Genomic DNA, 48076 nt, shown 5'->3' with positions numbered 1-48076 from the left:
AGGAAAAGCAGATTTCCAGAATGGAACGATCATTTGGCAATAAAAATATTTGAAGAATCTAAAACCGGATTGATGAAATAAAATGACAATGGTCATTGCTTCAGACAAGCTTAAAGCTGACTTTTTCAACCTGGTTTTTTGATTAGAAATTAAAGCTTTCTCTAAAGATTCATTAAATTTTTTGCAGAAATCATCCAAAATACAAAATAATTCGGTAATATGATCCATTGAGAAGCCTTGTTTTATAACATTTTGTCTTGAGAACCAATATGTTACAAAAACAGGGCTTTTTTTCTACTCTTTTTTTATATCGAACTCAGGTTAAATACCATAATTGAACCCTGGCACGCATGCATTAAATCAGTTATTTCCCTCTTAACTCACCCAACTTATTCCATACATCCGGTGTTAAGAAAGTGACCACCAGTTTATTTAAATCCATATAGCGCAGCACACCTTTGAGCTGACTTTCTACTTCAGGATTTTCTAAAATTTCCTCACCGGTAATCTGTCCAAGCTCCTGAAAACTGTCCCCCACCGCTTGTACACCCTCCGCCGCGATGACAGCTTTAGTCTGGCTCGCGCATTGATCTACCAATATACGCTGTAACACTTGTGCCAGGTTTTTATCCAGCTGGGTTCTCTGTTCTTCATTCACATTGCTGAATTTCTTCAATTCCGGATGTGCAGATAAGGCGACAAAGGTCCATTGCAGCACCGTTGTTTTATCTGCTGCCGTGGTGGATTTCACCAGACAGTTACTCAACTGATCTACCGTTGTTCCGGCCATTGCAACTTGTGTTGTTCCCATAACCGCAGTTGCCATCAAAACAGAACAACCGATTCGAGCAAAGCGACGCCCCAAGGGGGTGAAAATAGAGTAAAACATAAAGCAAACTTCCATTCTGAACTGCTGTCTTTTTATCATAAATTGCCGGGTGCAGCTTGTTATGGCTGTGTAAAATCAAACTTCTTTTCAGCTTGCCTATCTACCTGACCATTTGAAGGGTTTCCGGCTTCGACTAAAGAAAGCCACTTCATCCTTAAAAATGACCTCTGCTTATGCTATGGTGAATGAAAATAAAACTTCATATAAATCATATCTGAACAGAGGGAAAAATCATGGCTAAACAAATCTTGATGCTGGTGGGCGACTATGCCGAAGACTACGAAACAATGGTGCCATTCCAGTTTTTAACTGGCCTGGGCTATACCGTGCATGCAGTCTGTCCGGATAAAAAAGCCGGCGACAGCATCGCCACAGCCATTCATGACTTTGAGGGCGAGCAAACCTATAGTGAAAAGCGTGGTCATAACTTTGCCATCAATTATGACTTTGACTCGGTCAATACCGAAGATTATGTAGGACTGGTCATTCCGGGCGGGCGTGCACCTGAATACCTGCGCATGAATGCACGTGTGGTGGAAATTGTACGTGAATTTGATGCTGTAAAAAAACCAATTGCAGCCGTATGTCACGGTGCACAGCTTTTAGCAGCGGCCAATGTACTTCAAGGTAAGACCTGTTCTGCTTATCCTGCATGTGCAGCGGAAGTGAAACTTGCAGGCGGTTTATATGCCGATATCGCCGTGACTGAAGCAATCACGGACGGACATCTCGTGACTGCACCGGCTTGGCCTGCACACCCTGCCTGGATGGCGCAATTTGTGAAAGCCTTGGGTGCAACGATTCAGCTGTAATGCTGCCGCGTTAAGATTTGAAAACTTGATATCCACGTTCCATCGCTTGATGCTGGAACGTGGCACCAATCAAGATGAGAAAAATTGCTTTTACTTCATCTGCCTCAACATATTTTTCGCCCCACTGTGATTGTAATTCACGGCTAAATTTTGCAAGACTCGCGTTGCTTGAGCCTTAGAATTAGAAAAGCGGTTGCTATAACTGGGTACACTGGTTAAACAACGTGCAACCAGCATCCCCGATTCGGTATAGACCCGGGTTCCCTCAGTTCCTTGCAGCTTGCCATAGTTATAAGCCCGCTGGGCATTATTACAGGCAGAGATCTGATTTTTACCACTATTTAAATCACGACGTGCAGCGACGTAAAATTTCATCTGTTGCTGTTGCGGACTTTCCACGACTTTTAGCGGCTGTGCTGCTGGCAACTCCGGAGTTAGTTTGGTTTCTTTTTTAATATCTGCTTCTTTTTTAGCTTCAGCCTCTTTTTGAAGGGCAGTTTTATTGAGCGCTTTTTTATTGCCCAGATCATTGGAATTGATTTTTTTATCCGCAGCATTTGTGGTCATACTAATATTTTTATAAAACTTTTTAGCTTCATCCACCGACATGAGTCTGGTATGTAAGCTGACTGCCCGTGCATCCGAACCATCATTGAGTTTACGTTCAGCCACCGGTTCAATAGAGGCAATCCAGCTCTGTCCATTATTTTGTACACACTTATAGGCGCCTATGCCCTGTTTGACATTACCGGAGGAAAATAAGCGTTTTTTATCCGATGCATCCTTCACCAGAGCCATGGAACTCTTATACAGCAGCGTGAATTTGCCATGCTTGGCAGAACAGTAATTGTTTAAATATTTTCTGGGATATAAAGATTGCGGCTCTTTGTCATTCTGTTTTACTCCCCATGAATAGACATATTCTTTGGCCTGTCCATTCGGTTGGTTGATATTTTTTTGAACGATCATTTCCTGTGCTGAAGCATAATTTTTAACAGAATCATCTGAACTCAAAGCATTAAAACTGGTACAGCCATGTAAAGTGATGCCCACTCCGCCAATCAAGATGAATGTTTTGAAATTCACGTATTAATGCTCACTGATGCTGTAACTCAAAAATATATCAAAATTGGGAAAATCACAAATATAGTACTTTGATTTTATTATTAATTCCCTTCAAGTTAAATGATACATTTTTACCTAAAAAAGTAAAATAACTGCCAATCTTTTAAAAGTTTTAGTACGAAAATCCGAATGGGATAACACTTTTTAGCCAGTTTAAAATTTTTTATGATTGATGAAGCTTTAGTTATCCCTGAAACTATTCGGCAATTTCCATCATAAACCGATGAAAATTTAATCTTTTATATAAATAGCTAACTGGCGTACTCAAAAGCTAAAATTAAAATGGGTTATTTCACCACGGCTTCAATTAAATCAAGATCCCAGGCCCCACCGGCAAAACCTTTACACATGCCAGACCAGCGATCTACAGTTTGAACGAAAGCTTGTCCCTGCCAAATCCATTGGTTCATACTCCAGCAATCACCAATACCACGACCCTTTTGCGCACTGCTGATTTCGCCTGCTGCAAAATCCGATGCAGATTCGGTCACAAAGCTGGCTTTGCCTGTTAAAGATTGATTCATTACCCAAGCCCCATAGCCTTCATTGTAGGCTCCGCGCCAGCATAGAGTGGTAGCTAGAACTTTGTTATTGGTAAGCTTATAGAGTTCAATCGCTTGTGGTTTGGCACCCTCTCCATCATAAATGCCTTCACAAAATTCAGCTACATCTGACTGTGTCGGCCGGGCAGCCATGAGTAACTTATGCAGGTTTTGGTACTGCCTGCTATTGGGCTGTAGTGTTAAATAAGGTTTTGCTGCGGTTTTTACTTTATTGACTACTCGTTTAGGCTGTGCTGCCAATACTTTCGACTCACCTGCAGTTCTGGGGTTGACCAAAGCACCTACAGTACCCATACGTTGTTGAAAATCATCCATTTTCAACAATGAAGCCGTCATGCCTGCATCAGAAACCTGCCAGGTGTAATAGGCATTTTTAAATACGATGTTCGCTTTTTTCCGGGTCTGTTGTAACAGTGCATTGAGCTGTTTGCTATTTAGCGCTCCTGTGAGCAGTTGCTCTGAAATGTTAATCCTGACTCGGCCATAATCCTGATGATTTATAAAAAAGTTTAAATTATTCAGTTTCTTGTTATCTAAGGCTTGATCAAAACTGGATAAGGCAAATGTCCCTTGTACGGTTTGTTTTGCTCCAGCTTTACGGGTCAACAAGATTGTGGCGGGCATACTTTGCAGATAATCATCCTGATAGCCTGCTGCCCGACAGGTGCCAGTATTACTGCAATACACTTCCCAATCTTGATGAGAAAAAGACATGCCTTGAATTTCTTTGGCAAATGTTAGAGGACTGGTCACGGCCAGACAGCAAAGCCAAGTCCATGCATAAAACCTTTTCATTTTTTCTGACCCTTTCCCTTTTTAATTACTATACTTCAGCATTTTCATGATTGTGAAATATAACGCATTATAAAAAAAACCCGCATTATGCGGGTTCTGTTGCTCAATTTGAGTATACCTTATTTATGCAAAGTCGATTCAAATGCCCGTAAACGCTTATAAATCGAGAGCAATTCAATAATGGTTGGCCAAGACTCAATTAAGTACTGGAATGACTCGCGTACCTTGCCAAAGACATTGGCAATCTGCATCATCAAACCTAAAGTAATTGCCCCTGCGGCAATACTTGGAAACAGCACAAATAAGCCATACAGATTGTCCAGTTGCATGTACCAGATGCGTACCATGTTGAAATAGGCATAATGGAAATACAGGCGGAAATAATTAAAACGTACGCGGCTAAACAGTTCTTTTAAGGTGAGCGGATCGGCACGATCGGCATAATCTTCACCATAAACCAGTTCTTTGCGGTAAGCAGCTTCAACTTTCTGGTTGTTAAATTCCAGACCCGGCAATTTATAACCGACCAGCATCAACACTACAGTACCCAGCACCGCCCAGCTGATGGCAGCCCAGACCAGTGCATAAGGAATTTCACCAATCACCGGGAGTTGTTTCACATGCGATGATAACTGTAACAACACCGGTAAAAATGCCATGAGCGTCATCAGGGCCTGAATGAAACTCACCCCCAAACTTTCGGTGGTTTTGGCAAAACGCATGGTATCTTCCTGAATACGCTGCGAAGCCCCTTCAATATAACGTAACTGTTCCCAATGCGCGGTGTAATAGTCATTCATCGCCGTACGCCACCGGAAGATATAATGGCTGACAAAGAACAGGTTAAAAACGGCAATCGTCACATAAACCATGGCGACATACAGGAAGGTCAAGGTTTCACTGTAAAGTAAATTGACATTGCCACCACCACTACTCAGCATTTTCTGAATCAGGTCATAAAATGGGCTGTACCAGGCATTCACAACGACATTGACCTGCACCGCAAACCAGATATTGAACAGGATAAAAGCCGAGCCCCAGACCGACCAGCCCTGCCATGGATTGCTGGATTTAAAGCGCCAGAACATCGCAAAAATAACGGTAGAAACGATGAACCACAGATAGAACCATAAAAATGAAGGTGCCCAAAAGCGGCTTACTCCAACAGGTAATTCTGCAGTGGCATAACCCGGTGCAAAGCCTAAAAATGTTCCCCAGCCACTTCCACCGGAATACCACAATGCAATATTGATGACAAACCAGAATACCAACGATGAGAAGAACCACTTTGGATTAGGAAAAAAAGATTTAAACATCAGTTAGGGTTATTCCTTTATTTTTAGTTTCAAACTTGCCAATCAACCACCCGACCCATTTAGGCTGGATGGATGAAGCGGCTATTATTCTCGTCTTTTCATCTTTGTAGCAACTTATAGACTGTTTGTGAAATGTTTTTTCAGGTGAATTCATTTTCTTTGAATGATGCCTCTTATAATCAAGTTGTATGCTTCATTCGCCCTGTGATGAGGTTTTTATCACGCCAGTTCAGCCTAAAATCTGCTGCATATCGCATCCAATGCAGCAGAGGTGACTTTTAGTCAGATTTTGCCCCAGCATAGACGGAACAAATTAAAATTTGCTTAAAAATAATCCAGCCATTAAATCCATAGAAATTTTATGGAAATATTTGAAAAACCGGAGCTAAATCAAAATATAAGTTTTAATTTTATCTCATTTTAATATAGAATATGTGAACTATATCGTATTTTTCATCCATTTGTTTTTGGATTTAGTTCTCAAGACTGATAGGATTGGTTAAATATTTACCAATTTATGATACTATTAACCTAATTTATAAGATCTAGGGGGAAGTGCAATGGAAAATTTAATCATCGAATTATTAAAACCTGTGACCTTGGAAAAAGAGAACTGCAGTCCTCTGGTTTTTGAACAAGGCACGATCTTAAAAGTCATTATGCAAACACCGACCAGCCTGCTGGTATCAGATGATACCGACTTTAATTTTACTGTTTCTTTGCAAGATGAAAATAAAGTCTGGCGTGAACTATAAGCTTCATGAGATTTTTATAGTAATTTAAAAAATTTGGCTACGGAATCCTCGAACTTGAGTATAACTCCCCTAAACTCAAGTTCGAGAATTTCGATGTGCCATAAACAACAATAAAATTTGGCTGAACAGCACCCCTGCTGATCAAAACCATAGAAAAGAGATACATACTTTATCTGTTGTGAACGTTAAAAGTTCCCTCTATCTCCAGCCCATCCAGTATATAAGCTCACCCAAACCCAGCAGCTTTAAGCCGAATATGGTTTAGATCAGCTTGTTCAATACTTAAGCGTTCCCATAAAACTCAGCACAGAAAACAGCCAGATAAACAAAACAAAACTGCGTCCCTGATTAAAATGATTCAGATCGGTACCATGCAGAATGTTATGCCGAGTCATGCTCACGGTTGAACTGCTATCCTTTTTATAAGCGGCAAGTTCAGCAAAGTACGGATTCATTTCAGTCGCAATTTTAGATTTGTGCCACAAGCTTTTTATTTCATTGCCCTTTAAGCCTGGAACAATTTTATAAAGATCCACAAACCTGGTTGCATTTTGTTTTAAAAAACCCGCCTCAATTAGGACATCGGTCAAGATGCCTTCTAGTTGTGCATAAACATTTGGAATGCAACCACTATAGAAGCCGAGTTTGTACATTTTAAAACTTTCAAGCAACACAAGACGGCGCTTCGCTTTGATATTTTCATCAATATCTAAAGCGTCAAAAGCTTTAAGCATTTGGGTTTGGAAATGTTCGCTGTTAATAATGTCAAGTAAATTAAATTGTTCTAAATCTTCAAACTGGTGAATAGCAGGCCAAAAGTGCATCAGGTTTAAAGCATCATTGGCCACTTTCGCCCCAATCGGTTGATCAAGTTCATCTGCCAAGATTTGGAAGTAAGCATCTTGCTCTGCAAAGCCCAATAGGGTGTTGATTAAAAGTACATGCTCATCTGCCGAGATCTCTTCAATATATTGCTCAGCCTCTTTTAAAATCTGACTGCCCAATTGTTTTTGACTCGCAGTATTTTGTTTAATACGGGTAACGGGTTGGTCGAAATCGAAATCATCTTCGTCAATCATGATCTTTACTCTAGGCACATTGCTTTAAGTGCCCATTATCACAGGTATTCAATACAGCAGATAGCGCTATAAAATAAATACTGACCTTGATGGAACCGCAATCGAGATTCAATCAAGGTCATAGACGCTCAAGAACAGTGTGCCTGATTTAGAGATTCCCAATATGCAGATGGAGCATGTTTTGATGGCATCTGAACAATCTTAAATTTTTCGGCCGCTCTCCCCCCTTCAACCCTGGCCTGACTGAAGTATCTTTAAAGCTCAAACCATTATTGATGATTTTTATTTTGGTCAGGCTTGTTTTGCTCAGATTGATCGGTTTTATCTTGATCCTGCTTTTTCGGCTCACCTGACTGAGATTGATCTTCACCTTTCATTTTACTCATTGTATCCGTCGCCATCTGTCTCAGTTCTCCCAGTTTGACAGAGGCTTCATTGACCAACTCTGTAATCTTCTGTTTGGTGTCTTCAAACTTATGCAAGGCCTCATCTTTGAAATGTGCCATACGGTCCTGCTGATCTGACTGATTTGCCGATTTATCTTCCGATGTATAATCCGCTTGAGCCTTTTTCGTGTCACCAGAAGCTTGTTCACCAGTTTGCTGACTGTCTGACTTGCCATTTTTTAGCTCATTCAGAATCTTTTCGGCTTTTTTCAGTAGATCCTCACCAATGGCGATTGCCTTGGCTTTTAAGTCATCCATCTTAATAGTTTCAGTTTTATTATCCGACTGGCCAGACTGAGCTTCTTTAGAATTATCTTTTTGCTCTGCATGTTCGCCATTGGGCTGAGCACCTTGCTTCACTGCAGACTTTTCATCAGTATTGTTGTTGTGGGCTTCTAAAACGTCCAGATGTTCCTGCTTGTGCTGTTTATCAATCTCGTTCTGCTTTTGCTCTTTTTCCAATTGCTCATTCAGTTGTTGTGCATGTGGTTCTTTATCTTGGTTTTGCTTCGAAGTACTTGTCTGGTTATTCTGAGTCATGAGTACCCTCCTGAGGTGTCATAAAATGATCAGACAATTTTTTAGCACAAAGCATGCAATCCAGCGGACGAATTAAGCAAACTGCAACAAAGCCTGTACATGTTGTTGCTATTGATTAGAGAAAGTAGCGTCAACCTAGCTCGATCAATTATTTAATATTCGCTCATCGGATGATATCGAATTTTATATTTGAATATTCAAGTTGCTTTATTCATTGCGCTTCAGCTAAAGCATTTCTTTGTAATCCCCTCTGCATCATGTAAAATTATGACCCATTGCATAAAATACGAATGAGAGAGTCATATCCGTGCGTAATATCCTAGTCACTAACGCCCTTCCATACGCCAATGGTCCGATCCATATGGGTCACTTACTCGGTTATATCCAGGCAGATATCTGGGTTCGTGCCATGCGTGCAATGGGTCATAACGTGACTTATGTCTGCGCGGACGATGCTCACGGCACAGCGATCATGCTGCGTGCTGAAGCCAACGGTATTACGCCTGAACAGCAAATTGCCAATGTCCAAAAAGAACATGAGCGTGACTTTGCCGGTTTTAAAGTGGACTTCGACCACTACGACTCAACCAACAGCGCTGAAAACCAGGCACGTGCTTCTGAGATTTATATCAAAAACCGTGAAGCAGGCAACATTGCAGTTCGCCCTGTAACGCAGTTATTTGACCCTGAAAAAGGCATGTTCCTGTCTGACCGTTTCATTAAAGGCACCTGCCCGAAATGTAAAGCGGAAGATCAATACGGCGACTCATGCGAAGTGTGTGGTACAACCTACAATGCGACTGAACTGCTCAATCCAAAATCAACCTTAAGCGGTGCGACACCTGTAGAAAAATCTTCAGATCACTACTTCTTTAAACTGCCGAACTTTGGTGAATACCTACAAAAATGGACACGTGATGAAGGTCGTTTACCTGTGTCAATTGCCAACAAGTTAGATGAATGGTTTGAAGCAGGTTTGTCGGATTGGGATATTTCCCGTGATGCGCCGTATTTTGGTTTTGAGATTCCAGATGCACCAAACAAATACTTCTACGTTTGGGTAGACGCGCCGATCGGCTATATGTCGAGTTTTGAGAACTACATCAAAACCAAACGTCCTGACCTAAGCTTTGACGATTACTGGAAAAAAGATTCTGAAAATGAAGTCTATCACTTCATTGGTAAAGACATCGTTTACTTCCATGCATTGTTCTGGCCTGCGATGCTTGAAGGTGCCAACTACCGTACGCCTACAAGCCTATTCGTAAACGGTTTCTTGACTGTAAATGGTCAGAAAATGTCGAAATCTCGTGGGACATTCATTAAAGCTGAAACGTATTTAGAGCACTTGAACCCTGAATACCTGCGTTACTACTTCGCGTCTAAACTTTCTGACAAAGTTGAAGATTCCGACTTGAACCTTGATGACTTCGTGCAGAAAGTAAACTCTGACCTGGTGGGTAAAGTGGTGAACATCGCCAGTCGTTGTGCGAAATTCATTAACACCAAATTTGACAATAAATTGTCTGCGACTTGTGCAGAGCCTGAATTGGTTCAAAGCTTTATTGATGCGGGTGATTCAATCGCTCAAGCTTTTGAGGCACGTGAGTTCTCAACTGCGATTCGTGAAATCATGGCACTTGCAGACAAAGCTAACCAATACATCGATGAGAAAAAGCCTTGGGCACTTGCGAAAATTGAAGGCGAAGAACAACAAGTACATGACGTATGTTCTGTCGGTATTAACCTGTTCCGTCAATTGGCGGTTTACCTAGCACCTGTACTTCCAACTTTGGCTGAACAAGTTCAAGCTTTCTTACAGTTAGACAGCTTCAACTTTGAATCACGTAAAACTGTATTAGTGGCTCATGAAATTGCGCTGTTCCAGCCATTGATGCAACGTGTTGATCCAAAAGCTGTGGCTGCAATGGTCGATGCATCTAAAGATTCTTTAGCTGCTCCTGCTGAAGCGCCAAAAGCGGAAAAGAAAAAAGAGAAAGCTAAAGAGAAGAAAGCTGAGCCTAAAGTGGGTGAAGCTGAAATTATTAATATTGATGATTTTATGAAAGTTGACCTGCGTGTGGCTGAAGTTTTGGAAGCTGCAACAGTTGAAGGTTCTGACAAGCTTCTTCAATTGACCTTAAATGTCGGCGAAGCTGAACCACGTAACGTGTTTAGCGGTATTCGTGAGTTCTACCAACCTGAAGACTTAAAAGGCAAATTGGTGGTGATGGTGGCGAACCTTGCACCACGTAAAATGCGTTTTGGTATTTCTAACGGTATGGTGTTGGCTGCGGGTAATGGCGATGGTGTTTGGGTTATTTCACCTGAATCTGGTGCTAAACCGGGTGATAAAGTGTCTTAAGATTTAAAATCTTAGATAAAAAAAGCCTCTACGTTGTAGGGGCTTTTTTATGCTTATAAGTTCCCTCTCCTTTTATAAAGGAGAGGGTTAGGGAGAGGATTTATTGAATCACAGCCCCATTTTGACTTTATAAAAAATAGTTTCTTTACGTAGGCATTGCCTTACTTTTGAAAGATCAAAAGTAACAAAAATCTTTTGTCCGCTTGATGATACGTCCATGTATCACAAGCGAACGGCGACATCCATGTCGCCTTCACTTAAATTAATTTTGTTAAGTGTTCTGCTTTTTAATAACATCTAATATTGCAGACGTAGATTTCAAAACTTCTACATTCGCTTTTGCTTGTTCTTGAATTGAAGCAGAATCTTCTTTTATTGAGTCAAATAAATTCTGACCAAAATAACGCTTAGCTAAATCTGCTCGGATTTCATGCTGTTTGTCTTCTGGCAAGTGAGTTAAAAACTCAGGTAAAGCCTCTAACTCCATATAAGTTTGATGTGCCTGTTCTGAAATTTTTCGGTAGAAACTAATTTGCTTAAAGCAATAAGTAAATAAAGTTGCTACTAAAGCCAAGATCGTTAACTTAATCATAAGTGCGTTAGAAATATTTAAAGTATCAAAAAAGTTATGAGCAAATAATTGACCTAATACTAAGGTTACTGAAAGGCATACAAGTAACATGACGTACAACTCATACACTTCTACTGTTTTTTTATAATCAGTATATTTTTGCTTATAGATTTCTTTAGTCTTTCTTGCAGAAGCTTCACCCTTGTATATCTTTAACTCATTTATAAGATCATTTACCTGTTGATTTTTTGCTTCAAAAGTAGGATTTATTTCTTTAGTAATTTTTTGGTCTAAACAATTAAATAGTGGCGTGCAAACAGTAGAATAACCATGAATAATTTTATAATTAGTAATTAATACCTGAGAGCCTTCAAGCAAAAAATATAATCCACCTTCACCAAAGACTGGTAGATTGACTTTTGGCATTACATGCGAAAAGCCTCTAAATACAACTTCCAGACTTTCTAACTCTAATTCAATTGAATTCGTAAAAAAAATCCGCTGTTCTAGTGTCCAGCTATTAATCAATTTTAAAATTGCGGTACTAATATTTCGACTTTGATAGATATTTCCTCGCATTAGCCTAATCGATTGATATAGATCTGATACTTTATTTTTCTCTTGTTCCTGCAAGAATTTTTCAATGATTACTTCATCTGGATATTCCTCTAATTGTAAAATGACTTGTTCTAAATATTGATGATAATCTTTCAATAAAGTAATTTTTTCTTGCATAAGATTCTAATTTTCAAATATTTCTATAATTATAGACATTAATATATTTATGAAAACATGCTAAAAATAATCCATCCCCTTAAAACTTAAAAGAACCCCATGAAAAACCTAAAACCCCTCCTCCTAGCTTTGACCCTTGGCACAACAGCCATCACCACCCAAGCGACTGAACCCACCACCATCCAAGCCCCAAAACAAGTCGCGGGCTATTACCACCATCAAATCGGTAATACCCAAATCACCGCCCTACTTGATGGAACCAACTATCTAAATCCATCCATGTTTACAGGCTTAAGCGATGAAGAAAAAACCGACATTCTAAAGAAATATGCCGCGATCAATGACAAAGGCATTCAAACATCTGTGAATGCATTTCTGATAAATACAGGCAATCAACTATTGATGGTGGATAGCGGTGCAGCCAGCTGCTTTGGCACACATTTAGGTTCAATCTATAACAACCTCAAAGCATCAGGTTACAAGCCTGAACAAGTGAACGAGATTTTCCTGACGCATCTACACCCGGACCATGTCTGCGGTATTTCCAATAACGGCGTAGCGAATTATCCAAATGCCACGCTGCACATTGCCAAAACGGAATATGATTTCTGGCTGAGTCCAAATACAGTCAAAAAACTACCCAAGGACAAACAGGCTGGTTTCTTAGGTACAGTGGATAAAATTAAAGCTGCGCTTGCACCGTATGAAAAAGCCAAAAAGATTAAAGTCTTCTCAGATAAATCTTTAGCCTTTGGTGATATTCAATTTAAACCGTCTTTTGGTCATACCCCAGGGCATTACAGCTTTAAACTCAAAGCTGATGGTCAGGAAGTAGTATTTATTGGTGACATCGTGCATTCACACACTTTGCAGTTTGACAAACCAGAAACCTCGATTGAGTTTGATACTGATCCTCAAACAGCGGTACAGACACGTCTGAAACACTTTGCCGAATATGCCAAAGACGGTCAGCTGATTGCTGCACCGCACCTACCTTTCCCGGGCCTTGGACATATTTATTCCAAAGATGGGAAGAGTTATCAGTGGATTCCAGTTCATTTTAAAGATTAAAAAAATCCCCTCACTTGAGGGGATTTTTGATTTTATCTGCGTTTCAATTGTCCGCTGAACTTAAAATTGAATTTGATATTTCATCGGCAACATAACGTTTACGTCCGGTCTGTTTGGCTTTAAACAGGTTTTTATCGACCATATTCAAAAAGTGTATTTTGTCCTCTTTTTCTGTCGGGCAAATACATTTCACCCCCAGACTTACACTTACATTCTCTGAAATGGGAGATGCCCGATGGGGTAATTTTGCCTGCTCAATTATGCGAACTATATTGTCTGCAATTTGAATCGCTCCCTCTAAATTTGTTTCTGGCAACACGATCGCAAATTCCTCTCCCCCATAACGCGCCACCAGGTCACGGGGACGTACACAGCAACTTTCCAGCATCTGTGCAATCTGCTTGATACAGGCATCGCCGATAATATGTCCGTTAAAATCATTGTATTGTTTAAAGAAATCGATATCGATCAAAATGACCGACAATGGCTTTTGTTCACGTATTGCGTTGTTCCATTCACGTGAATAGAAATCATCAAATAAGCGTCGGTTGGCAATTTCAGTTAAACCGTCTTTATAGGAAAACTCTTCCAGCTTGCGGTGCAATGCTTTTAATTCTTCTTCCTTTTTCTTACGTTCAGAAATATCAAACATAAAGCCGACTAAACGTTCAACTTCACCATTTTCCTTACGCACCACATGGACTACATCACGAATCCAGCAATATCCACCGCTTGCCTTTAAGGCACGATAATCCGCTTCATGATCTATGCCGGCAATCGATTGCGACACACAATAATTCAGGACATGATCACGATCATCCCGGTGCATACGGTCTGCCCAGTCCTGCACCGACTTCCATGAATCCTGTTCCCAGCCCAGTAGCTTTTCAATTTGTGGACCAATATAACTGAACTGTTTCGTGGCCCAGTCAATGCTCCATGGAATGGCTAAGGTCGACTCTAATAATGTTTTATAAAACATGTCATTCGACAATTGCTGCTCATCAAACGGATTATTTGGCATAAAATTACTCTAATTTGAATGGGCAAAAAATGTCTTAGCATGTTCTGGTTTTGCCATACAGGACATTTTAATACGCTCTTGATGATTCACCTGCTTGAAGCAGGTTCCCCAATAAAAACCGCTTTTTCACAACTGAACATTTTTACGTTTCAAGATGATTATTTATTCTACAATTTCTCTCCAAAAAAAGTATATCCTTCAGATCATTTAATATATTTTAAAAAGTAGTCAAAAATTTCTTATCCGAAATATCTCCTATAAATTTTCTAAAATATGCAGAATTCATTATGTTTAGATCAAAGAGCGAATAAGATTGTCTAGATTGCAGTCCAAACCTTGCACCTATCTAGCGACCTTAATATTCAACAAATTGTTTTGACCGGAAATTTGGTAAAATAAAATATTTTGCTGAAACAAAAAATTAAATATTTTAATTCTAAAGACTTACTTTAATTTTAATGGTTCTTTCTATAATCAATGACAGAATCAGCTACATCATTTATGGTAATTTATAAGCTCATTTTATCCATTGTGATTTGGGGCATTCGTGGCTGTTCATTTTTTGCATACATCTGACTGGCACTTGGGACAGTTCTTTTATAACCATTCACGCCAGTATGAACATGAACAGTTTTTAAGCTGGCTACTTCAACAAATTCAGCAGAAACAGCCCCATGCCTTACTCATTGCCGGTGATATTTTTGATGTCATCAACCCCGCATCTAGCGCGCAAAAACAGCTTTATCAATTTTTAGCCGATGCCCATGCCCTTGCCCCGCATATGCAAACGCTGATGATCGCCGGTAATCATGATTCGGGTTATCGCATTGAACAGGTCGAACCTTTACTGGAAAAATATAATGCTAAAACAGTGGGAGTGATTCATAAAAATACGGCAGGCCAGATTGATTTAGACCGTTTGCTGCTGCCTATTTACGATCAGCAAAAACAGATTGTGGCCTGGTGTCTGGCACTACCGTTTTTACGTCCAGCAGAAATTACCGGTGTGAATGAACACACCAGTAATAGCCAAAATGCGATTGCCTATTTGCACCAGCAACTGATTGCCGAAGCCAAAAAACGTAAAACGGATAATCAGGCGCTTATTCTGATGTCACATGCGCATATGCAAGGCTGTGAAACGTCTGATTCGGAACGTCCGATTATTATTGGCAATGAAGAAGCCTTATCGACTGCATTATTTGATGACTGTATTGATTATGTGGCGCTGGGACATTTACATAAACCGCAAAAAGTCCAACATCCGCACATCCGTTATAGTGGTTCGCCTATCCCTTTGTCTTTTAGTGAAATCAACTACAAACATCAGGTTGTAGAAGTACAGATTGATCCGTTAAAGCAGGATGAATCACGCTTTCAGTTTGAAGCGATTGCCATTCCGCGCTGTATTCAGTTGCATAAAATTCGTGGCGAGCTGAATGAAGTGATGCAAAAACTCAAAAACCTGCCCGAGGGTGAAATTGAACAGATTGATCAGCGTGAATATATCGATATTGAATATCATACCCTGACGCCGCCCTTGCCCAATTTAAGGCAACAATTTGAAGAAGCGCTGCCTAAAAATCGCTATCGTCTGGTACGAATTTCACGGCAATATTTATCTGCGGAAAGTGACAGTTCAACAATTGCAAAAATTTGCCTGGAACCGCCAACACCGGAAAAACTGTTTCAGCAAATCTGGGAAAAACAGGGCTATAGCAATGATGAAAATGTCTTAAAAGATTTTATCAGTCTAATGCAAGAGGCAGAAAAATCACTTGAAGAACAACAAATACGTTAAGAACTGTCCATGAAAATTCTATCCATTCGTATAAAAAATTTAGCTTCGCTTTCGGGTGAGCATTTTATTGATTTTGAAACTGAACCTTTGGCCAGTGCGGGTTTGATTGCCATCGTCGGCAAAACCGGTGCCGGGAAATCGACCATTTTGGATGCCATGTGTCTGGCACTGTTCAACAAGATTCCACGTTTAAAAGACAGCGACGGAAAATTGCAGGATGTCGATGGTTCAGAGTTATTGACCAACTCACCTTTGACAGTTTTGCGCCGGGGCACCGCGCATGGCTTTGCCGAAGTCTGCTTTGTCGCTCAGGATCAGAAACGCTATCTTGCGCGCTGGGAACTGAAACGTTCACGTGAAAAAGTAGATGGCAAACTGCAAAGTGTGCAGCGTTATTTAACTTGCCTGACCGACAGCGTGGTGATTGCCGATAAAGCCAAAGCGGTCGATGCACATATTCATCAAATCTGCCAGCTCAGTTTTGAGCAATTTACCCGCGCAGTGTTATTGGCACAATCGGAAGTTACGGCATTTTTAAAAGCCCGCGATAATGAACGCGGTGAACTGCTGGAATATCTGACCAATTCGAGTATTTTCGGAAAAATTGGCCAACTGGCTTATGAAAAAACCAAACAGATTGCCAATCAGCGCAAAGAGCTCGAAAACTTTTTAGGTCATATTGAGTTGCTGTCTGAAGAGGATTTCACTGCCTACTCCTCAAAACTTCAACAACTAAACCAAGATCATCAAAAACTGGATATTGAAAAGCAAAATCTACAAAAGCAACAACAATGGTTTGAACAAAAACATAAACTTCAAGCTGATATACAAACACGTCAACAATATTTGCAAGCTCAGCAACAATATCTAGATGCACTTGCTCCGCAAAAAGCACAACTGCAACAACTTGAACGCTTTTCCTCTATTCGGCCTAGCGTCATTCTGCAGAAAAATTTAAATGCTGACATTGCAATACTTCAACCCAAATTAGAACACGTTCAGAAGCAATTCACGCTGATTGAACAACAATTCAATACTGAAAAATTGACCTTTGAAAAAATAGATAACGCGCAAAAACAGCAACATCAATTTGAAATTCAGCACCAGCAAAACATTGAGATGGTTCGTGCTCGCATTGCCGATCGACGTGTTTTGGGTGATCACTTGCTTAAAATTAAAGATGAACTAAAAAGTTTACGAGAGCAACACTCTCCTCTTGTAAATGCTGAACAGCAAGTCAAAAATGAGCTTCAACAATTACAACATGACATTACACAACGCACTGCTCTTTTGGCTGAATCTGCACATTTCAATCCTTTGGATGATGGGCTTTCAGCGCATTTGAGCCAGTTACAACGCTTGATTCAAAGCTATGCTCAATTTGAAAAAAACCATGGCAATGTGAGTCAAGCACATCAAAATGTAATGCAACAACAGCAACAGCTTGAACAATTGACGCAGCAATATGGGCAAGATGATGTACTCAATCAAAAAATTACCGCTATACGCACCGAGCGTGAACATCATTTACAACAACTGAATCTACTTGATGTCACACACACGCATTGGCAAAACTTCCAAAATATTAGTGCTGAAAACGTCAAGCTAGTTTCGGCACAAAATAAGCTGCAACAACAAATTGAACAGAGTTATGCACAACTTCAATCTGCTGAAAAAGCCTATCAAGATCAAAAAATTGCACGTGAACAATTACAACAGATGTTGCAAAAGCAACGTTTACTCCATACTGAAAATATTGAACATTTAAGAGCGAGCCTGGTCGACGGCGAAGCATGTTTAGTTTGTGGTAGTACACATCATCCGTATATACAAAATCAGGATGCGCTTTCAAACGAATTATTCAAACTGCAAGAGCAACAGGAACAGCAAGAACTTGAAAAAGAAAAAACAGCTTTCGAAGCATGGCAACATTTGCAAAAAATGCATGCCCAACAAACAGCATCATGGGAAGCAAATGCTCGCCAACTAGCAACACTGTCATCACGACTGCAGCCTGCTCAAACTCAGCTTGAACAACAACTTAATACGCTGAATATCCCCTTTGATTTCTCGCAAGATCATTTGGTATTAGATCAAGCCCTGGCGACAAAGGTTATTGAATTTCAACATACGCAAAAACAACTTGAAGCTACACTCAGTACGCATGAGCAAGTACAAAAACAGCGTCATGCACTTCTTCAAATAATGCAACAAACCAGCCAGCAACTTTCTATCCTAAAACAGGCTGAAGAAAATATCCAAGATGTTGTAGGTTTATTGAATGACACCCAAGGTCAAGCATGGAGTCACAATACGCTGAGTACGGCTGAACAAGTTCAAGTCATGTTACTACAGCGTCAAAACACCTTAAAACAACTGAACGATTTAAATGCTCAGCTTAATCAAAAATCGCAACAGCGCGATCAAGCTGTTCAAAATCTAAAATTTAGTCAGGAAAAAATTAAGACGACAGAAACTCGCATAGAAAACCTTACACAAGAAGGTAAAAGAAATAGCGATTTAGCCATTCAAGCCATTTTTGATATGACACAAAGCAATGTTGAAAAACCACATGAATGGTTAGCGCAGTTCGATCAAAACAGACAACAATTGCACATTCAATTTAATCAAGCTCGTCAGCAGTTTGACCAAGTACGTCAAGCTTTTGAAACTGCTCAAAGCACGCTAAAAGAATGTCAAACTCAGCAAACTCAATTTCAAACCCAAAAGCAAAATGTTGAACACAATATTCAACAGTGGTTAAGTCAGCATACAGATTTCAATGCGCTGTTATTGCAACAACTAAGCGAAATTTCACATGAACAAGAACAACAACTTAAACAACGTGTGGTCGACGTTGAACGAGCGCACTCAGATGCTCTAGCAAGTATTAAAGCCATTCAGGAACAGCTTCTACAACATATGGAACATCAACCTGAAATTGATGCTGAAACCCTATCTTCACAACTGACGACCGTTACTGAACAGCTCAAGCAATTGATTGAACAGCGGGATCAAGTGAAACTCAAAATTGAAATGCATCAACGTAATCTTGAAAAGCAAAAGCAATTTGCAGATCAAATTCAAGCCATTCAAAGTGAAGAACACCGTTGGAGTAAAATTTCAGGACTAATGGGCGATGCAAACGGCAAAAAATTCCGCGATTATGCGCAGCAATATAATCTGGATATCTTGATTGAGCATGCCAACCAGCAACTGGCCATGCTCTCGCAGCGCTATACCTTAAAACGTCTGGACAACTCCTTGAGTCTGGCGATTATTGACCACGATATGGATGGTGAAACCCGTTCGGTCGCTTCGCTTTCAGGTGGAGAATCCTTCCTGACTGCACTGGCCTTATCCCTGGCGATTGCCAATATGGCATCAGGTTCCATGAAAATTGAATCTTTGTTTATTGATGAAGGCTTTGGCACGCTGGATGCCTCATCTTTATATATGGTGATGAATGCGCTGGATCAATTACAGAATCAGGGTCGTAAAGTGGTGTTGATCTCGCATATTCAGGAAATGCACGAACGCATTCCTGTACAGATTCAGGTCAAGCCCTTGGGTGCTGGTGCAAGTACCATTGAAGTGGTCGGTTAATTTAAAAGCTCATCCAATAAAGCATAAAAAACCTGGAGGATGCTCCAGGCTTTTATCAATAAGATATCTATGCCATCAGTCGCAAGGTCAGAATCTGTTCACTGCGCCCGAATGGCCCATAAAGATCATGCAACACAGAACTGGTCAGGCCAATACCATCTTCGCCATATTGCTGCACGGTTTCCAGACCCAGCCACTGACCTTGCGGTAAACGGTGCAGATGGATCTGTAAATCCAGATTAGGAAAGCCCCAGCTAAAAGGTGCTTCTTGACGTGGCACAATGCCATTCGCGGTATCAACCATCCCCATTAAGCGGACAAAATCACTGGTAGGTTCACCCTCAACCATGTCATGTGGCGTTCGCAACCAGACCATGCCCTTTCCAGCACGGCGCTCATGGCTTCTTGCTTCTATCGACTGGATATACCCACCCGGCCACTGACGAATTCCTTCCCACACTGGCGCATTTTCAGGTGCATTTCCATGGGCATCTTCCAAGCCTTTAATTTCATGGCTATTTTGCGTCATCATACGCCAGGTCCGTGCCACGATACAGCTTTTGCCCTGAGCCTGCATTTCGGACTCAATTAACTCAATGGTTTTTCCGGGGCGAATGACTTTGGTGGTGATGCTAAACTCTCCAGCAGGAATCAGACCTAAAATATCTAAACTGATCCGGCCAATCCGCATCCCCTGACGTGGCATAAAACGGTCTAACTCTGCACAGATAATGCCTGTGGCAGGTGCCATGTGTTGCTCATGCTCATTCCATGCACCCTGTGCCAGCAATGTGGATTGATAATGTGCTGTAACAATACCTGTCGCATCCGTATTGCGCCCGATCAGTTGATAATATGCCGCCATACACGTCCCTATTTCCCTGGTTTAATAAATAATTTCTTATCTAAAGTCGTTATTTAGATTGTTTTTTGTACTCAACTTTAGTGGAAAATTCAACTTTAAAAACAAAAACTGAACCCTAAGGTTCAGTTTTCCAAATCAGCAAAATGGGTGGTTCTGCGATTTATTTCGAATAATCCCGTGCTCCAAACAATGCAGTGCCGACACGAACCATGGTTGAACCTGCGGCAATGGCTTCCTGCATATCCCCAGACATGCCCATGCTTAAGGTATCCCAATCTTCAGGATGGGCATGTTCAGTTTTTACAGCTTCAAACAGAGCTTTGGCATCGCTAAACGCCTGTGGATTATTCGGTGCAGGAATTACCATCAAACCTCGCAATTTTAAATGCGGTAACTGGCTGATCTGCTTCACCAGCTCAGCAACTTCACCCGGCTGGCAGCCATCTTTGGTGTCTTGTGCATCAATATTGACCTGCAAACAAATATTCAGTGGCGCCTGATTCGCCTCACGCTGACTCGACAAGCGCTCTGCAATAATCAAACGGTCTACTCCATGCACCCAGGCAAACTTTTCTGCCAGATGCTTGGTCTTGTTGCGCTGCACATGACCAATAAAATGCCATTCAATATCCAGATCACTTAAAGCCTCAATTTTATCTAAAGCTTCCTGTAAATAATTTTCTCCAAATGCACGTTGTCCAGTTTGGTACATCTCGCGCAAAGACTCACTTGGATGGGTCTTTGAAACAGCCAGCAACTGCACACTTTCTACATTGCGCCGGGCGTGTTTACAGGCATCTTCTATTTGCTGTATAACTTGATTTCGTGACTGTTGAAGACTATTCATTGACGAGGTTCTCATTTCATTCATCTTTTTTGGGCTTCCCTTACAACTAACTGTTGGTTAAGTTTTGGGAAAGCCTTATTATTCTATCAAAATAAATAACATTTAAATGAACTCGGGGAAATTATGGATATCACTGAACTTTTAGCGTTTTCAGCTAAAAACGGGGCATCAGATTTACACTTGTCTGCGGGGATGCCGCCACTGATCCGTGTCGATGGTGAAGTTCGCCGTATTAATCTGCCTGCTTTAGAACATAAAGAAGTACACAAACTTGTGTATGACATTATGAATGATAAACAGCGTCGTGATTTTGAAGAAAAGCTAGAAACAGACTTTTCCTTTGAAGTTCCAGGTGTAGCCCGTTTCCGTGTGAATGCATTTAACCAGAACCGTGGTGCAGGTGCTGTGTTCCGTACCATTCCTTCAAAAGTCCTCACCATTGAAGATCTGGGCATGGGTCAGATCTTTAAAGATATCTGTAATTACCCGCGCGGTATCGTACTGGTGACCGGACCTACAGGTTCAGGTAAATCTACTACGCTGGCGGCCATGATCGACTATATTAACGATCAGCGTTATGACCATATCCTGACGGTAGAAGACCCGATCGAATTTGTACACGAATCTAAAAAATGCCTGGTCAACCAGCGTGAAGTGCATCGCGATACCCATGGCTTTAATGAAGCTCTTCGTTCAGCACTACGTGAAGACCCGGATATTATTCTGGTCGGTGAGATGCGTGACCTTGAAACCATTCGTTTGGCCTTGACTGCTGCTGAAACAGGTCACCTAGTGTTTGGAACGCTACATACCACCTCTGCGGCAAAAACCATTGACCGTGTGATTGACGTCTTCCCGGCCGAAGAAAAAGACATGGTGCGTGCCATGTTGTCTGAATCCTTGCAAGCTGTTATTTCACAAACCCTGCTGAAGAAAAATGGTGGCGGCCGTGTCGCTGCACACGAAATCATGATTGGTATTCCTGCCATTCGTAACCTGATCCGTGAAAACAAAGTGGCGCAAATGTATTCTGCCATTCAAACTGGTGCCAACTACGGTATGACCACACTTGATCAAAGTTTAAAAACCTTGGTTGCAAAAGGTGTGATCAGTGCGCAAACTGCCCGCACAATGGCAAAACAGCCAGAATCATTCTTATAATTTGAAAACGGATTGGGGTTCTTATTATGGATTTTAATGACTTGCTCAATTTGATGATTCAACAGAAGGCATCGGACTTGTTTATTACGGCCGATGTTGAACCATCCATGAAAATTAATGGTCAGATTGTGCCCATCGCCAAAACCAAGCTGACTGGTGAAATTGTGGGACAGCTTTTAAACTCGATTATGAGTGATAAGCAACGTAAAGAATTTGCCGAAACACGCGAATGTAACTTCGCGATCAACAACCGCGACAAAACTGCCCGTTTCCGTGTCAGCGCATTTCAACAGCGCGATCAGCCGGGTATGGTTTTACGTCGTATTGAAACTGTAATTCCAACCATAGATGACCTCAAGTTACCGCCCATTTTAAAAGAACTGGCGATGAACAAACGTGGCATCATCATTTTTGTCGGTGCGACAGGTACAGGTAAATCGACCTCTTTGGCTTCCATTATTGGTTATCGTAACCAGAATTCCAAAGGTCATATCATTACCATTGAAGACCCGATTGAATTTATCCATGAACATGCAGGCTGTATCATTACCCAGCGTGAAGTGGGCATCGATACTGACTCTTTTGAAGTAGCCTTGAAAAACACACTGCGTCAGGCACCAGACGTGATCCTGATTGGTGAGATCCGTTCACGCGAAACTATGGATTATGCGATTGCCTTTGCCGAAACCGGCCATCTGGTCTTTGCCACCCTGCATGCTAACAACGCCAACCAGGCACTAGACCGGATTATTCACTTCTTTGAAGCAGACCGGCATAACCAGTTGTTTATGGATTTGTCTTTAAACATGAAAGCGATTGTGGCCCAGCAACTGATTCCAACGCTGGATGGCACTGGACGCCGTGCTGCAATTGAAATTCTGATCAACTCGCCTTTAATTTCAGACCTGATCCGTAAAGGTGATGTGCATGAAATTAAAGACCTGATGAAACGTTCACGTGAACTGGGTATGCAAACCTTTGACCAGGCCCTGTTTGACTTGTACAAAGCCAAGCAAATTAGCTATAAAGATGCGCTTAAGCATGCCGACTCACCAAACGATCTGCGCTTGCAAATCAAGTTGTCGGAAGAAGGTGGCGATCGCTTAATGCGCGCCAGTTCGAATATTACTTTCGATGGTCAGGCTTAAGGCCCAGATTAAGATGCAAAAAAAACAGGCTTCAAATAAAGCCTGTTTTTTAACTGATTCCAAGTCAGTATTATTTTTTACGTAATGCGTCCTGGCATTCCGCTGCATCACAATAACCATACAGATTTAGAGAGTGACCAGTTAAAGTAAAGCCAAATTTTTCAGCTACTTCATGTTGTTCATGTTCAATCACGTCATTGGTGAATTCGACCACTTTATTACAATTTTGGCAAACAATATGATCATGATGATCTTCTTGCATAATTTCGAAAACTGAATGATTATTTTCAAAATGATGACGCTGAATAATACCTGCAGCCTCAAACTGTGTTAACACGCGATACACAGTTGCTAAACCGACATCTTCACCCTGTTCAAGTAAAGTCTTATAAATATCTTCTGCGCTTAAATGATGTTGTCTTGAATTTTCTAATAATTCTAATATTTTTATTCGTGGAAGCGTAACTTTAAGTCCAGCTTTGCGTAAATCTTGATTTGAAATAGGCATGTAAAAGGGTCTCTCAACAAATTTAAAGTTGGAATATGCAACAAAGTTAAGATGCAGTATGATCTATCCGTGGATCAAATGCATCATAATTAATTTGGGATAGTGTAGCAAAATGCAAAAAATCATGTTGACGTTATTCGTCACTTCACTGCTCGCAGGCTGTTCGACCTTGGGCGTTTATAAAGTTGATATTCCTCAAGGAACACCATTAACTCAAGCACAAGCATCAAAAATTCAAGTCGGTATGAGCCACCAACAAGTTCGCTTTTTGCTAGGCAGTCCAACGGTCACAGATCCAATGAATCCTTTACGTTGGGACTATATCTACAACTACATCCCAGGAACTTATGCTAAAAAAGCCAAGATTCCTGCAGCACATGGTCAACATTTAAAAATTTACTTCGATCAAACCGGTACGGTGCAAAAGATTGAAGGTCTAGAAACTATTCCAGAATCTCAACCCGGCTTACCAGGTTCAAAAGAAGCGATTTTAACTGCGCCACCACTATAGACGCTTTAAAATAAAAATAAACCCCTCATTGAGGGGTTTTTCTTATCACTTCAATTGTTTAAAGCGATTTCCACGACAATATCGCCCAACCGGGTTGGCTGCTGCACGTTTGCGTCGAATATCCTTCGGATTGATAGTTAGCGGTCGATAAATCTCGACACGGTCACCGGCTTGTAAAATATGGTGCAGATCTTTCAGGCGCATGCCAAAAATTCCCAGAGCAAGCGGTTCCGCCAAATCAACCTGTACCCGAATACCACTTTGTTCAATCGCTTCTAAAGCGGTCATCCCTTGCTGAAAAGGCACCGCAATATGAAACTGTTGCTCGGGTGCTGCATAGGCAATCCAAACCTGTTGTGTCTCACTCATCAGAACAATTGCCCAATAATTGCGATTATGGCCAAAATAATCGAAACAGGTAACACCACACGAACCGCAATACGCCACAGGTTATAAAATAACTCATTGCTGAAATTCATCGCTTTACGCAGATGGCTAATTTTCATGATCCATCCAGCAAAAATGGCATAGATCAGGCAAATTACTAAACCCCACAGCATCAGCACGTTATTAAAAACTGGAGTGATAGCTGGAATTGCCCAGACAAATACGGCAGCTAAAATAAGCAGCCATTGAATCACGATATTCAACTGACGGTGTAACAGCTGTTCACGCGCCATTTGCAATAACAAGGCCGCAGCACTCACCACGGCAACCACAAAAGTCAAACTCGGGATTTGAGCATTGGCAGCAAAGAAACCAAAAGCAATTACCGCAAGTAACTGTGCAATCCAGATCGGCAATACAGTTTTACTTGCAGTATCTTGCTGTTGAACCGCAGGCAGACTACTTTGCCAGTACAAGCCCATGCCTAAACCACTTGCTACCAGTGCCAAGACGGTAGCACTACCCCACTCGCTAAATTCAACCGCTGTAACATGCCAAGCTAGTAAAGGGGTTCCCATCACATTGGCCAGAATGAAAGCAGCAAAAACACCAATTACCGTTAAAAGCAGAATAATTTTTCGTGGTGCAAATGAAAGTAAAACTGCAACTATTGCGAGGGCAATAAATAAAAGATTGGCTGTAATTCCATTAGCGGCAAAATACCCCAGCAATTGGCCCGCATTCGACAATATGCCGCCTGCCAGGAACGGAATAAAGACCACGGCCAGCCAGCCAACGATACGCCATTGTTGCGAGGCATCTGCATCACGGGTCAAGCTGGACAAGGCATTTAAAGCTGTGGTTTTAGAACGCTTTGCCAAGGCAATTTCTAAATAGCAGATCGGTAAAGCCAAAATAAGCATGGTACCTAACCATAACAGCCAAAAATCAAGCTGGCGATCAAGCTGAATCCCTACAATCGGTGCTAAAGTGGCAATGATGATAAAAGATAAACAAAATGCCATCAGCGGTGATAGCCATCGTGTCATAGCATTGTCCTGCATGATGCGTTCCTAAAAAAAGTCTTTCGCTATTTTGCCTTTCTCATAACTGAAAATCAAAAAGAAAAAAGCAAACCATTATGCCTAATGATTTGCAGCGCAAGATTATTATCTTTTTTTTAATTGTAGTTATCTCATTTATCTTTTATGAGAAAAACCGAGCAAACCAGTTTTTACCTTTTTTCTGTTCTTTTTCTTTAATAATGCCCATCATGTTTTGTTTTACAGCACCGACATAATCAGCATCATCGTGCTGAATATGGTTAATCAGCCATTTCGCCAGTACTTCATGCAATTCACCTTCAATCGCTTGTCCCATTTCAAAGCGATCACGATAAGATTCAATCTTTTTAATGAATAAATCATGAACACGTTTATGCGGTACGCGGTATTTATAACCCGCCTCTTCCTGCAAAGATTCTTCAAAAGTAAAATGCGACTGAGTGTAATCAATAATATTTTCAAGAATCTGTTTAATACGCGCACGGTCGGTATTTTCAACGATATCATCAATTTCATTGATGTAATCCAGAATTCGTTTATGTTGATCGTCAATCACATCGATGCCAGTATTATATTCTGGAACCCATTTCATTTTCATTACGACCACCTATCAGATATAAACGATTAATCACATAAATTCATAATATATTGATATTAAACAAATAAAAATGCACCAAAACAGTCGACTTTTAGTTTTTTTTATAAAACAAACATAACCCATTGATATATATTTAATTATAATAGAATACCTACTAAAAGGATAAAGTATTTTTTAACCAGCTTCATTAAAAAAATGCTTTATTCAGGAGTTAACATGATTTTATAAACTATATTTTTTAGAAGTCATTTTTTAATTATATTAGATAAATATAGTACGATTATATAAAAATATCCCGAAGCCAGTAAGATTAAAATCTAGCAATAAAATTTTAAAATATTTCAACCGATTATAAATAATAAAGTCAGATATTTATCTAATAAATATCTGACACTAAAGTTTTATCTGAAATTGCAATCAATATTGATCGGCTTTAGTGATTCGTTTCAATGCCGGATTCAAGCGTTCACGTTCTAAACGCTCAACATGAGTCTGCTGTTTCCGAACCGGTCGGCCATCCTGAAATAAAATCATCTCTCCTGGTACAAAAGCGTTCCAGGTTTCATTTTGGGTTAAAGGTTCTGTGGTAATGACGGCGACACGATCTTCTGGAGTCGTCACCTGACTGAAATCAACTTCAACGTCCAGATCAATCAATTGTGCCGGTTTAAAAGGATATTCACGTACCAGCCAGTGCAATTTGGTAATTGCATACGTAAAGAGTGCCTGACCGTTCGATAGACAGAAATTAAAGGTACCATGTTCGGCTATTTTTGGAGAAACTTCAGCCAATAAATCGAACACCTGATCGAGTTTGGGTTCATGATAACCAAACTTAAGTACCAGTTGATCTAATAAATAACAGAATGCGCGCTCACTGTCGGTATTGCCGACCGGAGTAAAACGCCCCGATAAAGTTGGATTAAAGTCATGTAAATCACCATTATGGGCAAAAATCCACTGCCGCCCCCAAAGCTCACGGCTAAAAGGATGTGAATTTTCCAGATTGATTTTACCTTGGGTGGCTTTACGGATATGTGCAATCACATTGCGTGATTTAATGGGATAATTACGGATCAATTCAGCAATCGGCGATTCAACTGCGGATTGATTATCAACAAAAAGTCGGCAGGCTTTATCTTCAAAAAAGGCAATGCCAAAACCATCACAATGGTCTGATGTAATGCCAGCACGCTGAGAGAAACCACGAAATGAGAAAGTCACATCCGTTGGCGTAGCACAATTCATTCCGAGTAACTGGCACATAATCTTGATCAAATAGCAAATACATGATTTTTCTATTTTGCATGACTGGGCAGAGGGTTGCAAATCTCAATTCACGATAGTCATCACGATTTTATGTATTAAGACAAAATTGAGATTTCAATCATCAGTCTATTGAGCGGGTCAAAATAGTCGCCATAAAAAAGCCTCACAAGGAGGCTTTTTAAAATCACGGTTTAATGCTTGGCACGGTTGGTAATTAAAGTTCCTACCCCATGATCGGTAAAAATTTCCAATAAAGTGGCATGTGGAACACGGCCATCAACAATATGTGCGCTGACCACGCCACCTTTGACTGCATCTAGTGCACAGCCCACTTTTGGAATCATGCCGCCATAAATCACACCCGTTTCAATTAAACGGTCCACTTCCTGGGTCGTTAAACCCGTCAGCAGGTTTTTATTTTCGTCCAGCACACCGGTAATATTGGTCAACAGAATAAGTTTTTCTGCGCCTAGAGCTTCAGCGACTTTACCTGCCACCAAATCGGCATTGATGTTATAGGTATTACCTTCTTCATCGACACCCAGAGGTGCAATCACAGGAATGAAATCACCTTGGGTAAACATTTCCAGAACATCGGTTTTCACACCAACGACTTCCCCCACCAGACCAAGATCAATCTGCTTAACCGTACCATCTTCAGCGGTTTTTTCCATCAATAACTTCTGGGCACGTAACAGGTTACCATCTTTACCGGTCAAACCAATGGCACGACCGCCGTGCTGATTGATCAGATTAACGATGGATTTATTTACGCTACCACCTAGGACCATTTCCACCACTTCCATGGTTGCAGGGTCAGTCACGCGCATGCCATCAATACGGTCAGATTCACGTCCCAATTGTTTCAAGAATGAATCGACTTGAGGCCCACCGCCATGCACCACGATTGGATTTAAACCTACAGTTTTTAACAATACAATGTCACGTGCGAACGAGCTTTCCAGCTCCGGATCAGTCATTGCGTTGCCACCATATTTCACAACCAGCGTTTTACCTGAAAAACGTTGAATGTACGGCAAAGCTTCGGTCAAAACTTGTGCTTTGTCGAGGCCGGTATGTTGATATGGCATTCACCTCTCCTTATTGAGCATCTAAAATGTCTTGTGCGATTTGAGGATATCGGTCACTTAACATGGAAACAAATGTGTGTCGAATATCGTTTAATCTTACAGGATTATCCGCATCAAAACGCACTGTAAAATATTCACCGGTATTCGATGCCCGAATAATGCCAAATCCATCTTCAAAATCAAGTCGTACACCATCAATTTTACTTAATTGCGCATCAAAATCATGACTTTTCATTTCAACATCATGTAATACCGCTGTTGGTTCTTCACTATGGGTACTAATGTAGAGATCTTCAGTACAACTGCGTTCAGGATAAGCCAGCAATGCTTTTGATAGCGTTAAATCCGGTTGTTGACTTAAATATTCGAGAACACGTAAGGCTGCATACAAACCATCATCATAGCCAAAACCGCGCCCATCATTAAACACATAATGACCGGCGTATTCTCCGCCAAACACCGCTTTGCCTTGTGACTTCGCCATATAGCTGCGTAAAAAAGAACTTCCGGTACGGATCATTTTGGCCTGTCCACCTAAATGACGAACCGTATTAGCCACCATGGTCGAACATTTGACATCAAAAACCACTTCATGACCGGGATGGGTCTTCAGGCATATTTCTGAAAATAAAGACAGCAACCGATCTGCGGAGATTGTCGTACCATTTTCGTTTATTAATACCAGACGATCACCATCACCATCCAGAGCTATACCGATATCGGCTTGTTGTTCAAGTACGGTTTTTCGTAATTCAACAAGATGTTTTTCTTGTGAAGGATCGGGTGCATGATCGGGAAAATGACCATTGGCTTCACAACGAATCAGTGTCAGGTCGCAGCCCATTTTTTTTAGCACTAAAACGGCACAGCGCCCTGCTGAACCATTCAAACCATCCAGTACCACCTTAAAAGGTCTTTTTAACTGAATGTCCTTCAATAGCGCATGTTGATATTCAAGACAATATTTAACCCCAATTTCATGCTGCATGGGTTCAATCAGAATTTTTTCTTCTGGAGCAAAAATCGAGCAAGCCGCTAAAGCTACCTGTTGAATCTGATCCGGACACGGCGGTTCGCCTTGAATAATCCATTTCACGCCATTATCTGTTTTGGCATTATGACTGGCAGTCAGCATAATGCCATTACCCTCAAATTGACGTGCAATAAAATACAGCAAGGGAGTCGAACAACAGCCAATAATTATGGCATGCAGCCCTTTTTCTTGACACACTTGTCTGATAATTTCTGCATATTGGGGACTAGTTAAGCGCGCATCGTAACCAATAGCCAGTTGAGTTTGCCCTAACTTTTGATATTGCATCACCAGTCCATAGGCAATGGCTTTGACAAGTTCAGGCGTCAAAAGTGATATGTGTCCACGAATATCATAGGCACGAAAAATTTGTGATGGGAATTTTTTATTTTGTAAATTCATAATTATTTCTTCTATTTACAATAATTTATGAAATAAAAATTTATGAAAGGTTTAAGTGGATCCAAATTTGCCAGTCCATCATGTCAGGGAGGAGATTGTTCATTCACATTCTAAAAGCATTTCATCTTTTTAATCAATGATAAAAATATAGTAAATACGTATACAAATATAAACTATATATTTGAAATATAAATATATTATTAATTAAAAGAAAGGAATGAAAATAAATTCTATTTAAAAACCAATTACCTAAGTAAACATAGAAAAAATAACATTAAGTATAAGAAATCCCCCCATCAATACAATATTAAAAAATATTCTAAGCAGTTCATTTTATTATAAATGTGATTAATATTTTAAATAAGATTATTTCTAAAATGAAACCTGATAAACAAAATATAGCTGCTTGTTCATCAGGTACTCCATCTTAAAACTAAATCAGGGCTTAACCTTTACCGGTATGGCCAAAACCGCCTGCACCACGTTCAGTCGCTTCGAATTCATTCACAATATCAAACTGCGCTTGAACAACAGGAACCAGCACATACTGCGCTAAACGTTCACCCGGTTGTAAAGTAAATGCTGTTTGGCTACGGTTCCAAACCGATACCATCAATTCACCTTGATAATCTGAATCAATGAGGCCCACCAGATTGCCTAGAACAATCCCATGTTTATGCCCCAGACCTGAACGCGGCAAAATTAAGCCAGCAAAATTTGTATCTTCAATATAAATAGCCAAACCGGTTTTCACCAATACTGTTTGACCCGGTTCAATGACAGTCGCTTCATCGACACAAGCACGCAAGTCCAAACCTGCTGAACCCGAAGTCGCATAGGTAGGCATCGGCCATTCATTGCCTAAACGTGTATCGAGTACTTTCACTTGAACTTTCATTTGTTTTTTCCTAATTGCATAGTTTAAATGTTGCATGGTTTAAATCGTGAATTAACGCTTGATTAGGGCGCGTAAATTTTCCAGATAATGCTGGGCTTGTAATTTTGGATCAATATTGCCTGCCAATTTTTTCTTGCGACCTAGCCATTCCAGTTCATCTTGCGGTAATTCATCCAGGAAGCGGCTTGGGGTCATCTGTTTCATCTGTCCGCCCGCTTTACGCTGCTCAGCCAAAGTAATGGTCAAACCTTGACGGGCACGGGTAATACCCACGTACATCAAACGGCGTTCTTCTTCCACGGTTTCGGCTGCAATCGAGTTTTTATGCGGCAGAATTTCTTCTTCCAGTCCAATCAGATAGACATAAGGAAATTCCAGACCTTTGGATGCATGCAAAGTCAATAAATTCACTTTATCGGTATCTTCTTCTTCTTGCTGCTGCTCCAGCATATCCAGAAGTACCATTTTACGAATCACGCTTTCAATATTCTTGTCATCCACATCTTCAGCGCGGTTAATTAGACTCTGAATGCTGCTATACAGCACTTCAATATTATCCAGCTTGGTTTTTTCCTGCGCTGGCGTTGCTGCGGATTCCTTGATGTAATCGATATAGCCTGCTTCCTGCATCATCTGGCGAATAATTGGCACAGGCTCGTCATCATCTAGTAAATTACGGGTAAAATTTCCAATAAAATCAGAAAATTCAGCCAGTTGTGTAGTCGCTTTTTTCGGCATCACCATGGTCAGGCGCTGATCACCTGCCGCTGCCAGCAATGACAAATGATTTTCCTGTGCAAATAGACCTAACTTTTCTAAGGTTACAGGTCCAATGGCACGTTTCGGCGTGTTAATAATCCGTAAAAATGCACTGTCATCTTCAGGGTTAATAATCAGACGCAAATAACTCATGATGTCTTTAATTTCTGCACGAGCAAAGAAAGACTGGCCCCCGGAAAGCTTGTATGGAATTTGCATTTGACGCAGCTGTGTTTCTAAAATACGGGCCTGAAAATTACCGCGATACAAAATCGCATAATCCTTCCAGTTTTTCCCATTCATCAGCTTATGGGTGATCAGATCCTTCACTACGCGTTCGGATTCATCATCATCATTACGGCAAGTAATCACGCGAATCACTTCACCGTGACCTTTATCCGACCAGAGTTTTTTATCAAAAATATGCGGATTATTGCCAATCACCGTATTCGCCGCTTTCAAAATACGGCTGGTGGAACGGTAGTTTTGTTCTAATTTAATGACTTTTAAATTCGGAAAATCTTCCTTCAACAAAGCCATATTTTCAGGCTTTGCCCCACGCCAGGCATAAATGGACTGGTCATCATCGCCTACCGCAGTGAACTGTCCCATCACACCGACCAGCAGTTTCACCAGAATATACTGTGCGGTATTGGTATCCTGATATTCATCCACCAGCAGATAACGCACCCGGTTCTGCCATTTATCTCGGACTTCAGCATTTTCCTGCAATAGGCGAGTTGGCATCACTATCAGGTCGTCAAAATCCACGGCATTATAGGCACGCAAGTTGCGTTCATAAAGCTGATATAAATGCGCAAACTGGACATCTTCAGCGGTTTCACAGGTGGTATGTGCTTGTTCCGGTGGAATTAGGTCATTTTTCCAGTCCGAAATCATCTTCATTGCCTTGGCAATGAGTTCTTTACTTTCCGCGCCGGATAAATTATCACGGTGCATTAAATCCATCAGGATGCGCTTACAATCATCGGCATCCAGAATAGAAAAATTATTTTTTAATGGGGTATGTTTGAGTTCCAATCGGAGCAAATTCAGACCAAAGGTATGGAAGGTCGAAACAGACAGACCTTTGGCTTCTTCACGAGACAATAATTTACTGACACGCTCCTTCATTTCGCGTGCTGCTTTGTTGGTAAAGGTCATGGCCGTGATCCGATGTGCCGGTATACCGCAATTCTTGACCAAATGCGCGACTTTTCGCGTAATTACCGAGGTTTTACCCGAACCTGCCCCTGCAAGTACTAACAAGGGCCCTTGAGTGTATTTCATAGCTTCAAGTTGCTTGTCATTCAGTTGACTTGCCGACGACATAGGATTTCCTCGTGTTAATTGGAGCTCGATTATAGTCATCTGCGCCCAACTTGCATAACCTAAAATACAGATTTGACATTCATAAAAAAAACCACCCGAAGGTGGTCTTTTCAATTCATCATGAACTTATGAAGAATTATTGAACCGCGTAAATGCTGATTTCTACACGACGGTTTTGTTCACGGCCTTCAGCTGTCGCATTTGATGCGATTGGGTTCGCTGAACCTTGACCTTGTGCATTAATACGCGTACGTGCCACGCCCTGACCGGCCAGATAGTTAGCTACTGATTGAGCACGCGCTTGAGATAATGGAATGTTAATCGAGTCATTACCCGTGCTGTCTGTATAACCTGTTACAAGAATACCGCTCTTGTTGTCTTCAGTCAGTGTTTGCGCAACTTTGTTCAAAGTCGCGTAGAAGTTCGGTTTGATATTTGATTTATTGGTATCAAAGGTAATGTTACCTGGCATAATCAGGCCAACAGAACCATCCGGATTACGTGTAACATCTACACCAGTACCCGCCATTTGTTGACGTAATTTTTTCTCTTTATTGTCCAGATATACACCTGTTGCACCGCCTAATACAGCACCAATTGCTGCAGCACGGTTATTTTGAGCGCTTGTATTTGCGTTACTTTTAGAAAGACCATAACCCGCAGCTGCACCCACTATTGCGCCAATTGCTGTTTTATCGTATTCCATACCGCCAATGTTGTTGCCAGTTGTTTGACAGCCTGATAGTGCCAATGCCCCTGCTACTGCTGCTGAAATGACTAGTGCACGCATCGCATGCCTCCTTCTTGTGTTTTATCGTATGCTGGAATAATGAATTAAAAAAAATCGGCATACCATTGATTTTTTGTAAATAATACATTGATTAGTTACATTTTGTAATATTTCTTATCGATCTTCAGAATAACTTACGCACAATTTCTTCATACTTGTATGAATAGACTTTTTTATTTTAAATTCTGCAATTATATTGAATACTGCATAAAAACATTTGATGATTTTCTTTTAAGGCCTTTTTTTATATGTCATCTCAAAATACCAAGCAACCGATATTAAAAAAAATATCTCGCGGGCTTACTGTCGGATCGGTCATTACTGGAAGCACTTTTTTTCATGGACCACCTGTACTCGCTTTGGGATTAACCAAACTCATTAAAAAATCACGAAAAGTAGACGAAACCAACATTCAAATTACCAACAGCTGGCTCAGTGTCAATAATTGGCTGATCGACCATGTATTGCCCAACTTAAAGTGGGATATCACGATTGAGGAAGGTTTAGAGCTCAGTATGCAAGGCCGTTACCTGATGACCTGCAACCATCAAAGCTGGGTGGATACTACGGTAAATCAATACTTTGGTTTAACCCGCATGCCACTTACCCGTTTCTTTACCAAGTGGGAACTGATCTTTATTCCTTTCGTCGGGCAAGCCTTTAAAATTTTGGGCTTCCCGATGATGAAGCGTCATAGCAAGGAACAGATAGCCAAAAATCCGGAACTTAAAACCCGTGATATGGAAGAATCGCGTAAAGCATGTGAACAGTTATTAAGTCAACCTTTTACCTTATTGAACTATTTGGAAGGTACGCGCTTTACGCCAGAGAAACATGCACAGCAGCAATCACCTTATAAGCATTTACTCAAACCTAAAGCGGGTGGCTTAGCCTTGGCCCTCAACATTTTAGGTGACAAAATTGATGCGCTGGTCGACATGACTATTGTTTATCCGGATGGTGTCCCAGGTTATGGCGATTTCTGGCTAGGAGAGGTCAATCGCATTGCGGTGAATTTGCGTAAAATCGAGATTCCAGACTGGGTATTAGGCGGTAATTATGAAGATGATGCTGAATATCGTGAACGTTTTCAACAATGGGTGCATGAACTATGGACTGAAAAAGACCAGCTGATTGAACGCATGCAGCAAGAATTGGCTGCGAAAGCTTAAGCATACCTAAGGAAGAAAATGAAGCAAGACGACCAGATTAAGCCCCCAACTTTTTCTTTTGTAAAAAAAGGCACCTGGGGATGGAAAGTCGCACTGGGCTATGACATTTTTATGATGATTCTGATCATCATCAACCTGTTCTGTCTTAGTGCCAATGCCATTCTGATGAGTGATTTTGGCGGCTGGCTGTTTGACTTCATTCATCTTCCCGAGCTGTTGCAGTTTTACCGTAACTCATTGCGTCCCTGGGTCATCATTACCGAAAGCTGGTTTACCAGTTTTCTGGTCATTGAACTGCTGGCCCGCTGGATAATTGCGGTCGTTGGGCAACATCATAAGCGCTGGTTTTTCTTTCCCTTTATTCACTGGTACGAAATTCTCTCCATTATTCCGCAGCTGCGTTTCTTACGTTTATTACGTGCCGGGGCCATCGGCTACAACCTGCACCAGCATGGTTATAAAGTCATTCCGGACGCTTGGTATCGGCGGGCTAAATTCTATTACCACATGGTGCTTGAAGAACTCACCAGCCGTATTGTACTTACGGTCTTAGATGGCATAAAACGTGAACTCTCGACCAGTACCACACATAAAAAACTGATTGAAGATCTGGTTGCCCATCACCGTGATATGTTTGCCGCTGCCCTGGCGGATATTTTGCAAGAGTCTTTAGGCAAAGAGCTGCAAGCGCAAAAAATCATGATTGCTGAAAATATCGGCGACATTGTCAATCGTGCCATTGAAGACACCCCTGAACTGACCCAATTATTGCGCCTGATTCCGATTGTGGGGGGACGCATTGAGCAACAAATCCAGAGCATTGGACAACGTTTGGGAGAAAATATCACCCTGGGGCTGATTGAACCTTTTGCATACGGTCATAAAAATGAAAAAAATCTGGCATATTTAGAAATTTCAAATAAAATCAGCCAAATACAATTTGAAAATAATACCCATGTGGAAAAACTGGTGGAATCGGCTGTTTTTGAAAGTTTAGAAGCCATTCGCCAGCAAGTGAAAATAAAACAATGGCAACAAATCCTGGAACAGCATGATCAAGTTAAAGAATGATCATGAGATTAAAAATATTGAAAACGTGGCTAGAGAAAAGCTGCAATTTGTTCTAGCATTTGCTCTATTTACAACATCACTTCGACATAAAATTAATGAGTCAGAAGTCTTAAGGAATAATTATGGCTGATATACGGATTACAGGCAGAATGGTTAATTTTACCCGATTAACTTTTGACACCAATGATCACAATGCAATCCGCCAGCAATTGACTCAAATGCTCCAAGAAACTGCTTCTCATGGCACGCTGGTCATTATTGACAGCACGGTAGAACAGGAACTGATAGCACTGATTCAGCTATTAATCAGTCTGGATCTACAGCCGATGGGCGTGATTGACGGTATTCTTTCCGATGAAGCCCGGGCCATTCAGTTTCCTATTCTGCCCGCAGACAACAAACCCTTACAGCGTATTAAAGCGACCAAAGAACAAGTGGTTGAGGCCAAACCTGAAGTTGACTCTGCCCTGCCCCAAGATGCTGAAGAAGAGCCCGTCAAACCAGCTCGTGTCATCAGCCATGTGACCTCTTATCACGATGAAATTTTGCGCACCGGTCAATGCCTAGTTCAGGATCATGGCGATATTATTCTTAACGCCGGAATCAATAGCGGCTCTGAAGTCATTGCTTCAGGAAATATACATATTTATGGTAGCGCACGTGGTAGAGTCATCGCCGGCGCAGGCGGGAATGGTACAGCGCGGATTTTCTGCCATTCACTGGAAGCAGAACTGGTATCAATTGCAGGGACATATTGTGTGGCGGATGACATTCCACAACATGTCCTGAAAAAATCTGTCCATATTTACTTGAATGATCATCAAGAACTTGTCTTTGAAGTTCTCGAGTTTTAATGTATAAATAAACACCAAAAGCCCCATATTTAAAAAGGGGGTTTGAACCATAACAGGAGTGGATTCGGTGGCGAAAATTGTTGTCGTAACATCAGGCAAAGGTGGTGTAGGTAAAACTACTACAAGTGCATCTTTTGCAACAGGTTTAGCCCTTCGTGGTCACAAAACTGTTGTGATCGATTTTGACGTGGGTTTACGTAACCTTGATTTAATTATGGGTTGTGAACGTCGCGTTGTTTATGATTTTGTGAATGTATTGAATAACGAAGCGCGTCTTCAACAAGCGCTTATTCGTGACAAAGATATTGAAAATTTATATATTTTGCCTGCATCACAGACCCGTGACAAAGATGCCTTGACCGATGAAGGTGTTGCACGCGTTATGGATGAACTTTCTCAAGAATTTGATTACATTATTTGTGATTCGCCTGCAGGGATTGAACGTGGTGCCATCATGGCCATGTATCATGCAGATGAAGCGATCATTGTGACTAACCCGGAAATTTCTTCTGTACGTGACTCTGACCGCATTATTGGTATGCTGGACAGCAAAACCAAAAAGGTAGAACAGAACGAAGGTCGCATCCGTAAGCATCTTTGTATTACACGTTTCAACCCTGAACGTGCCGATAAACAAGAAATGTTAACCATTGACGATATTTCTAAAGATATCTTACGTGTCCCTACACTAGGTGTGATTCCTGAATGTAAGAGCGTACTGCAAGCATCTAACGAAGGTAAACCGGTTATTCTGTTTACTGAAGAAGCTGCAGGTCAGGCTTATGATGACCTTGTAGCGCGCTTTTTGGGTGAAGAACGTCCTTACCGTCATATTGAAGTCAAACCTAAAGGCTGGTTAGCAAGACTATTTGGAGCGTAAGAAATGGCAGGATTCTGGAGTAAACTTTTTAGTAGTGAGGATAAACCATCAAGTGCACAGACTGCTAAAGATCGCTTAAAAGTCATTGTCGCCTCTGAACAGGGTCTAGGCAAACGCTTAAGTCAGGAAAAGATTGACCTCATGAAGAAAGAAATCATGCAGGTGGTCAACCGCTATGTCCGTGGTGTAGATGAACAACACATTCAAATGTCGGTTCGTTCTGAAGCCAATATTGAAATGTTAGAAATGAATATCAATTTGCCTGAAGAGCGATAATCTGAATTTTGATTAGTCAAGCAAATTGAATCAAGGCAAAATATGAGGCTTGCTGAACTGGTATTTTATCCCATTCAGCTCACTTGAAGCATAGCTTCAAGTCTTGCGACTAGGCAAAGCCTTAAAGCACTGCTTTAAGTTTGCTGGTCTAGCCTCATATTTTGCCTTTTTTAATCAGTATACCAAGGAGATTGCGATGGCATTATCTCAGCCAGCAACGTTCAATGAAGAATGGTCAGATGAGCGTGTATTTGCCTACTTAACTCAGCTACCTCCTGCAGGCGTGAATGCTGATTTTCATGTGCTTTATCACGCATTCAAGCATATGCGTCCAAATGATTATGAGCGTTTACTGACTCAATTCGTTGCCGATGGCCGTGATGTCAATGCCACCAATCCTGAAGGTCAACGCATTCATGATGTGATTGCACAGTACCCGCGCCAAAGCGAAGGCTTCCTGGAAGTACTTGCCAAGTTTGCTTAAGTAATCCATAAAATACCTGGCAGTTTGCATAGAACAGCCAGGTATTTTTTTATCACACTCATTTTCTTTTAAGCGTTTTATTTTAAGCCAGCAAGAGCATCAATGCAGGAAAAGTCACGGCAAAACAGAGGGTCTGCAAGCTAATCACGGCCGCCATTAATCGATGATCGCCTTGATACACCCGGGTCAGAATATAAGAGGCAGAAGCGGTCGGCAAACTAAAAAACACCACCAGAATCATGCGCTCTAAATGACTTAGATGAAAAGCCCAACATACTGCAAATGCCAAAATGGGCATGATGAGCAAACGCCCAAACACATTCATCAATAAACGATAGATATTTGTTCTGAACTGATCAAATTGCAGTGCTGCACCGACTGACAGCAAGCCCAAAGGCAAACTCATGGCAGCCAGCAGTTTAAATAGCTGCTCAACACTTTGCATGACGCTCAAATCCAGAAGATTAAAACCTACACCTACAATACAGCCGAGAATTAACGGATTTTTGCTAATCGAAATAACGGTTTTTCCAAGAGTTTGCCAGCTCAAGGTCGATAATGCCAGTACCGATAAAATATTCACTAAAGGAATCGCGACAGCGATCAGCATGGCAAACATTTGCATGCCTTTCGGTCCAAATAAAGATGCCATGAGCGACAGGCCGATATAGGTATTAAAGCGCACCTGGCTTTGCATATACACGCCAAAACGCTGTACCGGAATGTTATAGATTTTTTTGACCACAAAAAGAGCCATCGCTGCCAGCAAGATTATCAAAATCAAGATTCCCAGCATGCTCGATACGGTAGCCATATCCAGCTCGACATGAGATAAATTCAAAAAGAGCAAGCTAGGAAACAAGATAAAATAATTGAGCTTTTCAGAGTTTCCCCAAAATTCATCTGTGAGAAAACGCGTCTGTTTAAGTAGATATCCCATTGCAATCAAAATGATCAATGGAAATAGCGCCATGACAATATTCATGCTCTATCTGTATCCTTAATGAAATATTTCAGTCTTTTCCTGAGCTGCATGATACTTTTGTTTTTAATGAATATTCACTTAATTTACCTGATATCTTCCAATTGTGCTCAAGAAAAAGGCCTGCATTTGCAGGCCTTTGGAAGATATTTACACTTAAATTAAAATATCACGTTTACCGTTGGCACCCATACCGCTGACGATGCCATTTTCTTCCATCTGGTCAATGATGCGTGCAGCACGGTTATAACCCAGGCTAAACTTGCGCTGTAGCGAAGAAGTGGATGCCTTGCGGGTTTCCAGCACAAAAGATACACATTGGTCATAAAGCGCATCACGGTCTGAACCACCATCACCCTCTTCAAAACCACGTGAAGTAGGCTCTTCATCATAAGGCGTCAGAATCTCATCCACGTAATTTGGTTCACCACGCTCCCGCCAAGCATCACAAATACGGTTCACTTCGTCATCGGCAATAAAGGCGCCGTGCACACGTTCGGGTTCAATCTTGCCTGGGCCGAGGAACAGCATGTCACCATGACCTAGCAAGTCCTCTGCACCACCAGCATCCAGAATGGTCCGCGAGTCAATTTTCGAGTTCACACGCAGTGCTACGCGGGTTGGAATATTGGCTTTAATCAAACCGGTGATCACATCCACCGAAGGACGTTGGGTCGCAAGCAACAGGTGAATTCCCGCAGCACGAGATTTCTGCGCCAAACGGGTAATCATTTCTTCCGCTTTTTTACCCACCTGCATGATCATATCAGCGAATTCGTCCGCTACAATCACAATGGACGGCAATGGAGTCAGACGCGGTGCACGTTCGCCAACAACCGATTCGCTGGCTTTCCAGGTAGGATCAAACAGTTCTTCACCATTGGCAATTGCTTCTTCGACTTTGCGGTTATAGTCGCTGAGCTTACGGATCTTCAGAAAAGACATCAGCTTATAGCGACGTTCCATTTCATTCACACACCAGTTTAAGGCGCTGACCGCATCTTTCATGTCGGTCACGACCGGCGTCAATAAATGCGGAATATCATTATAGTTCGCCAGTTCCAGCTGTTTCGGGTCAATCAGGATCAGACGCAACTGATCAGGCGTGTACTTCAATAACATCGACAGAATCATCGAGTTTACCGCAACCGATTTACCCGAACCGGTTGTACCGGCGACCAGCATATGCGGTGCCTTACCCAGTTCGGTAATTACAGGATTACCCGAAATATCTTTGCCCATGGCCATAGAAAGAATGCCATTTGGATCTTCAAATTTTGGTGTTTTGACCAGTTCAATCAAACGAACCATTTCACGGCTGCTGTTCGGCACTTCAATTCCGATATAAGGCTTACCCGGAATGACCTCAACCACACGTACCGATGCCATAGACATAGAACGTGCCAAGTCACGAGAAATATTGGTCACTTTTGACGCTTTCACCCCAGGTGCCAAATCCAGTTCAAAACGTGTCACTACAGGCCCAGGCTGTGCTTCGACCACTTTGGCTTTGACATTGAATTCCTGTAACTTAATTTCCAGCAACTCAGACAAGCGCGCCAATTGTTCTGCCGTAAAATTGACCTTTTTATTCGGGTCAACCTTATCCAACAATTCCAAACCTGGTAGCGGAGAAAGATCACGACGCTTTTCTGCGACTTGCATCGCGCGTGACATTGGACGGCCACTGGCATCGGTCAAAGGCGCATCCAGATCAAAATCATCCTCATCCAACTCAAACTCATCGACAGGTTTTCCAGCGGTTTCCTGCCAAACTTCACGGAAGGCATCTTTGTTGGAAGCAATCAAGGCCTTTTCATCTTCGGAAATGGTGGATTGCGACTGCAATTGAGTATTGATTTCTGCACGTACAAAGGCTGAGGATTGAGCATAACTACTCGTGGTACGTGCCACAGGTGCCGCTGGCTCCAGCTGATCTATCTGTAAATTATCTACCGGTAAATCATCGACCAGCAGATCATCCAGCTCATCAAACTCGTCATCCAATGCACTATTTTTAGACGTACTGTTGAGTTGTGGTGACGCCGCAATATTCACAGAGGCCGCCGCCACCATCTTTTCTTCATGAATGACTGCTGCGGGTTCTGGATTTACAGGATTAAATGGCGTATGTACATCTGTAGCCGTTTTTCCACCCGGCACAGCGGCAAGCAATTCGTCAAAGATTTCGTCATCATCCCAATCCAGGTTTTGCTTCGAGGTCTGGGGAGTTGTGGCGACAGGTTGCTCATGAACAAAGGCTTGTAAATGGTCATGTGGTGTATGAGGCCCAGATTCTTCAGCCGCTTTTAACAGTGCATCAATATCCTGTTTATGTTTCTGGTTGTCATCGGAATGTAAGGCACGCCAGACTTCACCTGTAGCCACGACACGCTGTGTATTCTGTTCCAGACGATGGGCCTTTTCTAAAATCTGTTCAAATTCTGCCTCGTCTTCATCATCCATCAGCTGTTGCTGTGCAGACTGCTCTCTTTCAACCATGTCATTAAACAGGCGCTCTGCAGCCGGATCTCGAACGATTGGGGATAGTTCTACTTCCTTATGTTCGGCGACTACTGATACTTTTTCTGTGGCTGTTTTTTGCTTATTATTTAGCAATGATTTTTTGACTTCAGGATTTGTCCGGTCAAATGCAGATTCGGCTTCCGGCACATTTTTATAAAATAAGTCCTGTAAATAGGCAGGGGTTGCTCTGAGGGTGTCCCAGGTTTTGTTCCACTTCACCCCAAATGCAAAGGTGAATAACACAAACCAGAACAGTAGCAGGAAAAGGGTTGCGCCATAAATGGTTAGAATCTGGGTAAGGCTTTGCCCCAATTCATACCCAATGATACCGCCCGACGAATTGTCCAGCGTATCTGCCGGCACCTGCCAATACAGATACAACAAACTTGCTGTCGCCAGCAAAATAAAGAACTGTGCAGCATAGCGAAAAGGCTTATTCAAAAAGCTATACGGCCACCAGACCTGAATTGCCTCAACAAACAGAAAAATTGGAATGAGCAGACTTGCCCAGCCTAAAAAACCGAACAGTAAATCTGCGATCCACGCTCCGGCAACCCCACTGGCATTCGACACCTGCTGGGTATCACTGGAAATGTGCATCCAGCCCGGATCAAAAGGCGTATAGGTCACTGTTGCAAGGAATAAATAAATTCCAAATGAGACTAAAAATAATGTCTTTATTAAGCGCTGTGCATAAACACTCGACACCGCAGTCATATACTGTCCTGTAACCAATTTTTCATTCATGTTTTTGTAAGAAACTAAGACAAAATAGTTTCACAATAAACGCGTATTATGCACCTGTTCCACAAAAAAAGATGCAATATTATGTAGTGGCCGCTGCTTAGAAATATACCAGATTGAATATCTAGCACAGCACTATTGTTCTATATAGCTCAAATCGATTTGCATGATCAATAATATCGACTTTAATCTCACACCACTGTTATACAGTTTCACGTATAATTCCACAAATTTCTAAATAAAAAAGGATGCAGCGGATGAGCGCACGTCACTCAAGACTGATTATTTTAGGTTCGGGTCCTGCTGGCTATAGCGCAGCAGTCTATGCAGCGCGTGCAAACTTGAAGCCTACCCTGATTGCAGGCTTGCAACTGGGTGGACAACTCACGACAACCACTGAAGTTGACAACTGGCCGGGTGATCCGGAAGGCCTGACCGGCCCTGCCCTGATGGAACGCATGCAAGCCCATGCCGAACGTTTTGGCACCGACATTGTCTATGACCATATCAACGAAGTGGATTTAAGCGTTCGCCCGTTCGTTTTAAAAGGCGACATGGAAGAGTTCACCTGTGATGCCCTCATCATTGCAACCGGTGCAACGGCTCAGTATCTGGGTCTTGAATCTGAAGCTAAATTCATGGGTCAAGGTGTAAGCGCATGTGCAACCTGTGATGGTTTCTTCTATAAAAACCAGAAAGTGATGGTGGTCGGTGGTGGCAACACTGCTGTAGAAGAAGCGCTTTACCTATCGAATATTGCTTCACATGTAACCCTGGTTCATCGCCGTGATTCATTGCGTTCTGAAAAAATCCTTCAAGATCATCTTTTTGCTAAAGAAAAAGAAGGCAAAATCAGCATTATCTGGAACCATCAGGTGGAAGAAGTCTTAGGTGATAATAGCGGCGTAACTTCTGTACGCCTACAGTCTACCCAAGATGGCTCTAAACAGGATGTAGACGTTACGGGCTTGTTTGTTGCCATTGGTCACAAACCGAATAGCAGCATGTTTGAAGGTCAACTTAACCTGCGTGACGGTTATATCCAGGTACAAAGCGGTACTGCAGGTAATGCCACTGCTGCCTCTGTAGCGGGTGTATTTGCTGCAGGCGATATTGCCGACAGTATTTACCGCCAGGCGATTACTTCAGCAGGTTCAGGCTGTATGGCTGCACTGGATGCCGAGAAATATCTAGATGCTTTGGCTGACTGATTTAAATAAATCAATTCAACTCAAAAAAACCGTCCTCTTTGGGCGGTTTTTTTTTGTATGATAAAAATCATAAATGTTTATTGCCAGTTACTCTTCTCGTTCAGGCTGAATCCCATGCATCCATTATCTCCCTCAGACTTCATTTTCCCCGACCCCATCGAGGCTGATCCCGATGGCCAGGGATTAATCTGCATCGGTGCTGACCTCTCCCCTTCTACGCTTTTTGAAGCCTACACCCATGGCTTATTCCCCTGGTTTTCTGAAGGTGAACCGATCTGCTGGTGGAGTCCGGAACCACGTTGCATTATCCGTCCGCAGGATTATCATCCAAGTAAGTCATTAATTCGCAACATGAAAAAGTTTGATTATCAAATCACGGTCAATCAGGCTTTTGAACGGGTCATCCGCTCTTGTGCCCTGCCGCGCAGCTATGCCAATGACACCTGGATTTCGGAAGACATTATTGAGGGATATTGTCAGCTGTTTGAAGCTGGTTATGGCTATAGTATTGAGGTATGGGATGAAGGCAAAGTCGTTGGTGGATTGTATGGCGTGACCATTGGACACGGCTGTTTTGGTGAGTCGATGTTTAGCACGCAAACCGATGTCTCAAAAATGGCGTTTTATACTTTAATGCTGATTGGACAGGAAAATAATTTGCCCTGGATTGACTGTCAATTGGTCAATGATCATCTACTCAGCCTGGGAGCCTGTACACTTTCTCGCCAAGCATATCTTAATTCGTTACAAGATGTTGTAAAACAGTCCGCTATCGATTGGAAAAAATATCAAGAGGGTGTATTTTCAAGTAAAACAATAGCGCAAAAAGCGCGTTTAATGGAATGAAAATAAAAGAGGGATTGCCATGAATTCGTATCACCCAAAGTCCCTGCTCAATGATTTACAGTATTACATTACGCCACCGCATAACTGTAGTTATCTGGAACAAAAATCGGCACGGATGGTCTTTTTAGATCCTGCCCATCGCATTGATGTGGTCAGCCTGTCTGAACTTTCACGTCTGGGGTTTCGTCGTAGTGGCGATTTTGTCTATCGTCCTGAATGCCATCTCTGCCGTCAATGTTTATCTTGCCGCGTACCTGTTTCCGAATTTGAAATGAACAATACGCAAAAGAAGGCATGGAAACGTAATCAGGATCTGACGGTCAAAATTACCCGCACAGCCGATGCTTCCAACATTCATTATCAGCTCTATGAACGCTACATCAATGAACGTCATGCCGATGGTGATATGTTCCCACCAAGTCTGGACCAATTCGAAAAATTTTTAGTACATAGCTGTACGGACAGTTTCTTTATCGAATTCTGGAAAGATGACAAACTGCTGGCTGTTTCTAGCTGCGATCCGCTAGATGATGGAATTTCTGCGGTCTATACCTTCTTTGATCCTGATGAAAGTCGCCGTTCTCTAGGGGTTTTTGCCGTACTCAAACAGATTGAACATGTCAGAGCTTTAAGTTTGCCTTACGTCTATCTAGGCTATTGGGTTCCGCATTCCGATAAAATGAACTATAAATCGCAATATGTACCTTTGGAACTGTTGATTGATGGGCAATGGCGACGCTTAAACCGCTTGCTGAACCCTGAAGAAATTCAGCAATTGGGTAACTCCCTGATGACGACATTACCTTCGGGCTGGAACAACCCCATCATCAAGTAATATCACCATTCCTATTTAAACAAACTTGCAAAATCATCTGTGCATGCTTTCACCATAATGATGGCATGCTCTTTTGATCCATCCGGATTTGGATAATAATTTTTACGTAAATCGATTTGATGAAAATCTGCTTTTTCATACAACTTGATTGCAGGAGTGTTAGACTCCCGTACTTCCAGAAAAATTTGTACGGGATTATTTTTCAGCATAGCAAGCGATGCATCCAGTAGCTTAAAACCTAGACCTTTGCCCTGCTGAGATGGATCAATCGCCATCAACAGCAAATTCGCTTCATCCAGCACAGGTTGTAAAATACAAAATCCAACCACCCGACCATTTTGTTCAATCACTGTGCTCTGATAACTACTGACAGCTTCTTCAAACTGTTTAACGCTCCAGGGATGGCTTTGGACCAATCTTTCAATCTTTGCTACAGTCGACACATCCGCAGCTTGCATCAAACGAATCATCTTCGTTCATCTTATATAAAATTAACCCTCGCATTATAAAAACTTTGTGATAAAAATCGAGTAAAAAAAAGAGCAATCATTATCGCTCTCTCATTTTTCAGCTTAAAAGGCTAATTTAGCCTTCCATTTTTCCAGTAAACCGTGGGTATCGACATCATTCGGATGGAAACCGGGCTTGAAATACCACAACATTTCCTTACCCATACCGGTAATCACGCCTTTAGATGGACTATAGGCATAGCTATAAATCTCCTGTAGTGAATCAAGGTTAAGCTGTTGATCCTGTTTTAAAAGACGTGCAAGGAAATAACTTTGTACGATAAATAAAGTGGCCATTGCAATCACCAATGAAGAAGTGCGCAGAGCATATGACTTCAATCCCTTACCAAAGACTTCTTCGAATACATCATATGCCACTGCTTTATGTTCATTTTCTTCAATTGCATGCCACATCCACATGGTTTTCATGGTTTCATCGGTCATGAGTTCCTGGATATGGGCATTGCTTAAAAGCTGCGATGCTATGGTCGCAGTAAAATGCTCAAGCGCCGTGGTTGCAGTCAAATCCACCATTTCCTGAGTAATACCCACAGGTTTAGCTATTTTCACCATCAATTTACGTGTGGTCTGAATCACTTTATCAGTATAGCGATCTAAGGTCTCCACATCATGCCCATATCTTTGTGCTGATACATTAAAAGCCACATGTTCCTGGGTATGCATAGCTTCCTGGCCAATAAAAGCAGAGATTTCCCTTTGTAACTCTACATTGTCTTTTAAGGCAGGATGATGACGTACGGCACGAACACTGTCGATAAAAAATTGTTCGCCTGCAGGAAACAACGCTGATAGCGCTGTCATAAAGTGTGTCAACCCGGCTGAACCATTCATCCAGTATTCCGGGACGTGTTCAAAATCAAAGTTCATGCGGCGTACAGGAAAACTGGCACCGGCACGATTGCTCATATTAACCTTTGCATTCATGATGCTTTACTCCTATCTAGCAACGATATAACTAGATTCACTTTTGTTTTTCTTGATTGTTATATTACGTGTTTAAAAACTTGCTATAAGTGCAGATAGGGTCAGGAAAATATCAGTTTAGGACATGAGGAAAAATAAAGCACTGCTTTATTTTGACGCAAGGGAACAAGCACTGCTTTGTTCCGACGCAAGAGAAAAGCACAATAAGTCAAATTATTTTTTTCGACGCAAGGAAATAAAGCCCTGCTTTATTCCGAGGTAAGGAATAGGACAATAAATTATCACTTCTTTTGTGCCACAGAAAATCACCCGACTTAAAATATAATTTTAAGTATAGAAAATAAAAACCATAAAAAAAGCGTCCCAGAGGGACGCTTTTTTTACACAATCAATACTTATGCAGTTACTTTAGCAACAACACCAGCACCAACTGTACGACCACCTTCACGGATCGCAAAACGTAGACCTGGGTCCATTGCGATTGGGTGGATCAATTCTACTGACATTTCTACGTTGTCACCAGGCATAACCATTTCAACGCCTTCTTTCAAAGAAATCGCGCCAGTTACGTCAGTTGTACGGAAG

43 protein-coding genes and 1 pseudogene are annotated in these 48076 nt (G+C 41.6%); 18 read left to right on the top strand and 26 right to left on the bottom strand.

What is annotated here, in order from left to right; all coding sequences use genetic code 11:
* A pseudogene (locus ACE01T_RS06130) lies at window positions 1-228 on the bottom strand (IS982 family transposase); the annotation flags it as partial.
* Between the two features lie 136 nt (window positions 229-364).
* Window positions 365-889: a hypothetical protein gene (locus ACE01T_RS06125; RefSeq protein ID WP_395518933.1), complete on the bottom strand. Its 525-nt coding sequence runs from the start codon at window positions 887-889 to the stop codon at window positions 365-367.
* Between the two features lie 233 nt (window positions 890-1122).
* Between ACE01T_RS06125 and ACE01T_RS06120 the strand changes: the two genes are divergently transcribed.
* On the top strand, window positions 1123-1701 hold the full coding sequence (locus ACE01T_RS06120; RefSeq protein ID WP_395518932.1) for a DJ-1/PfpI family protein: 579 nt from the start codon (window positions 1123-1125) through the stop codon (window positions 1699-1701).
* Window positions 1702-1791: 90 nt separating this feature from the next.
* Here ACE01T_RS06120 and ACE01T_RS06115 read toward each other — a convergent pair whose 3' ends face one another.
* From ACE01T_RS06115 to sbmA, 3 genes are all read right to left on the bottom strand, one after another.
* The gene (locus ACE01T_RS06115) at window positions 1792-2787 is read right to left on the bottom strand and encodes a hypothetical protein (RefSeq protein WP_300044655.1); all 996 of its coding nucleotides are present in this window, start codon (window positions 2785-2787) and stop codon (window positions 1792-1794) included.
* Between the two features lie 326 nt (window positions 2788-3113).
* Window positions 3114-4184, bottom strand: a complete 1071-nt coding sequence (locus ACE01T_RS06110; protein ID WP_395518931.1) for a DUF1176 domain-containing protein — start codon at window positions 4182-4184, stop codon at window positions 3114-3116.
* 119 nt (window positions 4185-4303) lie between these two features.
* On the bottom strand, window positions 4304-5500 hold the full coding sequence (sbmA, locus tag ACE01T_RS06105; RefSeq protein ID WP_395518930.1) for a peptide antibiotic transporter SbmA: 1197 nt from the start codon (window positions 5498-5500) through the stop codon (window positions 4304-4306).
* 560 nt (window positions 5501-6060) lie between these two features.
* Here sbmA and ACE01T_RS06100 point away from each other — a divergent pair.
* Entirely contained in the window at window positions 6061-6255 is a 195-nt protein-coding gene (locus ACE01T_RS06100; RefSeq protein WP_086196922.1) for a hypothetical protein, read from the top strand.
* A gap of 275 nt (window positions 6256-6530) precedes the next feature.
* On the opposite strand, the gene ACE01T_RS06095 is transcribed toward ACE01T_RS06100, so the two are convergent.
* Complete coding sequence (locus tag ACE01T_RS06095; RefSeq protein WP_395518928.1) at window positions 6531-7334, bottom strand: hypothetical protein; 804 nt, start codon at window positions 7332-7334, stop codon at window positions 6531-6533.
* A 269-nt stretch (window positions 7335-7603) separates the two neighbouring features.
* On the bottom strand, window positions 7604-8320 hold the full coding sequence (locus tag ACE01T_RS06090) for a hypothetical protein (protein WP_395518927.1): 717 nt from the start codon (window positions 8318-8320) through the stop codon (window positions 7604-7606).
* 307 nt (window positions 8321-8627) lie between these two features.
* Between ACE01T_RS06090 and metG the strand changes: the two genes are divergently transcribed.
* A complete protein-coding gene (metG, locus tag ACE01T_RS06085; RefSeq protein WP_395518926.1) occupies window positions 8628-10685 on the top strand; it encodes a methionine--tRNA ligase in 2058 nt (685 codons plus the stop codon).
* Between the two features lie 271 nt (window positions 10686-10956).
* Here the strand turns inward: metG and ACE01T_RS06080 are convergent, their stop codons facing one another.
* Window positions 10957-11991, bottom strand: coding sequence for a hypothetical protein (locus tag ACE01T_RS06080; RefSeq protein ID WP_395518925.1), 1035 nt, complete (start codon window positions 11989-11991; stop codon window positions 10957-10959).
* A 99-nt stretch (window positions 11992-12090) separates the two neighbouring features.
* On the opposite strand from ACE01T_RS06080, the gene ACE01T_RS06075 reads away from it, so the two are divergent.
* The gene (locus ACE01T_RS06075) at window positions 12091-13062 is read left to right on the top strand and encodes an MBL fold metallo-hydrolase (protein ID WP_300043213.1); all 972 of its coding nucleotides are present in this window, start codon (window positions 12091-12093) and stop codon (window positions 13060-13062) included.
* A 43-nt stretch (window positions 13063-13105) separates the two neighbouring features.
* Here ACE01T_RS06075 and ACE01T_RS06070 read toward each other — a convergent pair whose 3' ends face one another.
* Window positions 13106-14086 carry a diguanylate cyclase gene (locus ACE01T_RS06070; protein WP_300043212.1) on the bottom strand — a complete coding sequence of 327 codons (981 nt, stop codon included), beginning with the start codon at window positions 14084-14086 and terminating at the stop codon, window positions 13106-13108.
* 547 nt (window positions 14087-14633) lie between these two features.
* On the opposite strand from ACE01T_RS06070, the gene ACE01T_RS06065 reads away from it, so the two are divergent.
* Both ACE01T_RS06065 and ACE01T_RS06060 read left to right on the top strand, forming a co-directional pair.
* Window positions 14634-15887: an exonuclease SbcCD subunit D gene (locus ACE01T_RS06065; protein WP_395518924.1), complete on the top strand. Its 1254-nt coding sequence runs from the start codon at window positions 14634-14636 to the stop codon at window positions 15885-15887.
* A 9-nt stretch (window positions 15888-15896) separates the two neighbouring features.
* Window positions 15897-19493, top strand: a complete 3597-nt coding sequence (locus ACE01T_RS06060; RefSeq protein ID WP_395518923.1) for an AAA family ATPase — start codon at window positions 15897-15899, stop codon at window positions 19491-19493.
* A gap of 67 nt (window positions 19494-19560) precedes the next feature.
* Here ACE01T_RS06060 and ACE01T_RS06055 read toward each other — a convergent pair whose 3' ends face one another.
* Together ACE01T_RS06055 and ACE01T_RS06050 are read right to left on the bottom strand one after the other, a co-directional pair.
* The gene (locus ACE01T_RS06055; RefSeq protein WP_395518922.1) at window positions 19561-20358 is read right to left on the bottom strand and encodes a thioesterase family protein; all 798 of its coding nucleotides are present in this window, start codon (window positions 20356-20358) and stop codon (window positions 19561-19563) included.
* Between the two features lie 160 nt (window positions 20359-20518).
* On the bottom strand, window positions 20519-21205 hold the full coding sequence (locus tag ACE01T_RS06050; protein ID WP_395518921.1) for a YggS family pyridoxal phosphate-dependent enzyme: 687 nt from the start codon (window positions 21203-21205) through the stop codon (window positions 20519-20521).
* 123 nt (window positions 21206-21328) lie between these two features.
* On the opposite strand from ACE01T_RS06050, the gene ACE01T_RS06045 reads away from it, so the two are divergent.
* Both ACE01T_RS06045 and ACE01T_RS06040 read left to right on the top strand, forming a co-directional pair.
* Window positions 21329-22366 carry a type IV pilus twitching motility protein PilT gene (locus ACE01T_RS06045; protein WP_086196416.1) on the top strand — a complete coding sequence of 346 codons (1038 nt, stop codon included), beginning with the start codon at window positions 21329-21331 and terminating at the stop codon, window positions 22364-22366.
* A 26-nt stretch (window positions 22367-22392) separates the two neighbouring features.
* Window positions 22393-23514, top strand: coding sequence for a PilT/PilU family type 4a pilus ATPase (locus ACE01T_RS06040; RefSeq protein WP_180042999.1), 1122 nt, complete (start codon window positions 22393-22395; stop codon window positions 23512-23514).
* A gap of 70 nt (window positions 23515-23584) precedes the next feature.
* On the opposite strand, the gene fur is transcribed toward ACE01T_RS06040, so the two are convergent.
* Window positions 23585-24022 (bottom strand): ferric iron uptake transcriptional regulator, encoded by a 438-nt coding sequence (fur, locus tag ACE01T_RS06035; protein WP_086175193.1) that lies wholly within the window; start codon window positions 24020-24022, stop codon window positions 23585-23587.
* A 112-nt stretch (window positions 24023-24134) separates the two neighbouring features.
* On the opposite strand from fur, the gene ACE01T_RS06030 reads away from it, so the two are divergent.
* Entirely contained in the window at window positions 24135-24533 is a 399-nt protein-coding gene (locus ACE01T_RS06030; RefSeq protein WP_166171149.1) for an outer membrane protein assembly factor BamE, read from the top strand.
* 45 nt (window positions 24534-24578) lie between these two features.
* On the opposite strand, the gene ACE01T_RS06025 is transcribed toward ACE01T_RS06030, so the two are convergent.
* The 9 genes from ACE01T_RS06025 to ACE01T_RS05985 all read right to left on the bottom strand — a co-directional run bounded on the left by ACE01T_RS06025 (window position 24579) and on the right by ACE01T_RS05985 (window position 34156).
* Window positions 24579-24902: an RnfH family protein gene (locus ACE01T_RS06025; protein WP_300043189.1), complete on the bottom strand. Its 324-nt coding sequence runs from the start codon at window positions 24900-24902 to the stop codon at window positions 24579-24581.
* Window positions 24902-25984 carry an SLC5/6 family protein gene (locus ACE01T_RS06020; protein ID WP_300043186.1) on the bottom strand — a complete coding sequence of 361 codons (1083 nt, stop codon included), beginning with the start codon at window positions 25982-25984 and terminating at the stop codon, window positions 24902-24904. The genes ACE01T_RS06025 and ACE01T_RS06020 overlap by 1 nt, the downstream gene beginning before the upstream one ends.
* Window positions 25985-26126: 142 nt before the next feature.
* Window positions 26127-26582 carry a bacteriohemerythrin gene (locus tag ACE01T_RS06015; RefSeq protein WP_086196421.1) on the bottom strand — a complete coding sequence of 152 codons (456 nt, stop codon included), beginning with the start codon at window positions 26580-26582 and terminating at the stop codon, window positions 26127-26129.
* Between the two features lie 417 nt (window positions 26583-26999).
* The gene (locus ACE01T_RS06010) at window positions 27000-27848 is read right to left on the bottom strand and encodes a class II glutamine amidotransferase (RefSeq protein ID WP_086196422.1); all 849 of its coding nucleotides are present in this window, start codon (window positions 27846-27848) and stop codon (window positions 27000-27002) included.
* 194 nt (window positions 27849-28042) lie between these two features.
* Window positions 28043-28942, bottom strand: coding sequence for an acetylglutamate kinase (gene argB / locus ACE01T_RS06005; RefSeq protein WP_166171144.1), 900 nt, complete (start codon window positions 28940-28942; stop codon window positions 28043-28045).
* Between the two features lie 10 nt (window positions 28943-28952).
* Window positions 28953-30377 carry a phosphomannomutase/phosphoglucomutase gene (locus tag ACE01T_RS06000; protein WP_180082809.1) on the bottom strand — a complete coding sequence of 475 codons (1425 nt, stop codon included), beginning with the start codon at window positions 30375-30377 and terminating at the stop codon, window positions 28953-28955.
* Window positions 30378-30822: 445 nt separating this feature from the next.
* On the bottom strand, window positions 30823-31275 hold the full coding sequence (gene dut / locus ACE01T_RS05995; protein ID WP_166171142.1) for a dUTP diphosphatase: 453 nt from the start codon (window positions 31273-31275) through the stop codon (window positions 30823-30825).
* Between the two features lie 51 nt (window positions 31276-31326).
* On the bottom strand, window positions 31327-33366 hold the full coding sequence (locus tag ACE01T_RS05990) for a UvrD-helicase domain-containing protein (RefSeq protein ID WP_180081849.1): 2040 nt from the start codon (window positions 33364-33366) through the stop codon (window positions 31327-31329).
* Between the two features lie 136 nt (window positions 33367-33502).
* The gene (locus ACE01T_RS05985; protein ID WP_086196426.1) at window positions 33503-34156 is read right to left on the bottom strand and encodes a YiaD family glycine zipper/OmpA-like lipoprotein; all 654 of its coding nucleotides are present in this window, start codon (window positions 34154-34156) and stop codon (window positions 33503-33505) included.
* 248 nt (window positions 34157-34404) lie between these two features.
* On the opposite strand from ACE01T_RS05985, the gene yihG reads away from it, so the two are divergent.
* The 6 genes from yihG (at window position 34405) to ACE01T_RS05955 (ending at window position 38893) form a co-directional block, all read left to right on the top strand.
* Window positions 34405-35328, top strand: coding sequence for a 1-acylglycerol-3-phosphate O-acyltransferase, YihG family (gene yihG, locus ACE01T_RS05980; RefSeq protein ID WP_180081847.1), 924 nt, complete (start codon window positions 34405-34407; stop codon window positions 35326-35328).
* A gap of 18 nt (window positions 35329-35346) precedes the next feature.
* Entirely contained in the window at window positions 35347-36399 is a 1053-nt protein-coding gene (locus tag ACE01T_RS05975; RefSeq protein WP_180081845.1) for a preprotein translocase subunit SecA, read from the top strand.
* A 122-nt stretch (window positions 36400-36521) separates the two neighbouring features.
* Window positions 36522-37253, top strand: coding sequence for a septum site-determining protein MinC (minC, locus tag ACE01T_RS05970; RefSeq protein ID WP_180081843.1), 732 nt, complete (start codon window positions 36522-36524; stop codon window positions 37251-37253).
* Window positions 37254-37320: 67 nt separating this feature from the next.
* On the top strand, window positions 37321-38133 hold the full coding sequence (gene minD, locus ACE01T_RS05965) for a septum site-determining protein MinD (RefSeq protein ID WP_086196430.1): 813 nt from the start codon (window positions 37321-37323) through the stop codon (window positions 38131-38133).
* A 3-nt stretch (window positions 38134-38136) separates the two neighbouring features.
* A complete protein-coding gene (gene minE, locus ACE01T_RS05960; RefSeq protein WP_086196431.1) occupies window positions 38137-38409 on the top strand; it encodes a cell division topological specificity factor MinE in 273 nt (90 codons plus the stop codon).
* A gap of 196 nt (window positions 38410-38605) precedes the next feature.
* Window positions 38606-38893 (top strand): PA4642 family protein, encoded by a 288-nt coding sequence (locus tag ACE01T_RS05955; protein ID WP_086196432.1) that lies wholly within the window; start codon window positions 38606-38608, stop codon window positions 38891-38893.
* A gap of 82 nt (window positions 38894-38975) precedes the next feature.
* Here the strand turns inward: ACE01T_RS05955 and ACE01T_RS05950 are convergent, their stop codons facing one another.
* Entirely contained in the window at window positions 38976-39878 is a 903-nt protein-coding gene (locus ACE01T_RS05950) for an AEC family transporter (RefSeq protein WP_395518920.1), read from the bottom strand.
* Between the two features lie 153 nt (window positions 39879-40031).
* Window positions 40032-43118 (bottom strand): DNA translocase FtsK, encoded by a 3087-nt coding sequence (locus ACE01T_RS05945; RefSeq protein WP_395518934.1) that lies wholly within the window; start codon window positions 43116-43118, stop codon window positions 40032-40034.
* A 284-nt stretch (window positions 43119-43402) separates the two neighbouring features.
* Here ACE01T_RS05945 and trxB point away from each other — a divergent pair, with 284 nt between their 5' ends.
* The 3 genes from trxB to ACE01T_RS05930 all read left to right on the top strand — a co-directional run bounded on the left by trxB (window position 43403) and on the right by ACE01T_RS05930 (window position 46037).
* Window positions 43403-44356 carry a thioredoxin-disulfide reductase gene (trxB, locus tag ACE01T_RS05940; protein ID WP_395518919.1) on the top strand — a complete coding sequence of 318 codons (954 nt, stop codon included), beginning with the start codon at window positions 43403-43405 and terminating at the stop codon, window positions 44354-44356.
* A 114-nt stretch (window positions 44357-44470) separates the two neighbouring features.
* On the top strand, window positions 44471-45202 hold the full coding sequence (gene aat, locus ACE01T_RS05935; RefSeq protein ID WP_395518917.1) for a leucyl/phenylalanyl-tRNA--protein transferase: 732 nt from the start codon (window positions 44471-44473) through the stop codon (window positions 45200-45202).
* 19 nt (window positions 45203-45221) lie between these two features.
* Complete coding sequence (locus tag ACE01T_RS05930) at window positions 45222-46037, top strand: arginyltransferase (protein WP_166171126.1); 816 nt, start codon at window positions 45222-45224, stop codon at window positions 46035-46037.
* Window positions 46038-46048: 11 nt separating this feature from the next.
* Here ACE01T_RS05930 and rimI read toward each other — a convergent pair whose 3' ends face one another.
* From rimI to ACE01T_RS05915, 3 genes are all read right to left on the bottom strand, one after another.
* Window positions 46049-46507 (bottom strand): ribosomal protein S18-alanine N-acetyltransferase, encoded by a 459-nt coding sequence (gene rimI / locus ACE01T_RS05925; protein WP_395518916.1) that lies wholly within the window; start codon window positions 46505-46507, stop codon window positions 46049-46051.
* A 102-nt stretch (window positions 46508-46609) separates the two neighbouring features.
* On the bottom strand, window positions 46610-47491 hold the full coding sequence (locus ACE01T_RS05920; protein ID WP_395518915.1) for a metal-dependent hydrolase: 882 nt from the start codon (window positions 47489-47491) through the stop codon (window positions 46610-46612).
* Window positions 47492-47886: 395 nt separating this feature from the next.
* A partial coding sequence (locus ACE01T_RS05915; protein WP_489752749.1) for an EF-Tu C-terminal domain-related protein occupies window positions 47887-48076 on the bottom strand: 190 nt, incomplete at its 5' end.

It is taken from the genome of Acinetobacter uliginosus, assembly GCF_044130295.1.
Classification (GTDB): Bacteria; Pseudomonadota; Gammaproteobacteria; order Pseudomonadales; family Moraxellaceae; genus Acinetobacter.
This window is presented reverse-complemented; position numbering and strand designations above follow the sequence as displayed.

Coding starts and splice junctions, on each gene's coding strand:
- ACE01T_RS06125 (WP_395518933.1), bottom strand. CDS start 889: ATGTTTTACTCTATTTTCACCCCCTTGGGGCGTCGCTTTGCTCGAATC.
- ACE01T_RS06120 (WP_395518932.1), top strand. CDS start 1,123: ATGGCTAAACAAATCTTGATGCTGGTGGGCGACTATGCCGAAGACTAC.
- ACE01T_RS06110 (WP_395518931.1), bottom strand. CDS start 4,184: ATGAAAAGGTTTTATGCATGGACTTGGCTTTGCTGTCTGGCCGTGACC.
- sbmA (WP_395518930.1), bottom strand. CDS start 5,500: ATGTTTAAATCTTTTTTTCCTAATCCAAAGTGGTTCTTCTCATCGTTG.
- ACE01T_RS06100 (WP_086196922.1), top strand. CDS start 6,061: ATGGAAAATTTAATCATCGAATTATTAAAACCTGTGACCTTGGAAAAA.
- ACE01T_RS06095 (WP_395518928.1), bottom strand. CDS start 7,334: ATGATTGACGAAGATGATTTCGATTTCGACCAACCCGTTACCCGTATT.
- ACE01T_RS06090 (WP_395518927.1), bottom strand. CDS start 8,320: ATGACTCAGAATAACCAGACAAGTACTTCGAAGCAAAACCAAGATAAA.
- ACE01T_RS06080 (WP_395518925.1), bottom strand. CDS start 11,991: ATGCAAGAAAAAATTACTTTATTGAAAGATTATCATCAATATTTAGAA.
- ACE01T_RS06075 (WP_300043213.1), top strand. CDS start 12,091: ATGAAAAACCTAAAACCCCTCCTCCTAGCTTTGACCCTTGGCACAACA.
- ACE01T_RS06070 (WP_300043212.1), bottom strand. CDS start 14,086: ATGCCAAATAATCCGTTTGATGAGCAGCAATTGTCGAATGACATGTTT.
- ACE01T_RS06060 (WP_395518923.1), top strand. CDS start 15,897: ATGAAAATTCTATCCATTCGTATAAAAAATTTAGCTTCGCTTTCGGGT.
- ACE01T_RS06055 (WP_395518922.1), bottom strand. CDS start 20,358: ATGGCGGCATATTATCAACTGATCGGGCGCAATACGGATGCGACAGGT.
- ACE01T_RS06050 (WP_395518921.1), bottom strand. CDS start 21,205: ATGAATAGTCTTCAACAGTCACGAAATCAAGTTATACAGCAAATAGAA.
- ACE01T_RS06045 (WP_086196416.1), top strand. CDS start 21,329: ATGGATATCACTGAACTTTTAGCGTTTTCAGCTAAAAACGGGGCATCA.
- ACE01T_RS06040 (WP_180042999.1), top strand. CDS start 22,393: ATGGATTTTAATGACTTGCTCAATTTGATGATTCAACAGAAGGCATCG.
- fur (WP_086175193.1), bottom strand. CDS start 24,022: ATGCCTATTTCAAATCAAGATTTACGCAAAGCTGGACTTAAAGTTACG.
- ACE01T_RS06030 (WP_166171149.1), top strand. CDS start 24,135: ATGCAAAAAATCATGTTGACGTTATTCGTCACTTCACTGCTCGCAGGC.
- ACE01T_RS06025 (WP_300043189.1), bottom strand. CDS start 24,902: ATGAGTGAGACACAACAGGTTTGGATTGCCTATGCAGCACCCGAGCAA.
- ACE01T_RS06020 (WP_300043186.1), bottom strand. CDS start 25,984: ATGCAGGACAATGCTATGACACGATGGCTATCACCGCTGATGGCATTT.
- ACE01T_RS06015 (WP_086196421.1), bottom strand. CDS start 26,582: ATGAAAATGAAATGGGTTCCAGAATATAATACTGGCATCGATGTGATT.
- ACE01T_RS06010 (WP_086196422.1), bottom strand. CDS start 27,848: ATGTGCCAGTTACTCGGAATGAATTGTGCTACGCCAACGGATGTGACT.
- argB (WP_166171144.1), bottom strand. CDS start 28,942: ATGCCATATCAACATACCGGCCTCGACAAAGCACAAGTTTTGACCGAA.
- ACE01T_RS06000 (WP_180082809.1), bottom strand. CDS start 30,377: ATGAATTTACAAAATAAAAAATTCCCATCACAAATTTTTCGTGCCTAT.
- dut (WP_166171142.1), bottom strand. CDS start 31,275: ATGAAAGTTCAAGTGAAAGTACTCGATACACGTTTAGGCAATGAATGG.
- ACE01T_RS05990 (WP_180081849.1), bottom strand. CDS start 33,366: ATGTCGTCGGCAAGTCAACTGAATGACAAGCAACTTGAAGCTATGAAA.
- ACE01T_RS05985 (WP_086196426.1), bottom strand. CDS start 34,156: ATGCGTGCACTAGTCATTTCAGCAGCAGTAGCAGGGGCATTGGCACTA.
- yihG (WP_180081847.1), top strand. CDS start 34,405: ATGTCATCTCAAAATACCAAGCAACCGATATTAAAAAAAATATCTCGC.
- ACE01T_RS05975 (WP_180081845.1), top strand. CDS start 35,347: ATGAAGCAAGACGACCAGATTAAGCCCCCAACTTTTTCTTTTGTAAAA.
- minC (WP_180081843.1), top strand. CDS start 36,522: ATGGCTGATATACGGATTACAGGCAGAATGGTTAATTTTACCCGATTA.
- minE (WP_086196431.1), top strand. CDS start 38,137: ATGGCAGGATTCTGGAGTAAACTTTTTAGTAGTGAGGATAAACCATCA.
- ACE01T_RS05955 (WP_086196432.1), top strand. CDS start 38,606: ATGGCATTATCTCAGCCAGCAACGTTCAATGAAGAATGGTCAGATGAG.
- ACE01T_RS05950 (WP_395518920.1), bottom strand. CDS start 39,878: ATGAATATTGTCATGGCGCTATTTCCATTGATCATTTTGATTGCAATG.
- ACE01T_RS05945 (WP_395518934.1), bottom strand. CDS start 43,118: ATGACTGCGGTGTCGAGTGTTTATGCACAGCGCTTAATAAAGACATTA.
- trxB (WP_395518919.1), top strand. CDS start 43,403: ATGAGCGCACGTCACTCAAGACTGATTATTTTAGGTTCGGGTCCTGCT.
- aat (WP_395518917.1), top strand. CDS start 44,471: ATGCATCCATTATCTCCCTCAGACTTCATTTTCCCCGACCCCATCGAG.
- ACE01T_RS05930 (WP_166171126.1), top strand. CDS start 45,222: ATGAATTCGTATCACCCAAAGTCCCTGCTCAATGATTTACAGTATTAC.
- rimI (WP_395518916.1), bottom strand. CDS start 46,507: ATGATTCGTTTGATGCAAGCTGCGGATGTGTCGACTGTAGCAAAGATT.
- ACE01T_RS05920 (WP_395518915.1), bottom strand. CDS start 47,491: ATGAATGCAAAGGTTAATATGAGCAATCGTGCCGGTGCCAGTTTTCCT.